A 57,671-nucleotide genomic window follows, 5' to 3' on the forward strand; every position below is an offset into this window, starting at 1 on the left:
GGTGTGGGAGAGTAGGACACCGCCGTACATAACATCCCCGGTTGCCCGGGATCAGGAGATTTTCTTCTGGTCCCGGGCTTTCGGCATTTCTGGGGGGTGTTGTCCCTTTTTTTCGGGCTGCTGCCGGCGTTTCCGGTGTGGCCGTCCGGCGCCGAGAACCCCCGTGTGCACACACCCGATGCCGCGTCCACATACCCGCTACGCGTCCAACCCCTGTGTGGACCGGCGAAGTCCTGTGCGCTAGGCCTGGTGGGGAGACGGTGCCGCGATGCCGGCGGCGGGTACTTGGTGCGGCGGCGCCCGCGGCACCGAAAACCCGTGTGCACACCCCCGATGCTGGATGCACAGACCGAATGCACGCGCAATGGCCGTGTGCACTGACGACGGGGCGTGTGCACACGACAATTCCGCTACCCGGCGCGGAAAACCCGTGTGCACACATCCGATGCGGTGTCCACATACCCGCTACGCGTCCAACCCCTGTGTGAACCGGCGAACTCCTGTGTGCTCGGCCGGCGGGAGGCCGTGCCGCGATGCCGGCGGCGGTACGCCGTCCGCGGCACAGAAAGCCCGTGTGCACACACCTGATGCTGGATGCACAGACCGAATGCACGCGCAATGGCTGTGTGGGCCGGCGAACTCCTGTGCGCTCGGCCCGGCGGGAGGCCGTGCCGTGATTCCGGTGTGCACACGACAGTTGGCCGCTCGGCACCGACGAAAACCCCTGTGCACACACCCGATGCCGCGTCCACACGCCGAATGCACGCGCAAAGGCCGTGTGCACCGCCGAGGGGGCGTGTGCGCGGGCTGGCCAACAGACCTGACCGGACGTCGGAAAGAGAGCGGGAGAGGCCCTAGCCGACTGCCGACAGTGGTCGATCCGGGGATTCCCTGAGCGGTGATCACACGATCAACCCGGGGTTTCCCCGATGTGTTCGGGGCCCGGGAGTGGTGAGCTGGGAACATGACGTTCGAGACCGCCGCTGCCGAACCTTCCCACGCCGTCGGTATTGTCGTGTTCGGTGTGATGATTGCCCTGCTCGCGCTGCTGATCGTCGCCGCATTCAGCCGAACCCTGCGTCCGCGGATACTCAAGCCGCTGGGCTACGGCATTGCCGGCATCGTCGGCGTGTACGCGGTCACCCGCGGAGTCGCCGAGTTCTTCATCGTCGACTACGCCGACCCGGCCAGTTACCGTGACGACTGGGGAGGGCCGAGCCTGCTCGGGGTGCTCCTCGTACACAGTGGCCCCGGGGTTGCCGCGTTGATCGCTGCGGCCTACCTGATCCGCAGAAATCGCGCGGGGCGCTCAGTCGTGGTTGGTTGAGCATCCCGAGCGCCGCGCGACAGTTCGGCGACCCGCGCGCCCGCGAGACTCGTGCACATCGGGTGGAGTGCGCACACAGGCGTTCCCGCGTCCACAGGTCAGTTGTACGCCGAACGCCTGTGTGGAAGACGGAAAAGGGTTGTGCACATGCCTTTTCGGCAGGGTCGATCGGCTCGGCGGTACGGGGCTGTCAGGGGACCGGAGTGGCCAACCGGGTCGGGGCGGTGCGGCCGCGGAGCGTGACGGACTCGCCTAGCGTCCATCCCCGGGCGACGTGAGCATCGGCGGCGGTGATGGTCTGCTCCGACGCCACCAGCGCACCGGGGACCGACTTCGCGAGCTCGCACAGGCGAGCCGCCTCGTTGACCGGATCGCCGATCACCGTGTACTCGAACCGGTTACGGGCACCGATGTTTCCCGCGACTGCGATGCCGGAGGCGACCCCGATTGCGGCACTGCAGTCGGGTACCTCCTCGCGCAGTCGGTCGCGAATGCGACGGGCCGCGGCGAGGGCGCTGCCCTCCGGGTCGTCGAGTTCGGCCGGCGCACCGAAGATCGCGAGCGCGGCGTCACCCTCGAACTTGTTGATCAGGCCACCGTGCGCGTCCACTTCGTCGACGACGACCGCGAAGAACCGATTCAGCAGCTCGACGACCTCCCTCGGCGGGCGAGTGGCCGCGATCGTCGTCGACCCGACGAGATCGATGAAGAACACCGCGATCTGCCGTTCCTCGCCACCCAACTCCGGGTTGCGGGCGATCGCCGCATCCGCGACCTCGCGGCCGACGTGCCTGCCGAACAGCTCCTGGATGCGTTCACGCTCCCGGAGGCCTTCGGCCATCCGGTTGAATCCGCTCTGCAACTCGCCGAGCTCGGTGCCGTCGTACACGACCACCGAGGCGTCGAGGTCGCCTCGCTCGATCCGGGACATCGCGCCGCGTACCGCCCGGATCGGGGCGACCGTCGCGGACAGTCCGAGAAGTGTCAGGGCGAAACCACAGACCAGGGTCACGCCGCCGATCGCGAGGATCGACACGTTCACCTGCCTGGCGTTGTCGTCGCCCCGAACGAGGCTGAACACCGCGACCAGCATCAGCCCGACGACCGGTACGCCGGTGCCGAGCGCCCACGCGAGCAGACCGCGGCCGGTGACGCCGGCGATCCGGAACCGGCGCGGGTCGCCTGCCTCGAGCGCCCGGGCCGCGGCGGGGCGCAGTGAGAACTCGGACAGCAGGTAACAGAAGGCGCAGACGGTGATGCCACCCATCGCGATCGTCAGGGACACCTTGGGGATCGTGGCCGGATCGATCAGCCCGTACGCGGTGGTGAACAGGGCCAGTCCGCCCGACCACAGCACGATCTGGATGACGGTCAGTCGCCACGGCGTCGACAAGGCCGCCGTCGCCTCGCGGCGCGTGGGTGTGCGTCCCTCGACGGCCCACCGCAGGTCGCGGATCCCCATCAGCGTGCCCCACAGGGATCCGATCAGCAGTGACAGACCGATGTAGATCGGCCCGAGCACGGCGGTGATGACCATGAACTGCCGGGTGAAGAGCTCCGGTCCCGGAATGACGACGAGGAACAGTGTGCCCACCAACAAGGCACCGATGAGGTTGGCCAGCATCAGTGACGAGGTGATCAGGATCTGGACGCGAACCCGCCGGACACGGGGGCTCTCGTCGACCGTCCCGAGGATCGGCGACCCGAGCGGCGAGGCGGAACGGCGGAATGGTCGCATGGTGTGCCTCACACTAGCGGCGCGTACCTGGGGGAGTGTGAAACCTCGTGCGGCGAGCATGCGGGAGTTGGCGGCGTCGTGTTCTAGTGTGGTGGCCGTGCGTCTCGTCATTGCCAGCTGCCAGGTCGACTACGTCGGACGTCTCACCTCCCACCTTCCGAAGGCTCGCCGGCTGCTGCTGGTGAAGTCGGACGGTTCGGTGAGCATTCATGCGGACGACCGGGCGTACAAGCCGCTCAACTGGATGAGCCCGCCGTGCTGGCTGGTCGAGGACGGTGGTGACGACGGCAAGCAGTTGTGGGTCGTCACGAACAAGGCCGGCGAGGAACTCCGCATCACGATCGACGAGGTCGAACACGATTCGTCGCACGAACTGGGAATCGACCCCGGTCTGGTGAAGGACGGGGTGGAGGCGCACCTGCAGGAACTGCTGGCCGAGCACGTCGAAACCCTCGGCGCCGGCTACAGCCTCGTGCGGCGCGAGTACATGACCGCGATCGGACCCGTGGACCTGCTCTGCCGGGACGAGAACGGCGCCTCCGTTGCCGTCGAGATCAAGCGGCGCGGGGAGATCGACGGCGTCGAGCAGCTGACCCGCTACCTCGAACTTCTCAACCGCGATCCGCTGCTCGCCCCCGTCACCGGAGTGTTCGCCGCCCAGCAGATCAAGCCGCAGGCCCGTACCCTCGCCGAGGACCGCGGAATCCGCTGCCTCGTTCTCGATTACGAGGCGCTGCGCGGCATCGAGAGCACCGAGTTCCGCCTGTTCTGATCGGCAGGTGGGGACTGACTAGGCTTACGTCATGCCTCGACGCAACAACAACCGCAAGCCCACCGGCGGCCCGTCGCCTGTGGGCTTGAACGGACCGCGCGTCGAGTCCGGTCCCTCCCGGTACGACGACGAGCGCTATCTGGTTCGGCAGGTACCCGGCGCGCGGGCGCTGAAGACCTATCGTTGCCCGGGCTGCGACCACGAGATCCGGCCGGGCGTCGCGCATCTGGTGGCGTGGCCGGCGGACGAGCTCGGCGGGGCCGAGGACCGCCGGCACTGGCACACCGGCTGCTGGAACGGACGCGGATCGCGGGGGATCACCCGGCGTTGGTCGTGACCTGCTTCGGAGCGGCCTTGCCCTTGGCTGCCGCGGTGGACTCGGCAGACCCCGCGCCGTCGTTCTGCGGCTTCGGCTTCACCTGATCGTTCGTGGCCTCGGCGTCGGCCTCCTCGTCGAGGTCCCGGTCGTCGGCGACCTTCGCGGCCGACGAGTCGGTGGTTCCGTCGAGGAGTTCGCCCTCCCGGTTGACGGACGCCAGCATCGCGGGAACCGAATCGAGCTGACCGCGAATACCCAGCAGCTGCGCGAGGATCCGGCCGCGCAGGACCCGGAGCTCCTCGGCGAGCTCCTTCGCGTGTGCGATGCGCTTCTCGGCCTGTTCGGTGGCGGTCTGCAGCCGCCGGCGGGCTTCGCTGGTCGCGTCCGCGAGCCGTCGCTCGGCCTCGGCCTTGCTGGAGGACTCCAACTCCTCGACAGCCGCGACGACCTTGGTGCGCCGCTCGCTCATCGTGATCTCGAAGTCCTGCTGGATGCGGGTGCGCTTGGCGTCGGACTCGGCCTCCAGACGGGCGGCCTCCGACTGGGCGGCCTCGACGGTGCGGGCGGCCTCGGTGCGCGCGCGGGCCATGGTCTGCTCGTGCTCGGTGTCCATCGCGGAGCGGCGGTCGGCCAGTTCGGCGAGCTTGGCCTCGTACTTGCCGCGGAGCGCGGTGGCGTCCTGTTCGGCGATCGAGACCATCTCGGCGGCGTCGGCCTGGGCCTTCGCGCGGACCTCGGAGGCCTCGTCGGACGCCAGTCGCAGCATCCGGGAGATGCGCTCGCTCATGCCCTCCGCGGTGGTCGGCGGAACGGACAGGCGGTCGACGTCCTTACGGAGCGAATCGATCTCGTCACGGGCGTCCTCGAGCTGGTGGGCGAGGTCGCGGGCCTGCGCGGCGGCGGCGTCACGGTCGGTGGCGGTGACGCGCAGCTCGGTGTCGAAACGGTCGAAATAACGCCGGACCTCGTCCTTGTCGTATCCCTTGCGGACGATGGTGAACGGCATGCCGCGGTCGTGGTCGTAGGCCATGCGCACCAATTTACCGCTGGTCGCGGAAGTGGGGGCCGGGGCAGGTGCCTTGTGACGTGGGACACCGTGCAGTGGGCCCCGCCCGCCACGGACGAAGGGCACCCTCGTCCGGTTGGACCGAACGAAAGTGCCCTTCGGCCGGAGAGATCAGTGCGCGGGGTTCGCGGCCGGCTCGACGAGCTCGACCAGCACGCCGCCGGCGTCCTTCGGGTGCATGAAGTTGATGCGGGAATCGGCGGTGCCGCGCTTCGGGGCGTCGTACAGCAGGCGGACGCCACCGGCGCGCAGCCGCTCGGAGATCGCGTCGAGATCGGTGACCCGGTAGGCCATCTGCTGGATACCGGGGCCGTTGCGGTCGATGAACTTCGCGATGGTGGAGTTCTCGTTCAGCGGAGCCAGCAGCTGGATCGCGGGGGCGCCGGCCGGGCTGCCGGGAACGGACAGCATCGCTTCGCGGACACCCTGCTCCTCGTTCACCTCCTCGTGCGTGGACACGAGACCGAGGTGCTCGCCGTACCAGGCGATGGCGACGTCGAGGTCGGGGACGGCGATGCCGACATGATCGATGGCGGTCACCAGTTCGGATGCCAGCGGTGAGCCGGCGGGGGCGGAGTGTGTCATACCCACGACGTTAGCGTTACCGTCTTGGTAGTTCTCCGTCGGATGTGACTGCGGTCGCCCCGATGCTCGTGTGGATCGTTGGAGGAAGTCGTGACCAGTTCTGTCATCGTGGCCGGAGCCCGTACGCCGATGGGGCGTCTGCAGGGTTCGTTGAAGGACTTCTCGGGATCCGAACTCGGTGGCGTGGCGATCAAGGGCGCGCTCGACAAGGCCGGGGTCGCCCCCGAGCAGGTCGAGTACGTGATCATGGGCCAGGTCCTCACCGCCGGTGCCGGACAGATCCCCGCCCGCCAGGCCGCCGTCGCCGCCGGCATCCCGATGAGCGTGCCCGCGCTGACGATCAACAAGGTGTGCCTGTCCGGCTTGGGCGCCATCGCGATGGCCGACCAGCTGATCCGCGCCGGCGAGTTCGACATCGTCGTCGCGGGCGGCCAGGAGTCGATGAGCCAGGCGCCGCACATGCTCGAGAAGTCCCGGCAGGGCTTCAAGTACGGCGACGTCACCCTGCGCGACCACATGGCGTACGACGGCCTGCACGACATCTTCACCGACCAGGCGATGGGCAACCTCACCGAGTCGGCGAACAGTGGCGAGAAGTTCGTCTCCCGCGAGGAGCAGGATGCGTTCGCCGCCGCCTCGCACCAGCGCGCGGCACGCGCCTGGAAGGACGGCCTGTTCGACGGCGAGGTCGTGCCCGTGGAGATCCCGCAGCGCAAGGGCGACCCGGTCGTGTTCGCATCCGACGAGGGGATCCGCGCCGACACCACCGCCGAGTCGCTCGGAAAGCTGCGCCCGGCGTTCTCCAAGGACGGCACCGTCACGGCCGGCTCGGCCTCGCAGATCTCCGACGGCGCCGCGGCGGTCGTCGTGATGAGCAGGGCGAAGGCCGAAGAACTCGGCTTGAGCTGGATCGCGGAGATCGGTGCGCACGGTGTGGTCGCCGGACCGGACTCGACGCTGCAGTCGCAGCCCGCCAACGCGATCGCCAAGGCGTGCGAGCGGGAGGGCATCGACCCGAAGGACCTGGACCTGGTCGAGATCAACGAGGCGTTCGCCGCGGTCGGTATCGTCTCGGCCCGCGAACTTGGCATCGACGCAGACAGGGTCAACGTCAACGGCGGCGCGATCGCGCTCGGCCACCCCCTCGGCATGTCCGGCGCGCGTATTGCCCTGCACCTGGCGCTCGAACTGGCCCGCCGCGGCGGCGGCGTCGGCGCGGCCGCACTGTGCGGCGGCGGCGGACAGGGCGACGCCCTGATCGTGCGCGTTCCCAAGGCCTGACCGGTCGACGCACTACTCCTGTCACGGCCCCGACGCATCGCGTCGGGGCCGTGACGTCTCCCACACCAACGACAGATCGTCGTAGGCGCCCGGCACAATGGCGGTCATGGCGAACATCTTCGACCTCAGCACCCCGGCCAAGCGGTTCCGATTCGTCGCGATCCTCGAGGCGTTCACCTGGGCCGGCCTGCTCGTCGGCATGGCGTTCAAGTACCTGCCCGAGAACGGCAACGAGATCGGCGTGAAGATCTTCGGCCCGTTCCACGGTGCCGTGTTCGTCCTGTTCGTCATCGTCTCGCTGCTCACCGCCCGCGCGCTGAAGTGGAACCTCGTGACGACCGGTCTGGCGCTGGTCTCGAGCATCCCGCCGTTCTTCACGGTGCTGTTCGAGTGGTGGGCCGCCCGTACCGGGAAGCTCGGAGAGCTGTCCGCCCCCGTGACGACGGCTGTGCCTGCGCGAGAACTCGACGCAGTCTGATCGACCCCCATCGGCGCCCCCGAACCGTTCGCGGTCCGGGGGCGCGGTCGTGTTTGTGACAAACTGGTCAGCGTGACTCGACCCGGTTCTCGTCAGCCCGCACGCCCGTCCGCCGCGATGGCCGCGGCCATGTCCGGGGCAGTGGATCTGTCCGGCCTGGCGGATCGCCCCCGACCGCCTGCAGGGCCGGCCGCGACGGCTCCCGCCGGTGGCGGCCCCGCGACAGGTCTGGCCCCGATTGTCGACGTCACCGAGGCCACCTTCGAGGCGGAGGTCCTCGAACGCTCCATGCAGGTCGTCGTGCTGGTGTCGCTGTGGTCCGCACGCAGTGAGGCCAGCGTCGCGTTCTCCGATGAGCTGGAGACGCTCGCGGAGGAGGGGAACGGAACCTGGGTGCTGGCCAAGGTCGACGTCGACGCGAACATGCGGATCGCGCAGGCGTTCGGGGTCCAGGGCATCCCGACGGTCGTCGCCGTCGCCGCCGGCCAGCCGCTCGCCGACTTCCAGGGCGTGCAGCCTCTCGACGAGGTGCGCGGGTGGCTCGGGCAGGTCCTGGCCGCCACCGCGGGCAAGCTGTCGGGTCCGCCGGCGGACCCGGGCGCCGAGCCGGAGCCGGAGGATCCCCGTTTCGTCGCGGCCGAGGACGCGCTCGCAGACGGTGACCTGGACGGTGCGGACGCCGCCTACCAGGCGATCCTCGACGCGGAGCCGGGCAACAAGCAGGCCCTCGCCGCGCAGCGTCAGGTGCGGTTCCTGGCGCGGGTGCAGAACGTCGCGCCGGACGCCGTCGCGGTCGCGGCCGCGGAGCCGTCGAACGTGGCAGCCCAGCTCGACGCGGCCGACGCACTGCTCTACACCCAGCAGCCCGACGACGCGTTCACGGTGCTGATCGACGCCGTCAAGCGGTTCGTCGGTGACGACAAGACCGCGGTGCGGACCCGGCTGCTCGAACTCTTCGAACTGTTCGACCCGGCCGACCCGACCGTCGTCGCCGCCCGCCGCAAGCTGGCGTCCGCTCTCTACTAGCGCTGCGTACCCGTGAGTGATCCGCACCCCGGCCGGGGGTGAGAATCACTCACGGGTGCTAGCCGTACCGGTTCGCGCACGCGTCACGGCCGCCGAGGACCCCGGAGCGGAAGGCGTCGACGCGGGCGAATCCGCTGGGAATGGTGACGCCGTTGACGTCGCTCGCCATCAGCCCGTCGGTGAGCAGCCCGGACACCGCCTCGTCCAGGTCGCCGGGCGAGAGGGTGAGTCCGCCGGCGCCGACGGCGGTCGCCGCCGTCCACGCACCGGACAGGCAGGCCGCACGCAGGGCGGTCTTCGGGTCGGTGAGCGAGTCACCCGCATTCTGCTGGACGGCGAGGGTGAACCGGGAGGCGACGAGGACGTAGGCGGCGAAGTCGCCGCGGATGTCCGTCACCAGGTCGTCGGGCCGCCCGCCCTGCGGCGTGCCGCGCTCGACGAGTTCCGGCATCGACACCCCGATCGTGCGGGTGGCGGGGCAGTACGACACCGGGGAGGTGGGGGTGGCGTCCGGGCACCCGGTGTCGGCGCCGGTGAACACCACCCGTGGCTGCTCGGGCAGCTCGAACACGGCCTGAAGCGAGTCGACGGTCAGCCCGACGGTCCGTTCGGTCACCGGAGTCTCGCCGGTGTCCTCGGAGGTGGTGAACTGATGCGGGAGCTGGGCGCGGCGGCCCTCGACCTCGGCCTCGTCGATCGCGGTGCAGGCGCGGGCGCCGTCGGTGAATCCGATCTGGAATGCCGTCACCCGCTCGAACGCCGTGCCGTGCACGGCGGTCGGATCGTTCGGGTCGGTGTCGCGGACCGCCACCATCGCCGCCATCACCGAGTTCAGGCCGTCCGAGGTGTTGAGCGTGAACTGCGTCGACTCGTCGGCCGCGACGTGGCGCATGTAGGCGCCCGCGAAACAGTCGGCCTGCTGTTCGAGCACGAGGGTGGGGTCGTCGTCGCCGGCGAGGCCCGAGTCGTGCTGGACCGCGTGCCCGTACTCGTGGGCGATCACCATCACGACCGCCATCGGCCCGAAGGTGTCCATCAGCGCGGGCAGCAGGGTGGTGCGATCCCAGCCGATGGATCCGTCGCGGGTGCAGTACCCGGCATTGACCACCCCGTGCGTGCTGTCGCCGCAGAACGTCCCCGACCGGGCCGCGTCGACGTCGGGGTCCCACGACATCAGATCGGTGACCGGCCGGAAGTCGCCGGCGAACACGCGCGGGTACTCGGCACTCCAGAAGGCGGTGAGGTCGTCGACGGCGGAGCCGGCCAGCAGGTCGGCGGCGGAACCGTCGGCGCCGCGCACGGACAGCGTGGGCCGGGGGGCGTCCGGTCGCGGTCCGCTGGCGCCGTCGGTGGCGGGCAGCCCCGCCACGGTGAACGGATTGTCGTAGATCGACACGGCACGGCCGTCGACGGCCTGCCCGCACCCGGCGACCAGGACGGCGACCGCGGCGACCGCGAACGGAACCCACCTCACGGGAGTTCCCGGCGCAGCCAGATGGCGCTGCCGCCCGGCAGCGTCACCTCGGCGGACGCGGGCCGGCCGTGCCAGGGGGCGCTGGTGGCGGTCACCTCCCCGAAGTTACCCAGTCCGGAGCCGTGGTAGATCTCGGCGTCCGTGTTGAGGATCTCGCGCCAGCGGCCGGGCTCGGGCAGACCCACCCGGTAGTGCTCGTGCGGAGAGCCCGCGAAGTTGAACAGGCACGCCACGATCGAACCGTCGGTCCCGTACCGCAGGAAGCTCAGGACGTTGTTCTCGGTGTCGTTGGCGTCGATCCACGAGTAGCCGCCCGGCGAGGTGTCCAGCGTCCACAGGGCCGGGCTTCCCCGGTACACGGTGTTGAGGTCGCGGACCAGAGCTTGCACGCCACGCTGGAGCGGGCCGGTGTGCGGGTCGTCGAGCTGCTGCCAGTCCAGACCGCGCTCCTCCGACCACTCCGTGCGCTGCCCGAATTCCTGTCCCATGAACAGCAGCTGCTTGCCCGGGTGAGCCCACATGTACGCGAGCAGCGCCCGCAGTCCGGCGGCCTTGTCGTGGTCGTCGCCGGGCATCCTCGTCCACAGCGTGCCCTTGCCGTGCACGACCTCGTCGTGGCTGATCGGCAGCAGGTAGTGCTCGCTCCACGCGTACATCAGCGAGAAGGTGATCTCGTGATGGTGGAAGCTGCGGTGCACGGGGTCCCGGCCGAGGTAGCCGAGGGTGTCGTGCATCCACCCCATGTTCCACTTCATCGAGAACCCGAGGCCGCCGACGCTCGTGGCGCGGGTGACGCCCGGCCAGGCGGTGGACTCCTCGGCGATCGTCACCACCCCCGGATGGTGCTTGTGCACGGTGGCGTTCATCTCCTGCAGGAACGCCACCGCCTCGAGGTTCTCGCGACCGCCGTGGACGTTGGGGGTCCAGCCGCCGGGTGGGCGCGAGTAGTCGAGGTAGAGCATCGACGCGACCGCGTCCACGCGCAGACCGTCGACGTGGAACTGGTCGATCCAGTACAGCGCGTTGGCTACGAGGAAGTTGCGGACCTCCGCTCGGCCGAAGTCGAAAACGTAGGTGCCCCAGTCCAACTGCTCGCCGCGCTGAGGGTCGGCGTGCTCGTACAGCGGTTCGCCGTCGAACCGGGCCAGCGCCCACTCGTCCTTCGGGAAGTGGGCGGGCACCCAGTCGACGAGGACGCCGATGCCGGAGCGGTGCAGGTGGTCGACGAAGGCCCGGAAGTCGTCGGGGGAGCCGAACCGGGCGGTCGGGGCGTAGTAGGAGGTGACCTGGTATCCCCACGACCCGCCGTAGGGGTGCTCGGCGACAGGCAGCAACTCGACATGGGTGAAACCCGCCTCGGTCACGTACTCCGAGAGTTGCTGCGCCAGTTCGCGATAGTCCAGACCCGGCCGCCAGGACCCGAGGTGCACCTCGTACACGCTCATCGGTTCCTGGTTGGGTTCGCGTTCCGCGCGGGCCGCGATCCACTCGGCGTCGGTCCAGACGTGGGTCGACCGGGTGATCCGGGACGCGGTGGCCGGGGGCACCTCGGTTGCGAACGCCATCGGGTCGGCCTTGTCGCGCACCGACCCGTCGCGGCAGTGCACACGGAACTTGTACAGGTCGCCGGGGCCGACGCCGGGAACGAACAGTTCCCACACGCCCGTCGATCCGAGCACCCGCATCGGCGCCTGCCTGCCGCCCCACCCGTCGAAATCGCCCATCACGGAGACGCCGAGGGCATTCGGTGCCCACACCGCGAACGACGTGCCGGTGACGTCGCCGTCCGGGGTGGTGTAGTTGCGGGGGTGCGCGCCGAGGATCTCCCACAGCCGTTCGTGCCTTCCCTCGCGCAACAGGTGCAGGTCCAGGTCGCCCAGTGTGGGGAGGAAGCGGTAGCCGTCGGCCACGACGACGGTGTGACCGCCCGGGTACTCGACCACCAGGCGGTAGTCGACCAGGTCCTCGACCGGGATCAGCGCCCCGAACACCCCGTCGCCCAGGTCGACGAGGGGATGGTCGACGCCGCCGACCCGGGCCGCGACGGCGACGGCGTGCGGGCGCAGTGCCCGGATCACCGTGCCGCCGCGGTGTGCGTGCGCACCGAGCACGGCATGCGGGTTGTGATGCGTTCCGTCGGCCAGGCGGGCGAGGTCGTCGGGGTGGGGTGCCGCGCCCGGGCGCGGGGCAGGGATGCTCACGACACCGGCGGGCGGTGGGCCAGGTGCAGCCGCGCCGGGTAGGGGACCGGGGGCAGCGCGAGGATGTGCGCGACCGCCCGCCACGGTTCGAGCCGGACGAAATTGGTCTGGCCCCAGTCGTACTGGTCGCCGGAGACCTCGTCGAGCACGGCGATGCGGTCGTGCCAGTCCCGGCCGAGAGCGGGCATGTCCAGCCAGATCGTGCCCTGCTCGGGGCCGTACGGATTCAGGTTGACCACCGTCAGCACCGCGTCCCCGGTGACCGGGTCGAACTTCGAGTACGCGATCAGCGAGTCGTTGTCGACGTGGTGGAAGGTGATGTTGCGCAACTGCTGGAGTGCCGGGTGGGTGCGCCGGATCCGGTTGAGCGTCGTCAGCCAGGGCTCGAGCGACTCGCCGCGGGCGCGGGCGCCGTCGAAGTCTCTGGGCCGCAGCTGGTACTTCTCCGAATCGAGGTACTCCTCGCTGCCCGGGTGCACCGGGACGTGCTCGTAGAGTTCGTATCCCGAGTAGACACCCCACGTCGGAGCGAGGGTCGCGGCCAGCGCCGCCCGCAACGCGAACATGCCGGGCCCGCCGACCTGCAGGCTCTCGTGCAGGATGTCGGGGGTGTTGACGAACAGGTTCGGTCGCGCCTCGTCCGCCTTCGCCGCGATCTCGGTGCCGAACTCGATCAGCTCCTGCTTGTGCACCCGCCACGTGAAATAGGTGTACGACTGCGAGAATCCGCGCTTGGCGAGGCCGTACAGGCGGGCGGGGCGGGTGAACGCCTCGGACAGGAACAGCACGTCCGGGTCGGTGGTCTTGACCTCCGCGATCAGCCACTCCCAGAAGTCCGGTGGCTTGGTGTGCGGGTTGTCGACCCGGAAAATCCTGACGCCGGCCGCGATCCAGAACCGGACCACCCGCAGCACCTCGGTGTAGATGCCGTCACGGTCGTCGTCGAAGTTGACCGGGTAGATGTCCTGGTACTTCTTCGGCGGGTTCTCCGCGTATGCGATCGTGCCGTCGGGAAGCACGGTGAACCACTCGGGATGCGCTGCCGCCCAGGGGTGGTCGGGCGCGCACTGCAGGGCGAGGTCGAGCGCGACCTCGAGCCCGAGCCGGGTGGCCCGGGTGACGAAGGCCCGGAAGTCCTTCATCGTGCCCAGCTCCGGGTGGATGGCGTCGTGGCCGCCCTCCGCCGCGCCGATCGCCCACGGTGACCCGACATCGTCCGGTCCCGGCGTCAGCGAGTTGTTGGGGCCCTTGCGGTTCACCCGGCCGATCGGGTGGATCGGCGGCAGGTACACGACGTCGAATCCCATGCCCGCGATCCGCGGCAGGTCGTTCGCGGCGGTCGCGAAGGTGCCGTGACGGGGACGGCCCTCGGCGTCCCAGCCGCCGGTCGAGCGGGGGAAGAACTCGTACCAGGACCCGAACAGGGCTCGGGTGCGGTCCACCCACACCTGCAGGGCGCGACTGCGGGTCAGCAGATCGCGCAGCGGGTGCGCGCGCAGCAGTTCGGTGATCGCGGGCGCGAACGCGGGCGCCACCCGTTGGGGCAGCGGCTGGGTACCGCGCAGTGCGGTCGCGACGGCGAGGCAGCGGGCCCGGTCCCCGCGCGGGACGGTCCGGGACGCGCGCTCGAACAGCCGGGCGCCGATCTCCAGGTCGTTGGCGAGTTCGGTGGGGCCCTGCCCGACCGCGAGCTTGGCCTCGATCGCGGACCGCCACGTGGTGATCGGGTCGCTCCACCCCTCCACCCGATAGGTCCAGGTGCCCGGGCAGGTGGGGGTGAACACGGCGGCGAAGGTGTCCGGCAGCGGGCCCGGCAGCATCGGGATCCGGATGCTGCGGGTGAATCCCGGACCGCGCACCGCGAGCGTGGCGGCGACCGCGTCGTGCCCCTCCCGCCACACCGACGCCGTCACCGGGAACGTCTCACCCACCACGGCCTTCGCCGGGTGTCGGCCTCCCTCGATGGCTGGGACGACGTCGTCGATGCCTATCCGCCCGGTCATGGTTGAAACCTTACGGGTAGCGACCGGATGTGCGCGCGTGACGAAGCTCCCCGCACGACAGGACCAACGGCACCGGGATCGGTAGTCTTCGCCAGGTGAAAGCCTTGCGTCGGTTCACCGTCCGTGCCCACCTCCCCGATCGGCTGTCCGCGCTCGGGCCGCTGTCGACGAACCTGCGCTGGTCCTGGCACCCGCCGACCCAGGATCTGTTCGCCCGGATCGACCCCGAACTGTGGACGCGGGTGCGTCACGACCCGGTCCGGATGCTCGGCGAGGTCGCCCCGTCCCGGCTCGACGAACTCGCCGGTGACGCCTCGTTCGTCGCGGAGCTCGACCGGCTCGAGACCGACCTGGACGAGTACCTCGACCGGCCGCGCTGGTACCAGAACCAGCAGGCCAAGGATCGGGATCTGGCCAGCGGGATCGCCTACTTCTCCATGGAATTCGGCGTCACGGAGGTGCTGCCGAACTACTCCGGTGGCCTCGGCATCCTGGCCGGCGACCACCTCAAGGCCGCCTCCGACCTCGGGGTGCCGCTGATCGGTGTCGGTCTGCTGTACCGCTCCGGTTACTTCCGGCAGTCGCTGACCGCGGACGGCTGGCAGGCCGAGCACTACCCGTCGCTGGACCCGCAGGGCCTGCCGCTGAGGTTGCTGACCGAGCCCGGATCCGGTGCCCCGGTGCTGCTGCACGTCGCCATGCCAGGGGGCCGGGTGTTGCGGGCCCGGGTGTGGGTGGCGCAGGTCGGCCGGGTGCCGCTGCTGCTGCTGGACTCCGACATCGCCGAGAACGATCCCGAGCTCCGCGGGGTGACCGACCGGCTGTACGGCGGCGACCAGGACCACCGGATCAAGCAGGAGATCCTCGCCGGCATCGGCGGGGTTCGGGCGGTGCGCGCCTACACGAACGCCGAGGGTCTCGCCGACCCCGAGGTGTTTCACATGAACGAGGGGCACGCGGGATTCCTCGGGGTGGAGCGGATCCGCGAACTGATCACCGGTGCGGGACTGGACTTCGACGCTGCGCTCGCCGCGGTGCGGGCGGCGACGGTGTTCACCACGCACACGCCCGTGCCCGCGGGGATCGACCGGTTCCCGGCGGATCTGGTGCGGAACTACTTCGGGGGCGGGGGAGGTGGCGAGTCCGCGCTGCTGCCCGGGCTGACGGTGGATCGCATTCTCGACCTCGGCCGGGAGGCGGACCCGTCGGTGTTCAACATGGCGCACATGGGTCTGCGCCTCGGGCAGCGCGCGAACGGTGTTTCGAAACTCCACGGCATCGTCAGCCGCGACATGTTCAACGGGTTGTGGCCGGGATTCGACGCCGACGAGGTGCCGATCGGATCGGTGACCAACGGGGTGCACGCGCCGACCTGGGCGGCCCGCGAGTGGATGGACCTGGCCCGGCGCGCAGCCGGACCGGAGCTGGTGGAGGAGGCACGCGGCTGGGAGCGGCTGAGCGACGTCCCGGCGGCCGAGCTGTGGGCGACCCGATCCGCGCTGCGCGGCCAACTGGTCGACGAGGTGCGTCGCCGGGTCCGCGCGTCCTGGATCGAACGCGGTGCGACGGAGGCCGAACTGGGCTGGACCGCAGAGGTATTCGATCCGAACGTCCTGACGGTCGGGTTCGCGCGGCGGGTGCCGACGTACAAGCGATTGACGCTGATGCTGCGGGACCCGGAGCGACTGCGGGCGCTGCTGCTCGACGAGAAGCGTCCCGTGCAGCTGGTGGTCGCGGGCAAGAGCCATCCCGCCGACGACGGCGGCAAGGCGCTGATCCAGCAGGTGGTGCGGTTCGCCGACCAGCACGACGTGCGGCACCGCATCGTCTTCCTGCCCGACTACGACATGTCGATGGCCCGGTTCCTGTACTGGGGGTGCGACGTGTGGCTGAACAACCCGCTGCGGCCCCTGGAGGCGTGCGGCACGTCCGGGATGAAGTCGGCGCTCAACGGCGGGCTGAACCTGTCCATCCGGGACGGCTGGTGGGACGAGATGTTCGACGGGGAGAACGGCTGGGCCATCCCGACCGCGGACGGGGTGCTCGACGAGACGCGTCGTGACGACCTCGAGGCGAACGCCATGTACGAGCTGCTCGAGCAGTCGGTGCTGCCGAAGTTCTACGACCGCGGCGCGGACGGTGTGCCGGCGCGGTGGGTGGAGATGGTGCGGCACACCCTGCAGTCGCTGGGCCCGAAGGTGCTGGCGTCCAGGATGGTTCGCGACTACACCGTCGACCTGTACGCGCCGGCGGCGCGCGCCGCGCGGACCGTGGTGGCGGACGGGTACGCCGGCGCACGGCAGCTGGCCCGCTACCGCGACCGGGTGGAGGCGGCGTGGCCCGCGGTGCAGGTGGTGCAGGTCGACAGCTCCGGCCTGCCCGACACCCCGGTCATCGGCGCCGAGCTGGCGCTGCGCGCCTACGTCCAGCTCGGCGGGCTCGAACCCGGCGAGGTGAGCGTGCAGGCGGTCCTCGGCAGGGTCGGCCCGGACGAGGACCTCACCGATGTGGTGACCGTGCCGATGACACACGACGGCTCCGACGAACTGGGACAGGTGTACGTCGTCGACACGGCGCTGCCGTTGTCGGGGGCCGTCGGCTACACCGTGCGCGTACTGCCGCACCACGATCTGCTGGCGGGCGACGCGGAGCTGGGACTGGTCACGGTGCCGGTCGGGTAGCCGCGCCCTTCCGACGCAGGTGGCGCAGCGCCGCCTCAGCGGCGTTGTGGCCACACATGCCGTGCGCGCCGGCCCCGGGTGGCGTCGACGCGGAGCACAGGTACGTGCCCGGGATTCCGACGCTGTACGGGTCCAACGCGATGCGCGGGCGGAAGAGCACCTGGGTGCCCGCGTTGGCGCCGCCCACGATGTCGCCGCCGACGTTGTTCGGGTTCGACGCGGCCATGCGGGCCGGACCGGATGCCGTGGTGGCGACGACCCGATCGCGGAACCCTGGCGCGAACCGTTCGATCTGCGCGAGCACCGCTTCGGTGGCGTCGCCCGAATAGCCGTGCGGTACATGGGCGTACGCATACACCGGGTTGAGGTTCCCGTGGGAGCGGGTGGGATCGGCGACGTACTGCTGCCCGAGCAGGACGAACGGCCGCTGCGGCATCCGGCCCGCGGCGACCTCGCGCTCGGCCGCGGCCACCTCGTCGAAACTCCCGCCCAGGTGGACCGTCCCGGCCCGGCCGCACGCCGGGGCGGTCCACGGAATCGGGCCGTCGACGGCGAAGTCGACCTTGAACGCCGCCGCCCCGTGCCGGAACCGGCGGTACGCCCGGGCGACGCGCACCGGTATCCGATCGCCGAGCACCGCGAGTGCCGCCGCGGGCGTCAGGTCGAGCAGGACCACATCCGCGGGTGGGATGTCCCTGGCGTTGCGGACGCGGACACCGGTGCTGATCGTCCCGCCGTGCTCGGTCAGCATCGAGGCGAGTGCGTCGGCGATGGCGCGGGATCCGCCCTCGGCGACCGGCCAGCCGTGGCGGTGGCCCGCCGCGGCGATCATCAGCCCGACCGCGGAGGTGGCCGGACGGTCCAGCCGGTGGTAGGCGTGCGCGGCCACCCCGCCGTACAGGGCGCGGGCCCTGTCGGTGCGCAGCCACCGCGCCGTCACCGTGGCCGGGAGGAGTGCCCGCGCGCCGAAAGCGGCCACCTCGAGCGGGTGCCGCGGGATCCGGATGATCGGCCGCATCAGGTCCGCGGCCAGATCGTCGACGTTGCCTGCCAGATCCTCGACGAGGCGTCGCCACCGCGGGCCGTCGACGCCGAGTCCGGCCGCCGTCTCCGCCACCGACCGGTACAGCAGACCCGCGTCCCCGTCGTCGAGGGGATGGGCGCAGTCGACCTCGGGCCACCGCCAGGTGAGGCCGTACCGGTCGAGGCCGAGCGTCCGAAGGAACGGCGAGCCCGCACCGAGCGGGTGGAAGGCGGCACACTCGTCGTGGATCAGCCCGGGCACGGTCGCTTCTCCGGAACGGGTGCCGCCGCCGATCGTGTCGGCGGCCTCGAGCACCTGAACGGCGACGCCGCTGCGGGCGAGATGCACCGCGGCAGCGAGCCCGTTGGGTCCGCTGCCGACGACGACCGCGGTGCTCACGGCCGGGTCCTGCGGGTCTCGCGCATCCTCGGCTCCTTGCTGTGGCCACCGGTCGGTCGGCGCCCGGTCGGCTGTCACCTCCAGTGTCCACCGGACGCCGTGCGGGACGGGACTGTTCGGGGTCCCTTCGGGACAGGGCCGTTCGGCGGCCGTCAGCCGCCCGCGAGCCGCTCCAGCGCCTTGCGGACCACGATCGGGTCGGAGGTCTCCCAGAACGGGGGGAGCGAGGCGCGCAGGTATCCGCCGTACCGGGCGGTGGCCAATCGGGAATCGAGCATCGCGACCACGCCCTTGTCGTCGACGCTTCGCAGCAGGCGACCGACGCCCTGCGCCAGCAACAGCGCGGCGTGATTGGCCGAGACGGCGAGAAAGCCGTTGCCCCCGCGGGATTCGACGGCGCGCTGCCGGGCCGCCAGGAGCGGGTCGTCCGGGCGGGGGAACGGGATCCGGTCCAGGATCACCAGCGAGAGCGACGGACCCGGCACGTCCACGCCCTGCCACAACGACAGGGTGCCGAACAGGGACGTCGCCTCGTCCTCGGCGAACTTGCGCACCAGCTGTCCGGTGGCGTCGTCGCCCTGACACAGCACCGGCGTGTCGAGGCGCTGGCGCATCTCGGCGGCCGCCGCCTTCGCTGCCCGCGTCGAGGAGAACAGGCCGAGCGTACGGCCACCGGCCGCGGTCACCAGCTCCTCGATCTCGTCGAGGAACCGCGGTGACAGGCCGTCGCGGCCCGGCGGCGGAAGATGCTTGGCCACGTACAGGATTCCGGCCTTCGCGTGGTCGAACGGGGATCCGACGTCGAGGGCGTTCCACTTGGCGGCCGAGTCGTCGGACGGGGCCTCGGTGCCCGTCGCCATCGCGGTGTCACTCCGGACCGAGGCCTGCGCCGGCAGCCCCCACTCCACCGCCAGACCGTCGAAGGATCCGCCGACCGTCAGCGTCGCGGACGTCAACACCACCGTCGACTCGTCGAACAACCGGCTGCGCAGCAGCCCGCCGACCGACAGCGGCGCGATCCGCACCAGCTTGCCGCGCCGCTCGTCGTCGGACAGCCACACCACGTCCCGATGCTTGGCGGGATCGGGCTCGTCGAACGCCGTGAGCACCCGGACGGCACTGTCGTGCACCTCGTCGACCGCCGACAGCGCGGCCGCCCGCGCCGCCGCGGACTCCGGATCCGCCGCCGCCTGACCAGGCCGGGACGGACCGATCGCGGTGCGCACCGCCCACGCGGCGTCCCGGACCAGGGCCAGGGCCTGCCCGGCACCGTCGGGCAGGTGTTCCCACCGTCCCGCGGGCAGCTCCTCGAGCACCTCGGCCCATGCCTCCGACGACGCCTCGAGTCGGTCCGCGTCCTGCTCCTCGACCAGCTTCGTGCAGCGCCGGGCGGCCGCGCTGACCGTCGCCGGGGCCAACTCCGCAGTCGCCACGCCGGTCACCCGGTCCACCAGTTCGTGCGCCTCGTCGATCACGACCACGTCATGCTCGGGCAGCACCGCGATCCCGGAGATGGCGTCGATCGCCAGTAGCGCGTGGTTGGTGACGACGACGTCCACCTGCGCGGCCTCCGCGCGGGCGCGCTCGGCGAAGCAGTCCTCGCCGATCGGGCAGCGGGACTTGCCGAGGCACTCGCGGGCGGTGACGCTGACCTGGCGCCACGCCTGATCGCTGACGCCGGGCACCAGCTCGTCACGGTCCCCGGTCTCGGTGTCCGACGACCACTTCGTCAGCCGCTGCACCTCCCGGCCGAGCCGGGACACCGCGAACGCGTCGAACAGTTCGGTCTCCGGTGCCGGCTGCTCGGCCATGCCGGTGTGCACCTTGTTCATGCACAGGTAGTTGTTGCGGCCCTTGAGGATCGCGAACCGGGGCTCCCGGCCGAGTGCCTTCTTCAGTGCCTTCGCGAGGCGCGGCAGGTCCCGGTCGACCAGCTGGCGCTGCAGCGCGATCGTCGCCGTCGAGATCACCACGGTGCGGCCCGACTCCACCGCATGCCGCACGCTCGGCACCAGGTAGGCGAGCGACTTGCCGGTGCCGGTGCCTGCCTGCACCGCGAGGTGCTCCCCGGACTCGATCGCGTGCGCGACCGCCGACGCCATCGTCAGCTGGTTCCGCCGCTCGGCACCCCCGAGAGCGTGCACCGCCTCGGACAGCAACTCGGGGACGGTGGGGAGTTCACGCACCGGACAAGACTACTGCCCGCGGATCGGTGCGGGCGTCGCCGTCCCTCATTGCTCGCGCGCCAGGCGCGGGATCACTCCGCCGGCCAGCACGTCGTCGATCTGCCGGCGGGAGAGCCGGTGATGGACCGGGACGATCCCGTCCCGGGCGGCCGGGGACACGGTCAGTGCCGATCCCGACTGCAATGCCTCGCGGAGCCCGTCGAGAAGCAGCACATCGCCCTGGGCGACGCGTTCGTAATCGGCAGGATCGTCGAACTCCAGTGCCAGCACACCGAAGTTCGCCAGGTTCTGCCAGTGGATGCGTGCGAACGACTTGGCGAGCACCACGCGCAAGCCCAGATAACGCGGTGCGATCGCGGCGTGCTCACGCGACGAGCCCTGCCCGTAGTTGTCCCCACCGACGACGACGTGTCCGTCCGCGGACGCGGCCGCCCGCTCCGGATATGTCTCATCGATTTGTGTGAACGTGAACCTGGCCAGCTCGGGAATGTTCGACCGGTACGGCAGCGCCCGCGCCCCGGCGGGCGAGATCTCGTCGGTCGAGATGTTGTCGCCCACCTTCAGGATCACCGGGGCCTCGATCCGATCGGGCAGTGGTCCGAATTCCGGGAGGGACGAGATGTTGGGTCCCTTGACCACCCGGACGCGTCGCGCGTCATCCGCAGGCAGGGGCGCAACCAGCATGGCGGTGTTCACCGCGGCACGGGTGGGCAGTTCCAGGTTCGGATACGCCATTCCACTGTCCTTCGCCCAGTCGCGCGGATCGGTGATACTTCCGGTGAGCGCGGACGCGGCGGCCGTCTCGGGCGAGCACAACCACACCGAATCCTCCCTGGTGCCGGAGCGCCCGGGGAAGTTGCGGGGCATCGTCCGCAGCGAGTTCCGGCCGGTCGCGGGCGCCTGCCCCATCCCGATACAGCCCATACAACCGGACTGATGGATCCGCGCGCCGGCGCCGATCAGTTCGAGAGTCGCTCCCATGCGCGTGAGGTCGGCGAAGATCTCCCGCGAGGACGGGTTGACGTCGAAACTCACGCCCGGCACCGTCTGACGTCCCGCCACCATGGCGGCGGCGATCGCGAAGTCGCGCAGTCCCGGGTTGGCGGACGAGCCGATCACCACCTGGCTGACGTCCTCGCCGGCGACCTCGCGCACCGGGACCACGTTGTCGGGCGACGAGGGCATCGCGATCAGCGGCTCGATGGTCGACAGATCGATCCGCTCGGTCACGTCGTATGCGGCGCCGTCGTCCGCGAGGAGCTCGACGAAGTCGCCCTCGCGGTCCTCGAGACGCAGGAACTCCCGCACCGCGTCGTCGGCCGGGAACACCGACGTCGTCGCGCCCAGCTCGGCGCCCATGTTCGCGATCACGTGGCGATCCATCGCGGTCAGCGTCGCCAGCCCTGGGCCGTGGTACTCGATGACGCGGTTCACGCCGCCCTTGACTCCGTGCCGGCGGAGCATCTCGAGAATCACGTCCTTGGCGGAACACCACGGCGACAGTCGGCCAGCGAGCTCCACGCCCCAGATTCGTGGCATCCGCAGGTGCAGCGGTTGACCGGCGATGGCCAGTGCGACCTCGAGCCCGCCGACCCCGATGGCCAGCATGCCGAGAGAGCCCGCAGCGGGAGTGTGCGAGTCGGAGCCCACCATCGTCTTGCCCGGGATCCCGAATCGCTGCATGTGGGTCGGATGCGACACCCCGTTGCCCGGTTTGGAGTACCACAGGCCGTAGCGCAGGCAGGCGGTCCGCAGGAACTCGTGGTCCTCGGCGTTCTTCTCGTCCGTCTGCAGCAGATTGTGGTCGACATACTGGGCGCTCAGCTCGGTTCGCGCCTGGTCGAGGTGCAGTGCCTCGAGTTCCTGCATCACCAGCGTTCCGGTGGCGTCCTGGGTGAGCGTCTGATCCACGCGGATCGCGATCTCCTCGTCCGGTTCCATCCGCCCGGAGACCAGGTGCGTTCCGATGAGCTTGCCGGCGACAGTGCCCTTCCGGCCGGCAGTGGTCGACATGTCTGCTCCCACCCGCCGCCGGGGCGTCCCTGGACGGTGGCGGGGCCGCGTCGCAGGGCCTGATCCGCTGTCTCCCAGCATGCACCGGAAACTGCGGCTGTGCTACGAACGTGAACGGGACGTACGGCCCGTGGTCACCGTTTGGTTGTGCGGCGCGGTGTCGGAGCCGACCAGCCGACCAGAGTCACGCCTGCGTTCTGCATCGCGTGCATCGCCGTGCGCACCGTGTCCGGCGCCACCCCGGCCGTGTAGTCCAGCAGCACCCGCGTGTCGAATCCCTCCCGGACCGCATCCATCGCCGTCGCGCGCACGCAGTGGTCGGTGGCGATCCCGACCACGTCCACGGCGGCGATCTCGTGGTCCTGCAGCCAGTCGGTGAGCGAGTCGCCGTCGCTCGAACTGCCCTCGAACCCGGAGTAGGCCGCCGCGAAGTTGCCCTTGCCGAACACCTCCTGGATCGCGGAGGTGTCCAGCGCCGGATGGAACTCGGTGCCCGGCGTCCCGACCACACAGTGTGGCGGCCAGCTGTCGCGGAAGTCGGGCCGGTCGGAGAAGTGCGGCCCGGGGTCGATGTGCCGGTCCGCGGTCGCGACGATCGCGGCGTACCGCGGACGTCCCGGCGTGGCCAGGTAGTCGCTGACCGCCGCCGCGACCGCTGCGCCGCCCGTCACGGCGAGGGAGCCGCCCTCGCAGAAGTCGTTCTGCACGTCGACGATGATCAGGGCCCTGCGGATGGTGGTGCTCATGACTCGATTCTTCACGCGAAGTCGCCGACGTACCGCGTCGGGACCGCCGCCTCGCCGTGCGAGAGCTTGAGACCCTCCCACGGCAGACTCACCAGGTTCCGCGCGAGCAGTTCCCGTGCGTCGTCGAGACCGGGCAGATCGGGTTCGAGCTCGCCGCCACGGACCATCGGGATCATCAGCGGCCGGCCGGTCAGCCCGCCGCCGTCCGGAACCGGTGCGTCCGCCGGGTACACGACCTCCTCGACGATCGTCCCCGTCGTCCGGGCGAACCGGATGGCGCACTTGCCGCCGCCGCGCGACGACTTCTGGCTGCTGCGCTTCTCCACCGGGATCCCGTCGACCTCGACCAGCTTGTAGACCATTCCCGCGGTGGGCGCACCGGACCCGGTGACCAGCGCGGTCCCCACGCCGTAACTGTCCACCGGTTCGGCCCGCAGTGCCGCGATCGCGTACTCGTCCAGGTCGCCGGACACCACGATCCTCGTCTTCGTCGCGCCGAGATCGTCGAGCTGACGGCGCACCTGCCGGGCCCACACCCCGAGGTCGCCGGAATCGATCCGCACGCCGCCCAGCTCCGGTCCGGCCACCGCGATCGCGGTCTTGACGCCCTCGGTGATGTCGTAGGTGTCCACCAACAGCGTGGTGCCGACGCCGAGCTTGGCGACCTGACCGCGGAACGCCGCCGCCTCGTCCGGGCCCGCGGCGGTGGTGTGCAGCAGGGTGTACGAGTGGGCGCTGGTCCCCGCGCCGGGCACGCCGAAGCGGCGCACCGCCTCGAGGTTGGAAGTGGCGGTGAACCCGGCCAGGTAGGCGGCGCGCGAGCACGCGACCGCGGACTCCTCGTGTGCGCGCCGGGAGCCCATCTCGATCAGCGTCCGGCCGTCGGCGGCACTGACCATCCGGGCCGCCGCCGACGCGATCGCGCTGTCGTGGTTGAGGATCGACAGGATCAGCGTCTCCAGCAGGACGCACTCGGCGAACGAGCCCCGGACCGACAGGATCGGCGACCCCGGGAAGTACAACTCGCCCTCCCGGTAGCCGTCGATGTCGCCGGTGAACCGGTAGTCCCGCAGCCAGGACAGGGTGTCGTCGTCGAGGAACGTCGACGCGACCGCCAGCTCGGGTTCGCCGAACCGGAACCGCTCCAACGCGTCCAGCAGCCGTTCGACACCGCCGACGACGCCGTAGCGGCGGCCGTCGGGGAGGCGGCGGGCGAAGGCTTCGAAGGTGCAGTGGCGCTCGGCCGAGCCGTCGGCCAACGCGGCCGCGAGCATCGTCAGTTCGTACTGGTCGGTGAGCAGTGCGGTGCTGGTCGCGGGCTGGGACCACTGGGAGTTCGTCACGCCGTCACCCTACGAGCAGCCGGGCCGCCGGGACCGGCGCGGACCCGGCGTTTCGCGCGCGTGGTCCGCAGGGTATTGCTCGCGCGGTGTTCAATTGGTCCGGATGGCGTCGTAGTCTGGACATATGGCTCCGCGCCCGTACATCACTCTCATGGCCGTGCCGATGGCCAGCATGCCCACCCCGGCTCCTACGGTGCTGCCCGAACAGGCAGAGGTCACCGACGAGGACGAATCGCTGAACCGGCCCTGGGTGACGGTGGTGTGGGACGATCCGGTGAACCTCATGCACTACGTGACGTTCATCTTCCAGAAGCTGTTCGGCTACAGCAAGGCCAAGGCCACCGATCTGATGATGCAGGTGCACAAGGAAGGCAAGGCGGTCGTCTCGTCCGGTTCCCGGGACAAGATGGAGCACGACGTGCAACGCCTGCACGCGGCCGGCCTCTGGGCCACCATGCAGCGCGACAGCTGAGCCACCCCCTGACTCGGAAGGACTGCCAGGTAACCACCCGTGCGCACATGGAGCCGTAAGAACTCGCTGGGCGGCGTCAAGATCCGGTCCGAGATGGATGCCCGGGAGGCGTCGGTACTCAGGTCGCTGGTGACCTCGGTGCTCGGCCTGCTCGAGGACCGGTCGGCGTCCGCGCCGCAGGACGATCTCGCCGAACTCACCGGACTGCGGACCGGCAACTCCGCCGCCCCGACCGACGCGACGCTCGCCCGGCTGCTGCCGGACTTCTTCGGGTCCGGCCGCGACACGGTGGATCCCGATTCCCGCGACGCCAACGACAACGGCGCGCTGCGCAGCCTGTACGAGCCGGAGATCATCGACGCCAAGGTCGCCGCGGGTGCGGTGATCCTGCAGACCGTGCCCGCCGACGGCGGCAAGGTGGTGCTCACTCCCGAGCAGGCCGAATCCTGGCTGTACGGCCTCAACGACATCCGGCTCGCGCTCGGCACCACGATCGGGATCGACGCCGACACCCCCGACGAACTCGACCCCGACGATCCGCGGGCGCCGCACCTGGACGTCTACCACTGGCTCACCTGGATGCAGGACTCCCTGGTCCAGGTCCTCCTGCCGTGACGGTGGTGCCGGGGCCCCGAAACGCCCTGACCGACGTCGCAGGCCTGCTCGTCGGCCACCACCACGAACTCGACGCCGACGCCACCCTCGGGTCCGGGCGGGCCACCGGCTGCACCGTCGTCCTCACCGCCGGCGGGGCGACCGCGGCGGTCGACGTGCGCGGCGGCGGACCCGGCACCCGCGAGACCGACCTGCTCGACCCCAGTCACAGCGTCCAGAAGGTGGATGCGGTGCTCCTGACCGGTGGCAGCGCGTACGGCCTTGCCGCCGCCGACGGGGTGATGCGCTGGCTCGAGGAACGCGGCCGCGGCATCCCGATGGATGCCGACGGTCACGTGGTTCCGATCGTGCCCGGCGCGGTGATCTTCGACCTGCCGGTCGGGCAGTGGTCGGTGCGCCCGACCGCCGATCACGGGTTCCTCGCCGCGGACGCCGCCCGCACCGACTTCCGGCGGGGGACTGTCGGTGCCGGCGTCGGCGCCCGTGCGGGAATCCTCAAGGGCGGCATCGGCACCGCCAGTGCCGTGCTCGGCGACGGGCCCGCCGCGGGCGCCACCGTGGCCGCGCTGGTGGTCGCCAACCCGGTCGGGTCGGTGTTCGACCCGGCCACCGGACTGCCGTGGGGGGTCGCGGCCGGCGACGCGGCCGCATGGGGACTGCGGGTGCCCGACTCCGCGGAACTCGCCGCCGCGATCGAACTCGGCGGCAAGGGGACCGTCCTCAACACCACCATCGGAGTCGTCGCCACCGACGCCCCGCTGAGCAAGGCCGCGTGCCGCCGCGTCGCGGTCGCCGGGCACGACGGACTGGCCCGCGCCATCCGGCCCGCGCACTCACCGCTCGACGGCGACACCCTGTTCGCGCTGTCCACCGGGACACACGACCTGCCCGCCCCCGCGGCCGAGGTACCGGCCGCGTTCCCGCCCGACCTGCCGGTGCTCGACGCCGTGTGCACGGCCGCCGCGGACGTCGTGTCCAGGTCGATCGTCGACGCGATCCTCTCCGCCACCACGGTCGCCGGGATCCCCAGCTACCGCGACCAGTTCCCGTCCGCGTTCGCCGGGTGAGTCAACGCGTGTGAGCCGCCGCCGAACGGTCCCACATGGGTAGGCTCGGGGCATGACCCAGCCCACGTCGTCCTTCCCGGTGCCCGGGCCGTCGAATTCGCCCGTGCCCACCGGATCTCGGCCGCAGTGGCAGCAGGCGGCGATCGCGATCAGCGCCTTCGTGGTCGGGTTGTACGTGCTCGAGTTCATCGACATGCTCGTGGGCAACCGGCTCGACGGCGGCGGAGTCGAGCCGCGCACGCTCAGCGGGCTGTGGGGCGTCCTGTTCGCGCCGGTCCTGCACTACGGCTGGGGGCACCTGCTCGCCAACACGCTCCCGCTGCTCGTCCTCGGATTCCTGGTGATGCTGTCCGGCATCGCACGTGGGCTCGAGGCGACCGCGATCATCTGGGTGGTCGGAGGCCTCGGGGTCTGGCTGACCGGCGGGTCCGGCACCAACCACCTCGGGGCGTCGGTGCTCGTGTTCGGCTGGCTCGCCTACCTGATCGCCCGGGGCCTGTTCACCCGGCACTTCGGGCAACTGGCACTGGGGCTCGTGGTCCTGCTGTTCTACGGCGGAATGCTCTGGGGCGTGCTGCCCGGCCAGCCCGGGGTGTCGTGGCAGGGACACCTGTTCGGCGCGGTCGGTGGTGTCCTCGCCGCCTGGATCCTCGCCTCGGATGTGCGGGCCGCGCGCGCGGCGAAAGCGCTGCCTCAGTAGTCGGCCGGCGGCCCGGATCGGGGCCGGGGGCGGGCGGGTGTGACGGCAGGCTCAGCGGCCGGTTCGGGGTGCGTTCGTCTCGATTCGGGCCGATCCTTTTTCGTCACCGGCCGGGCGTGGCAGCATGACCCTTATGCGCATCACCGTCCTGGGTTGTTCGGGCAGCGTCGGCGGGCCCGACTCGCCTGCGTCGGGCTATCTGCTCACCGCACCGGACACCCCGCCGGCCGTCATCGACTTCGGGCCCGGCGTACTCGGTGCCCTGCAGCGGTACGAGGATCCCGGGGCGGTGTCGATCTTCCTGACCCACCTGCACGCCGACCACTGCCTGGACATCCCCGGACTGCTGGTGTGGCGCCGCTACCACCCGAATCCGCCGGCCGGGCGGGCCCTGCTGTACGGCCCTGCGGACACCCACCCCCGGATCGGATCCGCTTCCGCGGAGTCCGCAGGCAGCATGGACGACGTCTCCGACACCCTCGACGTCCGGCGCCTCACCGACGGCGGCACCTTCGACTACGGCCGGCTCACCGTGCAGTCGGCCCGGATGTTCCACCCGCCGGAGGCGTACGGCCTCCGATTCACGAACCCGGCCGGCCGCACGCTGGTCTACACCGGCGACACCGGCATGTGCGACCAGGTGGTCGAGCTCGCCCGCAATGCGGACGTGCTGCTGTCCGAGGCGTCGTGGACCCACCACCCGGACCGTCCCGTCGGCATCCACCTGTCCGGTGCGGAGGCAGGCAGGCTCGCCACGCTCGCCGGGGTCGGGGAGCTGCTGCTCACCCACATTCCGCCGTGGACCTCACGCGAGGACGTCATCGCCGAGGCGAAGGCCGAGTTCTCCGGTCCCGTCCACGCCGTCAGCGCGGGCGACGTCTTCGATATCTGAGCGGCCGTGCCGTCCGGTCGGCGCAGCCGGCGGTGTTGTCCCGTCGGGCGGCCGACCGTGTTGTCCCGTCGGCGCGGCCGACTGTGTTGTCCCGTCGGCGCGGCCGACTAGGCTCACCGGGGTGAGCAGACGACTGGACGGTAGGGCGGACGACGAGCTCCGCGAAGTGAAGATCACCCGAGGATTCACCAGCCATCCCGCGGGTTCGGTGCTGGTCGAGTTCGGCAACACCCGCGTGATGTGCACGGCCAGCGTCGAGGAGGGCGTGCCGCGCTGGCGGAAGGGCTCCGGCCTCGGCTGGCTGACCGCCGAGTACGCGATGCTGCCCGCAGCGACCCACACCCGCAGCGGCCGCGAGTCCGTCAAGGGCAAGGTCGGCGGCCGCACCCAGGAGATCAGCCGCCTCGTCGGCCGGTCCCTGCGCGCCTGCATCGACCTCGCCGCCATCGGTGAGAACACCATCGCCATCGACTGCGACGTGCTGCAGGCCGACGGCGGCACCCGCACCGCGGCCATCACCGGTGCCTACGTGGCGCTGGTCGACGCCGTCAGCTACCTGCGGGCGGCCGAGTTGCTGTCCGATCCGCAGCCGATCTCCTGCGGCATCGCCGCGGTCAGCGTCGGCGTCGTCGACGGCCGCGTCCGGCTCGACCTGCCGTACGAGGAGGACTCGCGCGCCGAGGTCGACATGAACGTCGTCGCGACCGACACCGGCACCCTCGTCGAGATCCAGGGCACCGGCGAGGGCGCGACCTTCCCGCGCACGACCCTCGACAAGCTGCTCGACTCGGCCCTCGCCGGTTGCGAGCAGCTGTTCGAGGTGCAGAAGGCCGCGCTCGCGCTGCCGTACCCGGGCGAGCTGCCCGAGCCGAAGACGCCCGAGAAGAAGAAGTTCGGTGCCTGAGCGGTCGGATACGGGCGCCGATGGCACCGTCCGGCTGCTCGTCGCGTCCCGGAACGCGAAGAAGCTGGGCGAACTGCGCCGGGTGCTGGAGACGGCAGGCGTCGAGGGCATCGAACTCGTCGGCCTGAACGAGGTGCCGGAGTTCCCCGAGACGCCGGAGACCGGCGCGACCTTCGAGGAGAACGCCCTCGTCAAGGCCCGCGACGGGGCCGCCGCCACCGGATTGCCCTGTGTCGCCGACGACTCCGGGCTGGAGGTCGACGCACTGAACGCGATGCCGGGTGTGCTGTCCGCGCGCTGGGCGGGCGGTCACGGCGACGACGCGGCGAACACCGCGCTGGTGCTGGCGCAGCTGTCCGACACCCCGGACGACCGGCGCGGCGCGGCGTTCGTGTCCGCGTGCGCGCTGGTGGTGCCGGGCGGAGTCGAGCGCGTGGTCCGCGGGACCTGGCCGGGGTCGATCGCCCGCGAGCCCCACGGCGACGGCGGCTTCGGCTACGACCCGGTGTTCCGGCCCGAAGGGGAGGAGCGCACCGCCGCGCAGCTCACTCCGGCCGAGAAGGACGCCGCCTCGCACCGCGGCCGCGCGCTGGCCCAGCTGGTCCCGGATCTCGCCGCTCTCGAGGCCCGCGGCTGACGTTCCACCCCCCCCCGTAAATCCCGAATGGCCCATTCGTTCAGTTGAACTGAACGAATGGGCCATTCGGGAAGAATGGGGAGTGCGCTCTCAGAGGTTGAAGGCGGCCTTGACCTCTTTCGTCCGCCGGTGCTCGGCGACGAACGAGAGGAACGGGATGGTGCCGGCGAGCGCCGTCGCGACGATGGTCGTGGCCTTCCAGCGCGCCTTGATCGCCAGGTCGATGGTGAAGGCCAGGTACAGCATGTAGAACAGCCCGTGCACCTGTCCGATGTAGAAGAACCACGACGGCGCGCTGCTCGCGTCGGACAGGATCAGGTACTTGTAGATGAGTTCGGCCGTGAGGATCAGCAGCCAGACGCCGGTGATGTACGCGAGCGCCCGGTAGCGCGTCAGCGCCGAGGCGATCTTCTTGGTGTCGCGGACTTCCGTGGTGGTGACGGTCTCGTCGGGGGCCGTGCTCACGTGCTGCTCCTATCGGCCTCGCTCGCCCGGAGCTGCGCGAGGTAGTTGTTGTACGCCTGGTGGGCCTCGTCGTCGGGGTCGTCGGCGTCGAGGACCTCGGCGGCCTTCTGGTTGCGCTGCGGCAGCAGATCGGCCGGGATCTCGCGGGGCGCGTCGCCGTTGGCCGCCTTCGGCTGGTCCTCGGGTGCGATGTCCTCCAGCTGCACGAACCGGCGGTACGCGTAGACCACGAACGCGGCGAACAGGGGCCACTGGAACGCGTAGCCGAGATTCTGGCCGTTACCGCCGACGGCCTCGAAGCGGGTCCACTGCCAGTAGCCGAGAGCCAGGCATGCGGCGGCCGCAACGATGACGAACACGATCAGTGCCGGTCGGCGGCGGGAGGGTGTACGGGCCACACCTCGACGGTACCCGAGGTGGGAAGGGGTGAAGCCGGTGGTCGGGGAGGTGAGGGTCACAGTTGCCCTGCCCGACAACTCCAGCTGTGGTGCGCGAGGGGGGACTCGAACCCCCACGTCCGAAGACACCAGGACCTAAACCTGACGCGGCTGCCAATTACGCCACTCGCGCGTGCAGGACAGACTATGCCACGGCATCGTCGCCGGACGCACACGAGGAGTCTGCCCCGAACTGGTTTCTGTGGGCCGATCCGACGCCCTCCAACACCGACGCCGCAGGGGTCGGCCGTGAAGGTAAAGAGGACTTCGATGCTCGAACCACAAAAATAACGGTTGGATAACGATCAATGTGAGGGATTCCTCAACTTTGCTACTCACGAGTACTCCGCGCTGCCAGCGCGTTCTTTCTTACTGGAAAGTCACTTGGACGACTGTCCTGTGAGCTGCGTCACGCCTACTACCTGGTAGAACGTCGTACCTGGACGGTAAACGTGAGGAATTCCTCATGATCCTGTGTCACCCTGTTCGCACCCCCGAAGAACCACCCGCGAGCGCGACGATGCGCCGTCGGGAGGTTGTGACGTCGGCGGGTTCCGACCAGGAGAGGACCATCCAGCGTGACGATCGACGAGAGCACACCACTGGGCAACGGCGACGGCACCTCGGGTGCCCGGTTCGCGCCGGCCCGGGCCGGCGCCGCGAAGTCACCCCTGCGGGATCGGCTTGTCGCCGGCGAACCCTACGCACTGGCCTTCGGCGGACAGGGTGCCGCCTGGCTCGAATCGCTCGAGGAACTCATCCGTGACAACGGCCTCGAGCCCGACCTCACCGCACTTGTCAACGAGGCGGCGGACGCGCTCGCGCCCGTCGCGCAGGACCTCCTCGTGGTCCGGCCGATCGGCTTCGACCCCATCGGCTGGATCCTGGAACGGGACGTCGCCGACGAGGACGCAACCGACGCCGGACCGTCCGCCGAGGCGCTGACCTCCGCGTCGGTGTCGATGCCCGGCGTGCTGCTCACCCAGCTGGCCGCGCTGCGGTCGCTGCGCCTGCAGGGCCTCGACCCCGCACAGACCGCGCCGGTCGCGGTGATCGGGCACTCGCAGGGCAAGGTCGCCGCCGACTCCGTCGCCGACGGCGGCGCCTCCGACGGCGCGCTCCTCGCCATCTCCCAGCTCATCGGTGCCGCGGCGGTCCTGGTCGGCCGTCGGCGCGGCATCATCGGCAGCGGCGAGCGCACCCCGATGCTGGCGGTCTCCGACGTCGACCCGGCCCGCATGCAGGCCATCGTCGACGAGCTCGCCGCAGGCGTCGACGCCGAGCGCGGCGTCGTCATGGCCATCCGCAACGGGCGTCGCCGCGTCGTGCTGTCCGGCCCGCCGGCGCAGCTCGCCCGCGTGCAGCAGCGCGCCGAGCAGATCGCCGCCGAGGAGGCCGCCGAGCGCGAGGCCAAGAAGCGCGGCGGTGCCGTGTTCTCGCCGGTGTTCGAGCCCGTTGCCGTCGAGGTCGGATTCCACCACCCCGCGCTGTCCGACGCAGTCGACACCGTCGGCGCCTGGGCCACCCGCTGTGGCCTCGACGTCGAGCGCGCCACCCGCCTGGCCCGCGCCTGCTTCACCGACTCCGTCGACTGGGTCGCCGACGTCGATTCCGTCGTCGACGCCGGCGCCGCCTGGATCCTCGACCTGGGCCCCGGCGACCTGCTGACCCGCATGACCGCCGGACCGCTGCGCGGCAGCGGCGTCGGCATCGTCGCCGTCTCCACCCGCGGCGGCCAGCGCAGCCTGCTCACCCCGGGTGCGGCACCCGAGGTGGCCAAGGCGTGGTCGTCGTTCCGCCCGTCGCTGGTGTCGCTGCCCGACGGCAAGGTCGCCGTCGAGACCGCGTTCACCAAGCTGACCGGCCGCTCGCCGATCCTGCTTGCGGGCATGACCCCGACCACCGTCGACCCGAAGATCGTCGCGGCCGCCGCCAACGCCGGCCACTGGGCGGAGCTCGCCGGTGGCGGCCAGGTCACCGAGAAGATCTTCGCCGACCACGTCGCCGAGCTGTCCACGCTGCTCGAGCCCGGCCGCGCGGTCCAGTTCAACTCGATGTTCCTCGACCCGTACCTGTGGAAGCTGCACGTGGGCGGCAAGCGTCTCGTCCCGAAGGCCCGCGCCGCGGGCGCCCCGTTCGACGGCGTCGTCGTGACCGCGGGCATCCCCGAGCTCGAGGAAGCCGTCGCGATCATCGGCGACCTCGGCGAGGCCGGCATCACCCACGTCGCGTTCAAGCCGGGCACCGTCGCGCAGATCAAGTCCGTGATCCGGATCGCCGCCGAGGTGCCGGACTTCCCGGTCATCGCGCACATCGAGGGCGGCCGCGCCGGTGGCCACCACTCGTGGGAGGACCTCGACGACCTGCTGCTGAGCACCTACTCGGAGCTGCGTGCGCGGCCGAACCTGGTGATCTGCGTCGGCGGCGGCATCGGCACCCCGGAGCGGGCCGCCGACTACCTGACCGGACGCTGGTCCGAGCAGCTCGGCTACCCGGCGATGCCGGTCGACGGCATCCTCGTCGGCACCGCCGCGATGGCCACCCTCGAGGCCACCACCTCGCCCGACGTCAAGCAGATGCTCGTGGACACCCCCGGCACCCCCGACTGGGTCGCCGCGGGCACCGCGACCGGTGGCATGTCCTCGGGTCGCAGCCAGCTCGGCGCCGACATCCACGAGATCGACAACGCCGCCTCCCGCACCGGCCGCCTCCTCGACGAGGTCGCCGGCGACGAGAAGGCCGTCGCGAAGCGTCGCGACGAGATCATCGCCGCCCTCGACGTGACCGCGAAGCCGTACTTCGGCGACGTCGCCACCATGACCTACGAGCGCTGGCTGCGCCGCTACCTCGAACTGGCCGTCGGGATCGACGCGGCCAAGGAGTTCGACTGCGGCACCGACTGGGCCGAGGCGTACGCCGACGCCACCGAGTCGGTCTGGCTGGACATCACCTGGCGGGACCGGTTCGCGCAGATGCTGCAGCGCGCCGAGGCCCGGCTGCACCGCAACGACCGCGGCCCGATCGCCACCCAGTTCGCGGACGAGCAGATCCTGGAGCGTCCCGAGGCCGCCCTGTGCACCCTGCGCGCGTGCTTCCCGGACGCCGGGACCACCGTGCTGCACCCGGCCGACGTCGCGTTCTTCGTCGCACTGTGCAAGACCCCCGGCAAGCCGGTGAACTTCGTGCCGGTCGTCGACAAGGACGTGCGCCGCTGGTGGCGGTCCGACTCGCTGTGGCAGGCCCACGACCCGCGCTACTCCGCCGACCAGGTGTGCATCATCCCCGGCACGGTCGCCGTTGCCGGCATCACCCGCGCCGACGAGCCGGTCGGTGACCTGCTCGACCGCTTCGAGAAGGCCACCACCGACGAACTGCTCGCCGCAGGTGCCACCCCGCTCGCCGTGGCGGGCCGCCGTCGCACCGAGGGCGCAGGCCTGTTCGGTCTCGTTCTCGCCGCGCCCGACGTCCTGTGGGCCGCGCGCCTGACCCGCAACCCGGTGCACCGGCTCGGCGACCTCGACGCCTGGACCGTCACCGACACCGAGGGCGCGCACGCCACCACCGGCGCCACCCTGCGTCTGCTCGACGAGAGTCGCGTCGAACTGAGGGTGCCGCTCGTCGGCGACCGTGCGGTCACCATCGCGATCACCGTCCCCGGCTCCACCCGCGACGGCGGCGCCCCCGTGGTCACCGCCGAGGACGCCGAGGCCGCGATGTCGGCGCTGCTCGCCGTCGCGGCCGGCCAGGAACTGCCGACCGTCAAGGGTGACGTCGCCCGCCTGAACGTCGCGTGGATCCCCGACCTGGTCGCCGACCACTCGGGCGTCACCGCCTCCGGGCTGCCGACGTCGCTGGTGCCCGGCGCAAACGTGGTGCCGGACGTGCTCGTCGGCGCCTGCTGGCCGGCGGTGTTCGCGGTGCTCGGTGCCGCGCAGACCACCGACGGCGTGCACGCCATCGAGGGCATGCTCGACCTGGTCCACCTCGACCACGCGGTCAACCTGGTCGACGCCGTCCCGGCCGACGCGGCGGTCCTGACCGTCAAGGCCGAGGGTGTCTCCGTCGTCGACACCGACCTCGGTCGCGTCGTCGAGGTCCACGTCGAGGTCGGCGCCATGCGCGGCGAGCAGGGCACCGCCGCCCCGACGTTCGCGACGATGGTCGAGCGCTTCGCGATCCGCGGCCGCAGCGGCAAGGCCGAACTGGCCGATCCGCAGCGCGCCGGTGGGTCGCTCACCGAGGCCGCCGTCGACACCCCGCGTCGTCGCCGCCGCCAGACCACGATCGTCGCGCCCCGGCACATGGCCGCGTTCGCGCAGGTCTCCGGGGACCACAACCCGATCCACACCTCCGACAACGCCGCGCTGCTCGCCGGGCTCGGCAGCCCGATCGTGCACGGCATGTGGCTGTCGGCCGCCGCCCAGCAGGTCGTCGTCGCCGTCGACCCGGAGGCCACGGTCCCGGCACGTCGCCTGACCGCGTGGACCGCCCGATTCCTCGGCATGGTCCGCCCCGGCGCCCTGATCGACGTCCGCGTCGACCGCGTCGCGCACGATGCCGGCGCCGAGATCGTCGAGGTCGGCTGCCGTGTCGACGGCGAGCTCGTCATGGTCGCCACCGGCCGCACCGCGGCCCCGAAGACGGTGTACGCGTTCCCCGGCCAGGGCATCCAGCGACCCGGCATGGGTCTGGACGCGCGCGCCCGCTCCAAGGCCGCCCGCGAGATCTGGGACCGCGCCGACAAGCACACCCGCGAGACTCTCGGCTTCTCGATCCTCGCCATCGTCCGTGACAACCCGACCGTCGTGAAGGCCCGCGGCGTCACCCACAAGCATCCGGACGGCGTGCTGCACCTGACGCAGTTCACACAGGTCGCGATGGCCGTGCTCGGTGTCGCGCAGGTCGCGGAGCTGCGCGAGGCCGGTGCCTTCGTCGAGGGTTCGTACCTGGCCGGTCACTCGGTCGGTGAGTACAACGCGCTTGCCGCGGTCGCCGGGGTGCTGCCGCTCGAGGCGGTGCTCGAGGTCGTGTTCCAGCGTGGCTCGGCCATGCATGCTCTGGTGCCGCGCGACGCGAACGGTCGCTCCAACTACCGGTTGGCCGCGATCCGGCCGTCGCAGTTCGGTGTCGACGACGCCGATCTCGAGGTGTTCGTGTCGGGCATCGCCGAGGAGACCGGCGAGTTCCTGCAGATCGTGAACCTGAACCTGCGCGGTTCTCAGTACGCGATCGCCGGCACCGTCGCCGGCCTCGACGCCCTGGAGAAGGAGATCGACCGCAAGCGCGCCGAGATCGGCGGCAAGCGGGCGTTCATCGTCATCCCCGGCATCGACGTGCCTTTCCACTCGAACGTTCTGCGCGGCGGCGTCGACGACTTCCGGGAGCGGCTGCTCAAGCTGCTGCCCGAGGAGATCGACCCGGCGATCCTGATCGGCCGCTACATCCCGAACCTGGTGCCCAAGCCGTTCAACCTCGGCCGGGACTTCATCCAGGAGATCGCGGACCTGGTGCCCTCCGACCAGCTGAACGCGGTCCTCGCCGACTTCGACAGCTGGTCGGCGAAGCCGGTCGAGCTGACGCGCGTCGTGCTCGCCGAGCTGCTGGCCTGGCAGTTCGCCAGCCCGGTGCGCTGGATCGAGACCCAGGACCTGCTGTTCGGCGAGGAGGCCGACGGCGGTCTCGGGATCGAGCGGTTCGTCGAGATCGGCCTGGCCGCGACCCCGACCGTCGCGAACCTGGCGTCGCAGACCCTGAAGCTGCCCGGTCGCGTCGGTGGCCCGGTCGAGGTGCTCAACATCGAGCGCGAGGCCGGCGTCGTGTACTCCACGGACACCGACCCCGCTCCGGTCGACGACGAGCCCGAGGCTCCGGCCGCCCCGGCCGCGGAGGCCGCTCCGGCGGCCGCGGCTCCGGCTCCCGCCGCGGCCCCGGCCGCGCCGGCCGGCGGCCCGCGTCCCGACGACATCGCGTTCGCGGCGTCCGACGCCACCAACGTGCTGATCGCGCTGTGGACGAAGCTGCGCCCGGACCAGATCGGCCCGGCGGACACGATCGAGGCGCTGTGCGACGGCGTGTCCTCGCGTCGTAACCAGCTGCTCGTCGACCTGGGGTCCGAGCTGTCGCTCGGCGCGATCGACGGCGCCGCGGACGCCGACATGGGTTCGCTCGCGGTGACCGTCAACAAGCTGGCCCGCACCTACAAGCCGTTCGGCCCGGTGCTGTCCGACTCCCTGAACGATCACCTGCGCAAGGTGTTCGGCCCGTCCGGCAAGCGGCCGGCCGCGATCGCCGAGCGCGTCACCAAGGTGTGGGAGCTCGGCGCAGGCTGGGCCAGCCACGTCACCGCAGAGGTGGCGCTCGGCACCCGCGACGGCTCCAGCGTCCGCGGCGGCGCGATGGGCGGTCTGCACGAGGGCGCGCTCGCGGACGGCAACGCGGTCGACGCGGTGATCGACGCGGCCGTGCAGTCGGTCGCGGCGCGCCGCGGGGTCGCGGTGTCCATGCCTGCGGCAGGCGGCGGCGCCGGTGGCACCGTCGACGCGGCGGCACTCGGTGAGTTCACCGAGCACATCACCGGACGCAACGGCGTGCTCGCGTCGGCGGCTCGGCTGGTGCTCGAGCAGCTCGGCCTGGCCGATCAGGCCGCCGCGGCGGTCGCCGAGGCCGACACCGAGCTGGTCGACCTGGTCTCCGCGGAGCTCGGCTCCGACTGGCCGCGCCTGGTCGCGCCTGCCTTCGACGCCCGCAAGGCGGTGCTGTTCGACGACCGCTGGGCGTCGGCCCGTGAGGACCTGGCCCGGCTGTGGATCGGCGACCACGCGACCGTCGTGTCCGTCACCGACTCCGACTTCACCGGCGCAGGCAGCGCCGTGGCGTCGCACGCCGACTTCTGGCGGCGTCGCGCCGAGGCCGAGGGCCGCGAGGAACTGGTCGGCGTCTACGCGACCATCGCCGAGGCGGCGCAGGTCAAGGACGCGCTGTCCGGTCCGTGGTCGGACCAGGTCGCGGTCGTGACCGGTGCCAGCAAGGGGTCGATCGCGGCGTCCGTCACCGGACAGCTGCTTCGCGGCGGTGCGACGGTGTTCGTCACCACCTCCCGCCTGGACGAGGAGCGGCTCGGCTTCTACCGGAAGCTGTACCGCGACAACGCCCGTGCCGGCGCGTCCCTGTGGGTGGTGCCCGCCAACATGGCGTCGTACACCGACGTCGACGCCCTGATCGACTGGATCGGCCAGGAGCAGACCGAGACCGCGGGCGGTGCCAAGAAGCTGGTGAAGGAGGCCGTCACCCCGACGCTGCTCTTCCCGTTCGCCGCACCGCGCGTGATGGGTGAGCTCTCCGACGCCGGTGCCCGCGCCGAGATGGAGATGCGGGTCCTGCTGTGGTCGGTCGAGCGGCTGGTCGCCGGCCTGTCCGCGATCGGTTACGACCGCGACGTCGACACCCACCTGCACGTGGTGCTTCCCGGTTCGCCGAACCGGGGTCTGTTCGGCGGCGACGGCGCGTACGGCGAGTCGAAGGCGGCGCTCGACGCGCTGGTCGGCCGCTGGAACGCGGAGCGCAGCTGGGCCGAGCGCGTCACGTTGGTGCACGCGCTGATCGGGTGGGTGCGCGGTACCGGCCTGATGGGCGGCAACGACCCGATGGTCGACGCCGTCGAGGCCAAGGGCGTGCGCACCTGGTCGACGGACGAGATGGCCGAGCAGCTGCTCGGTGCCTGCACCGCGGAAACGGTGAAGCAGGCCGCGGCCGCACCGGTCACGATCGACCTCACCGGCGGACTCGGTGACGCGCAGCTGGACCTGGTGGCGCTCGCCCGTGCCGCCGCGGAGGCCGAGCAGGAGGACGCGGACGTCGAACCCGAGGGTGAGACGATCGCGGCGCTGCCCGCACCGCCGCGGGTCATCGACGAGCTGCCCGCCCCGGCGTGGCCCGAACTGGACGTCACCCCGGCGGACCTGGTCGTCATCGTCGGCGCCGGAGAGCTCGGCCCGTACGGCTCGGCCCGCACCCGCTTCGAGATGGAGGTCGACGAGCAGCTCTCCGCGGCCGGCGTCCTCGAGCTGGCCTGGAACACCGGGCTCGTCGCCTGGGAACAGGATCCGCAGCCGGGCTGGTACGACGCCGAGACCGGTGAGCTCGTGCCGGAGGAGGAGATCGCGGACCGCTACCACGACATCGTCGTCGAGCGCTGCGGCATCCGCCGGTACGTCGACGAGGGCGCCATGGTCGACAACACCATGCCGCTGATGACGTCGGTGTTCCTCGACAACGATCTGAGCTTCGTGGTCGGATCCGAGGCCGAGGCGCAGGCGTTCGTCGACTCCGATCCGGAGCACACCGTCGCGTCGCAGGACCCGGAGAGCGGCGACTGGCAGGTCACCCGCCGCGCGGGCACCGAGATCCGGGTGCCGCGCAAGGCGAAGCTGACCCGCACCGTCGGCGGCCAGATCCCGACCGGGTTCGACGTCACCACGTGGGGCATCCCCGCGGACATGGCCGGGTCGGTCGACCGGGTCGGCCTGTGGAACCTCGTTTCCACCGTCGACGCGTTCCTGACCAGCGGGTTCACCCCGTCCGAGCTGCTGCGCTGGGTGCACCCGTCGACGGTGGCCAACACGCAGGGCACCGGCATGGGCGGCATGACGTCGATGCGGTCGCTGTACATCGACACCCTGCTCGGGGAGTCGCGGCAGAACGACATCCTGCAGGAGGCGCTGCCGAACGTCATCGCCGCGCACGTCATGCAGTCGTACGTCGGCGGCTACGGCGCGATGGTGCACCCCGTCGCGGCCTGCGCCACGGCCGCGGTGTCCGTCGAGGAGGGCGTCGACAAGATCCGCCTCGGCAAGGCGACGTTCGCGGTCGCCGGCGGCTTCGACGACCTCGGCATCGAGGGCATCGTCGGGTTCGGTGACATGTCCGCTACCGCGAAGTCGGAGGAGATGACCGCCAAGGGCATCGCCGACCGCCGGTTCTCGCGGGCCAACGACCGCAGGCGCGGCGGGTTCGTCGAGTCCGCCGGTGGCGGCACGATCCTGCTGGCCCGGGGTGACCTGGCGCTCGCGATGGGTCTGCCGGTGCTCGGTGTGGTCGCCTGGGCGGGTTCGTTCGCCGACGGTGTGCACACCTCGATTCCGGCTCCCGGCATCGGTGCCCTCGGCGCCGGTCGCGGCGGCCAGGATTCGCAGCTGGCGCTGTCGCTCAACGCGCTCGGCGTCACCGCGGACGACATCTCGGTGATCTCCAAGCACGACACGTCGACCGCGGCGAACGACCCGAACGAGGCCGAGCTGCACGAGCGGCTCGCGGCGGCCCTGGGCCGCAGTGAAGGCGCCCCGCTGTTCGTCGTCTCGCAGAAGACCCTCACCGGGCACGCGAAGGGTGGTGCGGCGGCGTTCCAGCTGATCGGCCTGTGCCAGGTCCTCGGACAGGGCGTCGTGCCGCCGAACCGCAGCCTGGACTGCGTCGACGACAAGATGGCCGAGTACTCACACCTGGTGTGGCCGCGCGAGGCGCTGAAGTTCGGTGAGCAGTTCCCGCTCAAGGCGGGCCTGCTGACCAGCCTCGGCTTCGGCCACGTCTCCGGTCTGATCGCGGTCGTGCACCCGCAGGCGTTCGTCGAGTCGGTCCCCGCGGCCGAGCGGGAGGCATACCTGGAGCAGGCCCGCACGCGGACCGTCGAGGGTCAGCGCAGGCTGGCGTCCGCGATGTGCGGTGGCGCGGACCTGTACGAGCGGCCCGCGGACCGGCGCTTCGGCGGCGACTCGGTGCCCGCGAAGGCGGCCCGTGAACTCGAGGCGAGCGTGCTGCTCTCCGAGGCCGCGCGCCTCGGTGACGGCGACGTCTACCGCTCCGAGATGCCGGGGTGCAAGTAGATGGCCATCCTGGGGATCGGTTTCGACCTGGTGACGGTGTCCGAGTTCGCGGAACAGCTGTCCCGGCCGGGCACGGCGATGAAGTCGAGCTTCCGGCCGGGGGAGCGTCGCTACTGCGAGGCCAAGGGCGACCCGGCCCGGCACTACGCCGTCCGTTGGGCCGCGAAGGAAGCGGTGATCAAGGCGTGGGCGTCCTCCAGGTTCGCCCGGCCACCGGCCGTCGGTGACAACGCCTACGTGCAGGTCGAGGTCGTCAACGACGCCTGGGGCCGGCCGTCGATCAAGCTGCACGACGAGGCCGCCCAGTTCCTGCCTGGCGCGATCATCCACCTGTCGCTGACCCACGACGGGGATATGGCCGGTGCGATGGTCGTCATCGAGGAACCCGACCTCGTCGCGCCCGTGACGCGCTGACAACTGGCACAACCGGCGGGGCCGGACGGTGGAGTGGATCCGCCGCCCGGCCCCGCCGCTGTGTTCGGCTCCAGGGTTTCCGCCGCGGGTGAGTGTGTGATTCGCCCCGCACGAGGGCGGGGATCGGCGTAGAACGAAGGGGAAGACTGCTCGGTTCAGTTCACTGGAAGGAGCGTCATGGTCGGCTTCACCCCGATTCGGCGGGGCGGGCCACAGCGGCTCGCGACCGCCCTCGCGTTCAGTGCACTTCTCGCCGTGGCCGCCGCAGGCTGCAGCAGCAACTCCGACGAATCCTCCACGACCACCACGCCGGCGGCGACGACCCAGGCGACGGCGACGACCCACGAGACGGGGACGGCCCACGCGACGGGGACTGCGGCCGGCGCCGCCGACACGGACGCGGTGACGCACGCGTTCGTCACCTTCTTCTCCGGCGAGACGCCCGGCGCCACGAAGATCACTCTCGTCCAGAACGGCGACGCGTTCGCGGACACCATCAACGCCCAGGCGAATTCCCCGATGGCGACCGGTACCACGGCCACGGTGTCGCACGTGGACGTCGATGCGCCCGGGCACGCCACCGTCACCTACACGGTGCTGATCAACGGGCAGCCGGTGCTTGCCGACCAGACGGGCGAGGCCGTGCAGGTCGACGGGACCTGGAAGGTGGCGGAGTCCACGTTCTGCTCGCTGCTCACGCTCGAGGGCAACCCGCCGCCGGTATGCACCGCGACCTCCCCTACGGCACCGCCGGTACCGACGAGCTGAGAGTTCGATGGAGCCGGTGGCACTGACACCGGCGACCGCGCGGACGCGGCCGCGGCTCGCGCTGGCGACGTTGTGCGCGGTGCTGTTCCTGACCTTCCTGGACACCACGATCGTCAGCGTGGCGCTCGGGGACGTGCAGGCCGACCTGCATGCCGGTGTCGTGCCGCTGCAGTGGGTGATAAACGCCTACACGCTGGTGTTCGCGAGCCTGATGCTCATCGGTGGCTCGTTGGGTGACCGGTGGGGCCGGCGCCGGGTGATGGTCGCCGGGATGGTGGTCTTCTGCGCGGGATCGGTCGTCGCGGCCGCGGCACCGACGACCGCCTTCCTGATCCTCGGCCGTGCCGTCATGGGTGTCGGTGCGGCGGCGTCGGAACCGGGCACCCTGTCGGTGATCAGGCACGTGTTCCCCGACCGCGCGGATCGCGCGAAGGCGCTCGGCGCCTGGGCGGGCGTGTCCGGTTTGGCCCTCGCGCTCGGACCGGTGGTCGGCGGGCTGCTTGTCGGCGCGTTCGACTGGCGCGCGGTGTTCTGGTTCAACCTGGCGCTCGGCGCCGTGCTGGTCGTCGCCGCGATGCGGTACGTCCCGGAGAGCTCGGATCCGCAGCCCGGTCGGCTCGACGTCGCGGGCTGTGTCCTCGGCGCGGCGTTCCTCGGCTGTGTCGTCTACGCCGCCATCGACGGGGAGACCGTCGGGTACGGCGCGACCTCGTCGGTGGTGCTGTTCACGATCGGTGCGCTCGCGCTGGTGGCGTTCGTGGCGGTGGAGTCGCGGACCCGCAACCCGATGCTGAACCTGCGCTATCTGCGGCCGCCACTGGTCCGCAGCGCCCTGATCGTCGCGTTCGCCGTGTACTTCGGGGTGTTCTCGATCTTCTTCTTCACCGCCCTGTACATGCAGCAGGTGTTCGGATATTCGGGGGAGCGGACCGCCGCGGTGTTCGGTCCGATGGCCGCAGCCATCGTGGCGGGCTCGGTGCTGTGCGGGTTCTGGGTGGCGCGCAGCGCGCCCGTGGTGCCGATGATCGTCGGCTGCCTGCTCGGCGCCGTGGGCATCCTCCTCACCCGTGGGGCGCTGGAGGGCACTCCCGCCTTCGGGACGCTGGCCGCCGCACTGACCGTTGCCGGACTCGGCTTCGGCATCGCCGTGGTGCCGTTGACGTCGGCGGTGTTGACGGGCGTGCCCGCCGCGCATTCCGGGATGGCCGCCGCGGCCACCAACACGATGCGGCAGATCGGTGCGGTGGTCGGGGTGGCGGCGCTCGGTTCCCTCGTCAACGCGCACCTGCACGCGGACCTGACGACCAGGCTCACCGACCTGGACGTACCGACCACGTTCCAGGGGATCGTCGTCCATGCCATCGAGACCGGCGCCGTTCCCGAGGGCGGGGACGCGTCCGCGACCGCCGCCTACGGGCCGATCGTGCAGAAGGTCATCGACGCCGCGTTCGCCGCGTTCCACGCCGGCCTCGACACCGCACTGCTGGTGTCCGCGATCCTGATCCTGGCGGCGGCAGTGGTCGCGGCGACCTCGGTGCGGCGCGGTGCCCGGGGTGGCTACGAGCCTGTGACGACCGACTAGGTGCGGGTCATGCCGGCGCGGCGTGTCGCCCGGTTCGGCTGCCGCCGTGGGCCGCCTGCCGGGCCGCCGCCACCCACTGTGGCCACATCTGCACCCCGTCAGGGCGGTGGAGCACCGGATCGAAGTCGGCTTGCTCGGTGTCCTCGCAGGTCGTCGGAGGATCGAGCGACAGCCGGCCCGCCGGTGTCGGATCGGAGCGTGCGGTTGCCAGGGACAGCGTGAAGAACAGCTGGTCGCCGCGTGAGAGCGCCCTGAGTGAACCGGTCCGGGGTTGCCCCGCCTCCGGCTTCGCAAGCGCCCACGTCAAAGCATCGTTCTCGGTGGTGCGGAACGCGGTGAGGCTGCTGTATCGCGCGCTGGACCAGCCGCGAGCGGGCAACGGCACCACCCTGGTCGTCGGTTGGGCCGACACCAGCAGAAGGTCCCAGGGGCCCGCGGCCAGGTGAAGTCTGACCGACAGCCCGAGCACGTCGGGAAGGGCGTTCGGGAGGCCGAGGGCACGCGACAGCCGGGCGGTGACCGGTATCCGTCCCTGCACGGGCCACCAGTGCGAGCCCAGTTCCGCGTGGCCCTGAGTCGCCACCCCGCTGGAGTGGAACAGCGGCACGCGGCGGAGTGCAGATGCGAACGTGGAGGGGACGCGGAGAACAGCGTCGATTTCATTCATGCCGGAGGCGGTACCCGATTCGGTCCGGCTTCAATCCCAACCGAGCGTTCAGTGCTCCTGACTGGTCCGCGATTCCTTCTCCGCGACAAGGAGATAGGCGGCCATCAGGCGCTTGAGCTCGGCGACCGCATCGGAGTGCGACTGGCCGTCCTGCACGGAGAAGTTGAGCATCGAGTAGACGACGTGCACGAGCACCTCGGCCATCATGATCCGGCGGTCGCGGCGAGTGCGGGGAGTCAGCGGTGCCAGCATCGTCGCGATCTTCTCGGCGAGTTGCTTCTCGCTGATCTTGCCGGTCGCCCGCGTCGACGGTGTGGACTGCATCGCCAGCCACACCTCGCGGCGGGACGGGTCGGACGTCCACAGCTTGGCCAGGTGGTCGACGAAGCTGTCGAGGAACCGCAGCCAGTCCAGCGAGGGGATGACGCCGTCGAACTGCTCGAGCTCGTCGCGCACCGACGCGAAGTCCTGCCGGTTCAGCTCGCACACGATGACGTACTTGTTGGCGAAGAACTGGTACAGGGTGCCGATCGGAACGTCCGCGCGGGACGCGACCTCCTCGCAGGTGAACGACTCGAATCCGACCTCGGTCAGCAGGTCCCTTGCGGAGGCGAGCAGTGCGTCGAACTTGCGCCGGCTGCGCTCCTGCGTCGGGCGTTTGCGCGGCAGCAGCTCCTGCGGCGCGTCCGCGGCAGCGTCCGGGTCGGCGGGAACGGAAACCAGTGCCGGGTCCGCACGACGCGAGGCTCGGCTGCTGGTGATGGACTCCACCCACCAAGGTTAACCGGCAGGTGGGCCGGATTCGATCAACCGCGGATTCTGGTGTTTCCGCCGGTACCGGCAATCGCGTGTCAACCCCGCACGCGGCGCCGATACAGCACGGTCGCCCATCCGAATCCGGCCACCGCGATGGCGGCGCACCAGGCGACGGCCTGCCAGCCGCTGTGCCCGATCGGAGTGCCCATCAGCAGTCCCCGGACCGTCTCGATGACCGGGGTGACCGGCTGGTTCTCGGCGAACCACCGCAGCCAGGACGGCATCGTCTCCGCGGGTACGAACGCGCTCGACACGTACGGCAGGAACATGATCACGAAGGTGAACCCGGCGGCCGCCTCCGGGTTCTTCGCGAGGAGGCCCAGTGCCGTCGACAGATAGGACAGCGCGAACAGGAACAGGGCGAGGACCGCGAGCACGCCGAGCCAGCGCACCGGGTCGGCGGTGGGTCGAAAGCCCATCACGAGGGCGACGCCGATCACGACGGCCGTGGTGATCAGGTTTCTGACGACACTGGCGAGCACGTGTCCGGTCAGGAACGCGGACTGTGCCGTCGGGAGAGTGCGGAAGCGGTCGACGATGCCGTCCGTCATGTCGGTGGACACGCTGACCGCGGTGGTCGAGGCGCCGAAGGCCGCGCACAGCAGGATGATCCCGGGAACCACGTAGTCGAGGTAGGCCGTGCCGGTGTCGATCGCGCCGCCGAAGACGTACACGAACAGCAGCATCAACGCGATCGGCAGGGCGAGCGCCATGATCATCGAATCCGGGCTGCGGAGCAGGTGGGTCAGGTTCCGTCGCAGCATCACCGTCGAGTCGGTCACCGTGATCAGGCGCGGCAGGGTGGGAGTGGTCATCGCGAGTTCGCTTTCGTGGTGGGCTCACCGGCGGTGCGTCGAGAGCCGGTGAGGGCGAAGAAGACGTCGTCGAGGTTCGGGGTGTGCAGCGCGACCCGGTCGACGGTGATCGAGTCGTCGACCCGGCCGAGCAGGTCCTGGAGGGACGCGATGCTCCCGTCGGTGGGCACCGCCAGGGTCAACGCGTCCGCGTCCACCGATGCGGTGGGCAGGGAGTCGGCGGCGCGCAGGAGGTCGTCGGCATCGGTGAACTGGAGTTCGAGATGCCCACCCGGAACGAGCGCTTCGAGTTCGCGTGCGGTGCCCTCCGCGACGATCCGGCCGCCGTCGAGGACCGCGATCCGGTCGGCCAGTTCCTCCGCCTCGTCGAGGTACTGGGTGGTCAGGAAGACGGTGACCCCGCCGCGCACCAGTTCGCGGACGATCTCCCACATGTCCCGGCGGCTGCGAGGGTCGAGGCCGGTGGTCGGTTCGTCCAGGAAGATCACCGCGGGATCGGCGACGAGGCTCATCGCGATGTCGAGTCGCCGGACCATGCCGCCCGAGTAGGTGTCGACGCGACGGTCCGCGGCGTCGACGAGGTCGAACCGCCCAAGCAGTTCGGCTGCGCGCCGCCGTGATTCCGGTCGGCCGAGGTGGTTCAGTTCGCCGACGAGGACGAGATTCTCGCGGCCGGTGAGCAACTTGTCGACGGCGGCGTACTGGCCGGTGACGCTGATGTTGCGCCGCACCGCCTGGGCAGATCCGGGGAGGTCGTGCCCGGCGACGACAACCGATCCGGAGTCGAACGGCAGGAGCGTCGACAGGATTCGCACAACGGTCGTCTTGCCGGCGCCGTTGGCGCCAAGCAGGGCGAAGACGGTGCCTGCGGGGACGTGAAGGTCGAGGTCGGCGAGCACGCTCCGGCCGCCGAAGGATTTGTGGAGGGCGGCGACGTCGATCGCGCCGCCGGAACGCGGGGTCATCTGGGGCTCCGATTCGTGAGTACTGCACGGACCTGAAAAACTGCGTATGTCATAAACTGTGTTTACACCATACGCAGTTTTAGGATGAGCGCAAGAGGTGACCGGACGAGAGGGTGGATGTGGACAGCAGTGAGGTCGTGCCGGGTCCGGACCTGCCGCGCGCGGTGAAACTCGCCTGGGGCCTGCTCGAACCCGGCTCCCGAGGTCCGCGACGCGGGCTGAGCCTCGACCGGATCCTCGACACCGCAGTCGAACTCGCGGATGTCGAAGGCGTGGAGGCGCTGTCGATGGCGCGGCTGGCGAAGCGGCTGGGCTTCACCACGATGTCGCTCTACCGCTATGTCGCGAGCAAGGACGAACTCGTCGACCTGATCAGCGACCGCGTCATCGGACCGCCGCCGAACATCCCGGCCGGCGGACCGTGGCGCCAGGCGCTCGGGGAATGGGCGCGGGCAGAGTACGGCGTGCTGATGCGTCACCGGTGGTGGCTGCGGTTGTCGCTGGGGGCGGTGCCGCCCACCGGGCCGAACAACATCGCGTGGCTCGACGCCGGGCTCGGTGCGCTGGCAGGCACGCCGCTTCCTGCGGGACTGCGGTTCCAGGTCGTCCTCAACACGTCGCTGTACGTGATCGGCCGGGCCAGGTTCGCGGCCGACTTCCTCGACGCACAGGAGGGGCCTGCGGCGCAGGCAGCCGCCGAACTGGACTACGGCGCGGTCCTCGGGAAGCTGATCGAGAAGGGGAACTACCCGCACCTCTCCGAGGCTCTGGCCGGAGGCGCGTTCGATTCCGAACCCGATGTCGAATGGAGCGACGCGGATTTCGCGTTCGCGCTGGATCTGTTCCTGGACGGTGTCGAACGGCTCGTCGACGCGTACTCCTGACATGGCCGCCGGAGGCTCCCCATTCGCGGGTTCATCCGATCCGGGTGAACTGCGCGTTCCGGGCTGCCGCACCGCGACCGCACGCGCAATAGTGCAGGGAGGAAGCCTGCGCCGTCGAATGACGGCCCGTCCGACGGGTGGTGGAGCCGATGAGTGTGGAAACTGCCGGAGCCGAGAGGTCCGAGCCCGAACGGCAGAAGCCGATACTGCCGGTGGGGCCGCGCCAGCAGTACATCACCTGGATAGCGCTGGCCATGATGACCACCAGTTCGGTGGCGAGCCTGCGGTCCGCGCCGTCGATGGCCGTGTACGGACTCGCCTGCGTGTTCCTGTACATCGTCCCTGCCATCGTGTTCCTGCTACCGACGTCGCTGGTCTCCGCGGAACTGGCGTCGGGCTGGTCCGGCGGCATCTACCGCTGGGTGGGGGAGGGGATCTCCGACAAGGCGGGATTCCTGGCCGTGTGGTGCCAGTTCGCGATGACGATCTTCTACTATCCGACGCTGCTCGGTTACGTGGCGAGCACCTTCGCGTACGTCATCAATCCCTCGCTGGCGTCGAACGGTCTGTACACCGCGATCATCATCGTCACCCTCTTCTGGACGGGGGTGTTCGTCTCCTCACGAGGCATGAAGGCGGTCGCGGGGTTGTCGAGTGCCGGACTGGTGCTCGGCACCCTCATTCCCGGCGCTCTGCTGATCGTGATGGGCATCGTGTTCCTCGGACAGGGCAATGCCTCGGCCGCGCCGATGGAGTTCTCCGCGCTGCTCCCGGCGTGGACCGGTATCGCGTCTCTGGTGCTGATCGTCAACAACTTCCTGTCCTACTCCGGCATGGAGATGAACGCGGTGCACGTCTCGAGCCTGCGCAAGCCGGGCTCCGAGTTCCCGCGGGCGATGTTCGTCGCCATGGGGTTGGTGCTCGCGATCTTCATCCTGCCCGCGGTCGCGATCAGCTGGGTGGTGCCCGCGGACAAGCTGTCCCTGACCGCCGGCGTGATGCAGGCCTTCGACACCTTCTTCGCGTACTTCGGGTTCGGCTGGGCCACACCGATTCTCGCGATGATGCTGATCGCCGCCTCGCTCGGCGGAATGCTGACATGGCTGGCGGGGCCGTCGAAGGGCCTGCTGATGATCGGCAGGCAGGACGGCTTCCTGCCGCCGTCGATGCAGAAGCTGAACAAGCACGGGATCCAGCAGAACATCCTCGTCGCGCAGGGTGCGGTGACCACGTTGATCGCGCTGCTGTACGCCTTCATTCCCGAGGTGTCGAGCGCCTACTGGATCCTGTCGGTGATCACCACCCAGGTGTACCTGGTGGTGTACCTGCTGATGTTCGTCGCGGCGATGCGGTTGCGCCGCAGCAAGCCGGATCATCCGCGCGGCTACCGCGCCCCGGCACTGTTCCTGCTGTGCTGGGTGGGCCTGATCTCGAGCGTGGCGGCGTTCTGCATCGGGTTCGTCCCGCCCTCGCAGTTCGGCGGCGGCAGCGTGTTCGTCTACGTGCTGATCGTCGGCGGCGGGTTCGGGATCGTCGGGCTCGGGGTGCCGCTGCTGATCCTGGCGATGCGCAAACCGTCGTGGAAACAGGACGTGACCGTCGACCCGCTCGAGGAGATCGCCGGACAGGAGGCGTGAAATGAGCACCACACCGACAAGCGGGTCCGTGCCGGAGGACGCCGTGAGCCTGGCACCCGGCGACGATCTGCACAAGCGCCCCGAGAACTCCCATCTGACCCTCTATCTCGTCGCCTTCGCCCTGTTCGTGGGGTTGGCGGTGTGGGGGCTGGTGGCGTTCAACCAGGACCAGCGCAGCGAGGAGGCGAACGCGAAGGCCACCGAACTGGCCCTGCGCTTCTCGGCGGCCGGGCTGGATCCGCTCGACATCGACGCCACCGCCCGGGTGCTCGGCACCGACGGCGGGGCGGTCTGCGCGGACCCGGCCGCTGCCCTCAACAAGGCGACACTCGACCAGCAGATCGTCAGCGGCGCGGCCGGACCGGGGATGCGTCCGATCATCGCGACCCGGAACCTGCTTGTCGGTGAGCGGCTGGTGCTCGAGGTCTACTGCCCGGAGAACCTGGCGGACTTCGACGCCGCGGTGAGCGATCTGAAACTCGCGGACGACGAATGAGCAGGCGGTCAGGGAGAGGAGCGGACGTGAGCAACGATGTGACGACGAAGGACGGTGTCCGGGAAGCGGTCCGGGGGTTGATGCCCACCGCCCGTGAGGAGCTGGCCACCCTCGTGCGCTTCCGGTCGGTGGCCGATCCACGCCAGTTCCCGCCCGAGGAGTGCCTGGCTGCGGCGAACTGGGTCAAGGACGCGTTCATCGCGGCCGGGATCGGATCGGTGGAACTGATCGAGACCCCCGACGGCTCGAACGCGGTCGTCGGGCACCAGCCCGGGCCGCCGGGTGCGCCGACGGTCCTGCTCTACTGCCATTACGACGTGCAGCCGCCCGGTGACGAAACCAAGTGGCACACCGACCCGTTCGAGCTCACCGAGCGCGACGGCCGGTGGTACGGGCGCGGCGCCGCCGACTGCAAGGGCAACATCGTGATGCACCTGCTGGCACTGCGCGCGCTGCGCAGCCCGGAGACGCCGCAGACCCCGTTCCCGGTCGGGATCAGGGTCGTCGCCGAGGGCACCGAGGAGATGGGCACCGGAGGTCTCGAGGCGTTGGTGGAGTCGAGGCCCGAACTGTTCCAGGCCGACATGATCCTCGTCGTCGACACCGGCAACGCCGAGGTCGGCGAGCCGACCGCGACGATCACCCTGCGCGGCGTCGCGAACGTCGTGGTGCACGTGGAAACCCTGGCGAGCGAGGTGCACTCGGGGATGTTCGGCGGGCCCGCCCCGGATGCCCTTGCGGCATTGGTCCAGATTCTGTCCACTCTGCGGGACGCGAACGGGGACACCGTCGTCGACGGACTCGACACCGGGCAGAGCTGGGACGGTGCGGCGTACGCGGAGGAGCAGTTCCGTACCGACGCAGGTGTCCTGGACGGCCTCGAGCTGGTGGGGACCGGCACTGTCGCGGACCGGGTGTGGGCGCGTCCGGCGCTGACCATCCTGGGCATCGACTGCCCGCCGGTGGTCGGGTCGGCGGCGGCGATCCAGCCGCGGGCGTCGGCGCGACTGAACCTGAGGGTGCCGCCCGGCATGGATCCGCAGGTCGCGCAGGACGCGCTCACCGCGCACCTGCTCGCCCGGGCGCCGTGGGGTGCGAAGGTGACCGTCGAGCCCGAACAGCTCGGCTCGCCGTTCCGGGCGCGCACCGACGGTCCCGGGTACGCCGCACTCGGGGCGGCGATGGCCGAGGCGTTCGGGAAACCGCTCGGGACCGTCGGGCAGGGCGGGTCGATCCCGCTGTGCAATGTGTTCGCCGAGCAGGTTCCCGGCGCCGAGATCGTCATGCTCGGCGTCGAGGAACCGCGCTGCCTGATCCACGCCCCGAACGAGAGCGTCGATCCGTCGGAGATCGAGAACCTTGCTGTCGCCGAGGCGTTGTTCCTGGGCCGCTTCGGTTCCTGAGCCTTCCGGCCGAAGGGCACCTTCGTGCGCGTAGAGCGCACGAAGGTGCCCTTCGGCCGTTCAAGGACTCGGTGGGCGTCAGACGGACAGGTCGCGGCGCAGCTTCGCGACGTGCCCGGTGGCGCGCACGTTGTACTGCGCGACCTCGATCTTGCCGTTCTCGTCGACGAGGAACGTCGAGCGGATCACGCCCTGCACCTTCTTGCCGTACATGGTCTTCTCGCCGAACGCGCCCCACGCCGTCAGCGTCGACCGGTCGGGGTCGGACAGCAGCGGGAAGGTCAGCGACTCCTTGTCGCGGAACTTGGCGAGCTTGGCCGGCTTGTCGGGGGAGATGCCGAGCACGTCGAGCCCGGCCTCGTTCAGTTCGCCCAGGTTGTCGCGGAAGTCGCATGCCTGCTTCGTGCAGCCCGGCGTGCTCGCCGCCGGGTAGAAGTAGACGATGACCTTGCGACCGCGGTAGTCGGACAGCGAGACCTCGTTGCCGTCGGCGTCGGGCAGGGTGAAGTCGGGTGCGGTGTCTCCGGCGGAGAGTCTGATGTTCTCGGTCACGACGGTCAGGCTACTTGCCGCCTCGCTCCGGGTACGGTCATGGCAGGAAAGACCGACCACGAGAGGAAGTCCACGTGCCCAGGGACACCGACAGCATCGAGCGCGACATCGAGCAGGCGCGCAACCAGCTCGCCGCCACCCTCGACGAGCTGAGCGTTCGCACCAACCCGAAGCGGCTGGTCGACAACACCAAGACGGCGCTGGTCGCCAAGGTGAACGAGCCGCCGGTGAAGTACTCGTTGATGGGGGCGGGCGCGCTGATCGCGGTCCTGGTGCTGCGCAAGATCTTCCGCTGAGCGGGCAGATACGACGACAGGCCCCGGTCGGGGACCGGGGCCTGTCGGGTGGTGCGCCATCAGGGACTTGAACCCCGAACCCGCTGATTAAGAGTCAGCTGCTCTGCCAATTGAGCTAATGGCGCTCGGTGTGTTCCGCGAAAGTGCGGGACACGACACGATTCAGGCCCCGATCTGTGCTGGATGAAACAGCCAGGACCGGGGCCTGTCGTGCTGGTGCGCCATCAGGGACTTGAACCCCGAACCCGCTGATTAAGAGTCAGCTGCTCTGCCAATTGAGCTAATGGCGCCTGGTGCGTCTTGCGAGAACTGGTCTCGCTCGGTGCGAAGAGAACATTAACAGCACTGCCCACGGTATGCGAAATCGGCTGGTCACACCGGCTGTGCGGTGCACGGGAGGTAACGCAGGCGCGGGCCGGATCGATTGCAATGTGAACGTTACGGGTCGGACCGGGGGTGCCGCAGGTCCTGTTCTGCAAAGACCTGGCAAAATCGCTGTGCACAGGTCGCCAGAGGCGGATCGTGCCCGGTCGGGGTTCGGCGGCCCGTCGAGTACACGGTGTGAAGTGGGGTAACGGTGAGGAAGTTTCGGCTGGTTGTCGCGTTGGGGGCGGCGGCCGTGGTGCTCGGATCGTCGGCATGCACGGTTCCGTCGAGTGGGGAGGCGTCCGCCGCGCCGGCGATCGACGTGAACCCGGTCACCGAGCTGATCAAACCGAAACTCTCGGCAGTGGTCGCCGACGGTGCAGTCGGGCATTCCCCGAGCGAACCGGTCGCGGTGCAGGTGGCCGACGGCAAGCTGTCGTCCGTCACCCTGGTCGACGCCGCCGGTGCCGTGGTACCCGGTGCGATCGCCCCCGACGGCCGTTCGTGGGTGAACACCGAGCCGCTGCTGTACGACCGCAGCTACCGGCTCGAGGCCGAGGCCTTCGGTCTCGGTGGGTCCGGCGCCCTGGTGTCGAACTTCACGACCAGTTCGCCCGGCAATCTGACCAAGCCCTACATCCTGCCGACCGAGGGTGAGATCGTCGGGATCGGTCAGCCGGTGGCGGTCCAGTTCGACGAGAACATCCCCGACCGCAAGGCCGCGCAGGACGCGATCACCGTCGTCACCAACCCGCCCGTCGAGGGCGCCTTCTACTGGGTCAACAATCGTGAGGTCCGGTGGCGGCCCGAGAACTACTGGGCACCCGGGACGACCGTCACCGTCGACGTGAAGGTCTTCGGGCGTGACCTCGGCGACGGATTGTTCGGGCAGTCGGACCAGCGGTCCGAGTTCCGGATCGGCGACGCGATGATCGCCACCGCCGACGACAACACCAAGCAGGTCACCTTCGAGCGCAACGGCCAGGTGGTGATGACCATGCCGACGTCGATGGGCAAGGACGACACCCCGACCGACAACGGCGTCTACATCATCGGCGACCGGTTCGAGCATCTCGTGATGGACTCGTCCACCTACGGGGTTCCCGTGAACTCCCCGGACGGCTACAAGACTCCGGTGGACTGGGCGACCCGGATGTCGTACAGCGGCATCTTCTTCCACTCGGCGCCGTGGTCGGTGGGGCAGCAGGGCTACTCGAACACCAGCCACGGCTGCCTGAACCTGAGTCCCGCCAACGCCAAGTGGGTGTTCGACAACACCAAGCGCGGTGACATCGCGATCGTGAAGAACACCGTCGGCGGCACCCTGTCCGGTGTCGACGGTCTCGGCGACTGGAACATCCCGTGGGCGACGTGGAAGGCAGGCAACGCCGCCGTCTGACCCCACCCGGCCCCGACCGAATGTGGGTTTCGGTCACTTCACGTGACCGAAACCCACATTCGGTCATTTGGATAGGAGGGTGGCCAGGAGCGCGAAACTGTCGTGCGCGCCGACGGCGGCCACGGCCCGCTGCACCCCGACCCGGGAGATCTCGAACGGTTGCATCCGTTCCCCCGCCTCCGCCGTGCACACGGCCGCCAGGAACCACTCGGTGACGGCGGCGCGGTACAGGGTCCAGGTGCGGTCGGGGTCGACCTCGACGCCGGCCGCGGCGAGCCGGCTGGTGTAGCGGTCCACCAGTTCGCGTTCGACGGCCCGCAGCAGATCGGGATCGACGGATGCGGTCAGGAAGTACGCGACGTCCCGGATGCCCGGCCCGGAACTGGCGATCTGCCAGTCGAGGAATCCGGGTGAGCCCGCCTCGAAGAAGAGATTGCCCGGATGCGGGTCGCCGTGGATCAGCGTCTGCGGCTGCGTGGCCCACAACCTGTCGATGTCGGCGCTGCGCTCGTAGAAGATCCGGCACTGCCGTTTGATCCCCGCCGGGATCAGATCCGACGTGTGTCCGGAGATCTCGCCCAGGAACCGTCGACGGATCAGGTCACCGAGCCGGACCTCGGCCGCCGAACGGTGCGCGAGCGGCCGCAGGTCATCGGCAAATCGGTCGGTGTCCCAGTAGGCAGCGTGCAGGTCGGCGAGGGCGTCGACGACGGCGCGGGCCTCGGCCGCCGTCAACGCATCGACGCAGGTGCGGAACTCCGCCGTCGAAGAGACGTCCTCCAGGACGAGGACGGCACGTCGCCGCAGCCGATCCTCCTTCGCCGCATGGCATCGCGGCGCCCGCACCGGAGGGTTGTCACCCAGAGCCCGGTAGGCGGCCACCTCCTTCGTGCCGAGCCGGAAGACGTTCATCAGCACGTGCTGCAGATAGTTGCGTGGCGGCATCTTGCAGAACAGGCTCTCGGGCAGGTCGGCCTCCGACTGCACGGCGATGCGGGCCCGCGCCGCCGTCCCCGAGTCGTGATCGACGACCCGCACCGACGTGATCGCTCCGGGTGCGACGCCGAGGGCCTCGGCGAGCCAGAGCGGGGTGACCTCCTCGACGCGCAGCGGCACCGCCGCGGGACGGGGTACGGCCCGGTCGGCTGCGGCCCGGAGTGCCTCGGTGACCGCCATGCCCACGCCGAGGGCGGTCGAGGCCGCCCGGGGCGCCCGGGGGCCTGTGTCGGTCACCCGGTCCCCGTCTCGGTCTGCGCCGCCGCGGCCGCCTGGCGTGCCTCGCGTTCCTCCTTGTTACGCACGAGCTCTCGGAACCCGATCCGCGGAAGCGCGGGCTTCGGCTGGACACCCCACTGATCCTGGGCGGTGTCCCGGCCTGCCCCTTCGGGTTCGCCGCCGAACGGCGGGCCGCCGATCGGATAGGGGTACTCGCACGTGGCGTTCTCGTCGGCCCACCGGACCTTCATGAACTCGTCGCAGATCTCGGTGAACGACAGCGTGGGAAAGCCGTACCAGATGGCGAGTGCGGGAACCGTCATCGAACCTTCGACGACGAGGGCGAAGAGACAGATGATGATGCCCCGCTTGAGCCATCCGTGCATTCGCGAGAACTCTTTGGTGGTGCCGAGAGGCAGGTCCTCGTCGGATCCAGTTCCGGTCTCGGTCGATGTTGCCTTGCTCATGGGTTCTCCTCGAGGGACGGTGTACGACCCGGTATCCGGTTCAATCCGAGAAGATCTCGCGATTGACGGTGTGCAGGTAGGGGATTGCCAGGAATGGGGTGATGTAGAAGATGTCGAAGAGCCACCATCCGATGACCGGGACGACCGTTCCGTCGAAGCGGATGTCGGCGTACATGGTCATGTTGACGATGTAGCCGACCCAGATGACCACGCCGAACCAGCAGGTGACGATCAGCCATTGGTGACCCCACCGCTTCATCTGGAGGAAGGCGATGCCGGCCGCGATCCGCATGGGGAACACGATGAAGATGCAGGCGATCTCCCAGCCCTTCTCGCCGGGGGCGGCGGATCCGCCGATCCACATTTCGTTGTAGTGCCAGAAGTAGCCGTTGTCGACGAAGTTGCCCCAGGCGGTGAAGAACACCCGGTTCAGCAGCGAGTGACTGGCCAGCACGTCCAGGGTCCAGCCGATGCTGTTGAGGAAGGCGTCGAGGATGACCAGGTACCCGATCAGGGTGACCATGATGGGCCGCACCGAGAGGCCGGATTGCTGTGCCTTGCGCTGGAGGTAGAGCCCGCGGAGGAAGATCGGCAGCCCGACGAATCCGAAGACCAGTGTGCCCATGAACGCGGTGCCGATGGTGAGCCAACGATCGGCCTCGCGCTGAGCGGTGCGACTGTCGGTCTCGTGTTCGTCCTGGGTGAGACCTGTCGCCGGCGGACTGCCTGTGGTGACCTTCTCGGAGGTGCGCCGGCGGGTGGTCGGGAAGTTCATGCCGGTGCCCTACCAATCCCGGTGCAGCGACATGTTGAGTTGGATCAGGAACATGGCCAGCAGGAATCCGTACATCGCGATCTGAAAGACGATGAGCGCGCGCTTCCTTCGCCGGTCTTGCTCGTTCATGTCGGTTCTCCTCGAGGTGTCGGGACTGTTCGTGCCGTGGCGATGCGAGACGATCTCTGGGCGTCAATCCGAGAAGATCTCGCGATTGACCGTGTGTAAGTACGGGATTGCCAGGAACGGGGTGATGTAGAAGATGTCGTAGAGCCACCATCCGATGACGGGCAGGATGGTTCCGGTGAAGCGCAGGTCGGCGTAGACGGTCATGTTGGTGATGTAGCCGACCCAGATCACCACACCGAACCAGCAGGTCACCGTCAGCCACTGGTGGCCCCATCGCTTCATCTGCAGGAAGGCGATCGCCGCGGCGACCCGCATCGGGAAGACCACGAAGACACAGGCGATCTCCCAGCCCTTCTCGCCGGGTGCGGCGGATCCGCCGATCCACAACTCGTTGTAGTGCCAGAAGTACCCGTTGTCGGCGTAATTGCCCCAGGCGGTGAAGAAGACGCGGTTGAGGAGCGTGTGGTTGGCGATCAGGTCCAGCGCCCAGCCGACGGTGTTGAGGAAGGCGTCGAGGATGACCAGGTACCCGATCAGGGTGACCATGATCGGCCGGACCGACAGACCCTCCTGCTGTGCCTTGCGCTGCAACCAGACTCCACGAAGAAAGATGGGGAGCCCGAAGAGGCCGAGGACGTAGGTGCCCATCAGTGCGGTGCCTGCAATGAGCCAGTAGTCGGCCCGCCGCTGCGCCGACCGGCTGTCGTCTTCGTGCTCGTCGTAGGTCGGCCCGGTGCGGACCGTGCTCGTCATCGCTGCTCCGCCCCGGCCAGGTGTGCCGCGGCGATCTCGCGAAGCCCCTCGTGGATGGCGCCGTCACTGCTCAGGGGTGCCAGGACGCAGGCCTCGGCCGCTTCCATCTCGCCGGCACCGGCGGCGATCAGCCGTGCCGCGGCCACCAGGACACGGGTCGAGGGTGGTTCGAAGTGGAAGACGTCATCGGCATCACGAATTGTGATGGCGCAGCGGATGAGTCGCTCTGCGACGGCTGCGTCCACTCCCGACTCGGCGACCAGGACGTCGATCTCACGGTCGGGCGGGAGGTAGTCCATGGGCACGGTCACGAACCGCTGGCGAAACGACGGTTTGAGGTCCTTGAGCGAGCTCCGGTAGGCGGGATTGTAGGAGCAGGCGAGCATGAAACTCGTAGGTGCGGGGATGGTTTCGTTGGCGCGGTCGAGGTAGAGGGTGCGCCGGTGGTCGGTGAGCGAGTGCAGGATCGCGAGCGAATCGTGACGGGCCTCGACGACCTCGTCGAGATAGCAGATCGCCCCGGTCCTGACGGCGGTGGTCAGC

Annotated in this window: 47 protein-coding genes and 3 tRNA genes (1 of these 50 running past the window's edge); 24 read left to right on the top strand and 26 right to left on the bottom strand. The window is 70.2% G+C overall.

From position 1 onward, the window contains the following. The first annotated feature begins 964 nt into the window (after window positions 1–964). Window positions 965–1,327: a hypothetical protein gene (locus ACWDUM_RS12260; protein WP_450134211.1), complete on the top strand. Its 363-nt coding sequence runs from the start codon at window positions 965–967 to the stop codon at window positions 1,325–1,327. Between the two features lie 190 nt (window positions 1,328–1,517). Here the strand turns inward: ACWDUM_RS12260 and ACWDUM_RS12265 are convergent, their stop codons facing one another. Beyond that, entirely contained in the window at window positions 1,518–3,065 is a 1,548-nt protein-coding gene (locus ACWDUM_RS12265; protein ID WP_450134212.1) for an adenylate/guanylate cyclase domain-containing protein, read from the bottom strand. Window positions 3,066–3,162: 97 nt separating this feature from the next. Here ACWDUM_RS12265 and nucS point away from each other — a divergent pair, with 97 nt between their 5' ends. Further along, the gene (gene nucS / locus ACWDUM_RS12270) at window positions 3,163–3,837 is read left to right on the top strand and encodes an endonuclease NucS (RefSeq protein WP_450134213.1); all 675 of its coding nucleotides are present in this window, start codon (window positions 3,163–3,165) and stop codon (window positions 3,835–3,837) included. A gap of 31 nt (window positions 3,838–3,868) precedes the next feature. Next, a complete protein-coding gene (locus tag ACWDUM_RS12275; RefSeq protein WP_450134214.1) occupies window positions 3,869–4,174 on the top strand; it encodes an ATP/GTP-binding protein in 306 nt (101 codons plus the stop codon). Here the strand turns inward: ACWDUM_RS12275 and ACWDUM_RS12280 are convergent. Next, a complete protein-coding gene (locus ACWDUM_RS12280) occupies window positions 4,155–5,186 on the bottom strand; it encodes a hypothetical protein (protein ID WP_450134215.1) in 1,032 nt (343 codons plus the stop codon). The two genes, ACWDUM_RS12275 and ACWDUM_RS12280, sit on opposite strands and share 20 nt — an antisense overlap. Window positions 5,187–5,333: 147 nt before the next feature. Then, on the bottom strand, window positions 5,334–5,807 hold the full coding sequence (gene mce, locus ACWDUM_RS12285; protein WP_450116969.1) for a methylmalonyl-CoA epimerase: 474 nt from the start codon (window positions 5,805–5,807) through the stop codon (window positions 5,334–5,336). A 90-nt stretch (window positions 5,808–5,897) separates the two neighbouring features. On the opposite strand from mce, the gene ACWDUM_RS12290 reads away from it, so the two are divergent. The 3 genes from ACWDUM_RS12290 (at window position 5,898) to ACWDUM_RS12300 (ending at window position 8,592) form a co-directional block, all read left to right on the top strand. Beyond that, window positions 5,898–7,088 carry an acetyl-CoA C-acetyltransferase gene (locus ACWDUM_RS12290; RefSeq protein WP_450134216.1) on the top strand — a complete coding sequence of 397 codons (1,191 nt, stop codon included), beginning with the start codon at window positions 5,898–5,900 and terminating at the stop codon, window positions 7,086–7,088. A gap of 97 nt (window positions 7,089–7,185) precedes the next feature. Further along, window positions 7,186–7,566: a DUF3817 domain-containing protein gene (locus tag ACWDUM_RS12295; RefSeq protein WP_450116971.1), complete on the top strand. Its 381-nt coding sequence runs from the start codon at window positions 7,186–7,188 to the stop codon at window positions 7,564–7,566. A 129-nt stretch (window positions 7,567–7,695) separates the two neighbouring features. Continuing rightward, the gene (locus tag ACWDUM_RS12300) at window positions 7,696–8,592 is read left to right on the top strand and encodes a tetratricopeptide repeat protein (RefSeq protein WP_450116985.1); all 897 of its coding nucleotides are present in this window, start codon (window positions 7,696–7,698) and stop codon (window positions 8,590–8,592) included. 58 nt (window positions 8,593–8,650) lie between these two features. Here ACWDUM_RS12300 and ACWDUM_RS12305 read toward each other — a convergent pair whose 3' ends face one another. The 3 genes from ACWDUM_RS12305 to ACWDUM_RS12315 are packed head-to-tail and all read right to left on the bottom strand — an operon-like array spanning window position 8,651 to window position 14,270. After that, a complete protein-coding gene (locus tag ACWDUM_RS12305; protein WP_450116972.1) occupies window positions 8,651–10,066 on the bottom strand; it encodes a neutral zinc metallopeptidase in 1,416 nt (471 codons plus the stop codon). Beyond that, a complete protein-coding gene (gene glgB / locus ACWDUM_RS12310; RefSeq protein WP_450134721.1) occupies window positions 10,063–12,261 on the bottom strand; it encodes a 1,4-alpha-glucan branching protein GlgB in 2,199 nt (732 codons plus the stop codon). Before glgB ends, ACWDUM_RS12305 begins: the two co-directional genes overlap by 4 nt. A gap of 2 nt (window positions 12,262–12,263) precedes the next feature. Beyond that, window positions 12,264–14,270: a maltotransferase domain-containing protein gene (locus ACWDUM_RS12315; RefSeq protein ID WP_450116973.1), complete on the bottom strand. Its 2,007-nt coding sequence runs from the start codon at window positions 14,268–14,270 to the stop codon at window positions 12,264–12,266. Between the two features lie 95 nt (window positions 14,271–14,365). Here ACWDUM_RS12315 and glgP point away from each other — a divergent pair, with 95 nt between their 5' ends. After that, window positions 14,366–16,951 carry an alpha-glucan family phosphorylase gene (gene glgP, locus ACWDUM_RS12320; RefSeq protein ID WP_450134217.1) on the top strand — a complete coding sequence of 862 codons (2,586 nt, stop codon included), beginning with the start codon at window positions 14,366–14,368 and terminating at the stop codon, window positions 16,949–16,951. Here the strand turns inward: glgP and ACWDUM_RS12325 are convergent. The 5 genes from ACWDUM_RS12325 to ACWDUM_RS12345 all read right to left on the bottom strand — a co-directional run bounded on the left by ACWDUM_RS12325 (window position 16,932) and on the right by ACWDUM_RS12345 (window position 24,662). Next, entirely contained in the window at window positions 16,932–18,374 is a 1,443-nt protein-coding gene (locus ACWDUM_RS12325) for a phytoene desaturase family protein (RefSeq protein ID WP_450134218.1), read from the bottom strand. The genes glgP and ACWDUM_RS12325 overlap by 20 nt on opposite strands. Before the next feature lie 152 nt (window positions 18,375–18,526). After that, window positions 18,527–20,560: an ATP-dependent DNA helicase gene (locus ACWDUM_RS12330; RefSeq protein WP_450134219.1), complete on the bottom strand. Its 2,034-nt coding sequence runs from the start codon at window positions 20,558–20,560 to the stop codon at window positions 18,527–18,529. 45 nt (window positions 20,561–20,605) lie between these two features. Continuing rightward, the gene (locus ACWDUM_RS12335; RefSeq protein WP_450134220.1) at window positions 20,606–22,573 is read right to left on the bottom strand and encodes an aconitate hydratase; all 1,968 of its coding nucleotides are present in this window, start codon (window positions 22,571–22,573) and stop codon (window positions 20,606–20,608) included. Window positions 22,574–22,707: 134 nt separating this feature from the next. Beyond that, a complete protein-coding gene (locus ACWDUM_RS12340; RefSeq protein ID WP_450134221.1) occupies window positions 22,708–23,319 on the bottom strand; it encodes an isochorismatase family protein in 612 nt (203 codons plus the stop codon). Window positions 23,320–23,330: 11 nt separating this feature from the next. Further along, window positions 23,331–24,662, bottom strand: coding sequence for a nicotinate phosphoribosyltransferase (locus ACWDUM_RS12345; RefSeq protein ID WP_450134222.1), 1,332 nt, complete (start codon window positions 24,660–24,662; stop codon window positions 23,331–23,333). A gap of 124 nt (window positions 24,663–24,786) precedes the next feature. Here ACWDUM_RS12345 and clpS point away from each other — a divergent pair, with 124 nt between their 5' ends. The 7 genes from clpS (at window position 24,787) to rdgB (ending at window position 29,949) form a co-directional block, all read left to right on the top strand. Next, window positions 24,787–25,134, top strand: coding sequence for an ATP-dependent Clp protease adapter ClpS (gene clpS, locus ACWDUM_RS12350; protein ID WP_450134223.1), 348 nt, complete (start codon window positions 24,787–24,789; stop codon window positions 25,132–25,134). Window positions 25,135–25,173: 39 nt separating this feature from the next. Beyond that, the gene (gene aosR / locus ACWDUM_RS12355) at window positions 25,174–25,749 is read left to right on the top strand and encodes an oxidative stress transcriptional regulator AosR (RefSeq protein ID WP_450116980.1); all 576 of its coding nucleotides are present in this window, start codon (window positions 25,174–25,176) and stop codon (window positions 25,747–25,749) included. Beyond that, window positions 25,746–26,816, top strand: a complete 1,071-nt coding sequence (locus ACWDUM_RS12360; RefSeq protein ID WP_450134224.1) for a P1 family peptidase — start codon at window positions 25,746–25,748, stop codon at window positions 26,814–26,816. Before aosR ends, ACWDUM_RS12360 begins: the two co-directional genes overlap by 4 nt. Window positions 26,817–26,868: 52 nt before the next feature. Continuing rightward, the gene (locus ACWDUM_RS12365) at window positions 26,869–27,516 is read left to right on the top strand and encodes a rhomboid family intramembrane serine protease (RefSeq protein ID WP_450134225.1); all 648 of its coding nucleotides are present in this window, start codon (window positions 26,869–26,871) and stop codon (window positions 27,514–27,516) included. Between the two features lie 133 nt (window positions 27,517–27,649). Further along, a complete protein-coding gene (locus ACWDUM_RS12370) occupies window positions 27,650–28,408 on the top strand; it encodes a cyclic nucleotide-degrading phosphodiesterase (protein WP_450134226.1) in 759 nt (252 codons plus the stop codon). Window positions 28,409–28,529: 121 nt separating this feature from the next. Further along, a complete protein-coding gene (gene rph / locus ACWDUM_RS12375; protein ID WP_450116984.1) occupies window positions 28,530–29,312 on the top strand; it encodes a ribonuclease PH in 783 nt (260 codons plus the stop codon). 34 nt (window positions 29,313–29,346) lie between these two features. After that, the gene (gene rdgB / locus ACWDUM_RS12380; protein ID WP_450134722.1) at window positions 29,347–29,949 is read left to right on the top strand and encodes an RdgB/HAM1 family non-canonical purine NTP pyrophosphatase; all 603 of its coding nucleotides are present in this window, start codon (window positions 29,347–29,349) and stop codon (window positions 29,947–29,949) included. A gap of 90 nt (window positions 29,950–30,039) precedes the next feature. On the opposite strand, the gene ACWDUM_RS12385 is transcribed toward rdgB, so the two are convergent. The 3 genes from ACWDUM_RS12385 to ACWDUM_RS12395 all read right to left on the bottom strand — a co-directional run bounded on the left by ACWDUM_RS12385 (window position 30,040) and on the right by ACWDUM_RS12395 (window position 30,984). Continuing rightward, window positions 30,040–30,414 (bottom strand): DUF3817 domain-containing protein, encoded by a 375-nt coding sequence (locus ACWDUM_RS12385; protein ID WP_450117238.1) that lies wholly within the window; start codon window positions 30,412–30,414, stop codon window positions 30,040–30,042. Further along, window positions 30,411–30,812 carry a transcriptional regulator gene (locus ACWDUM_RS12390; protein WP_450134227.1) on the bottom strand — a complete coding sequence of 134 codons (402 nt, stop codon included), beginning with the start codon at window positions 30,810–30,812 and terminating at the stop codon, window positions 30,411–30,413. Before ACWDUM_RS12390 ends, ACWDUM_RS12385 begins: the two co-directional genes overlap by 4 nt. An 87-nt stretch (window positions 30,813–30,899) precedes the next feature. Further along, window positions 30,900–30,984 (bottom strand) — tRNA-Leu (locus tag ACWDUM_RS12395). Between the two features lie 445 nt (window positions 30,985–31,429). Between ACWDUM_RS12395 and ACWDUM_RS12400 the strand changes: the two genes are divergently transcribed. The 4 genes from ACWDUM_RS12400 to ACWDUM_RS12415 all read left to right on the top strand — a co-directional run bounded on the left by ACWDUM_RS12400 (window position 31,430) and on the right by ACWDUM_RS12415 (window position 43,493). Further along, window positions 31,430–40,729, top strand: a complete 9,300-nt coding sequence (locus ACWDUM_RS12400) for a fatty acid synthase subunit beta domain-containing protein (RefSeq protein ID WP_450134228.1) — start codon at window positions 31,430–31,432, stop codon at window positions 40,727–40,729. Beyond that, the gene (gene acpS / locus ACWDUM_RS12405) at window positions 40,730–41,143 is read left to right on the top strand and encodes a holo-ACP synthase AcpS (RefSeq protein ID WP_450117117.1); all 414 of its coding nucleotides are present in this window, start codon (window positions 40,730–40,732) and stop codon (window positions 41,141–41,143) included. Window positions 41,144–41,320: 177 nt separating this feature from the next. Further along, the gene (locus tag ACWDUM_RS12410) at window positions 41,321–41,911 is read left to right on the top strand and encodes a hypothetical protein (RefSeq protein WP_450134229.1); all 591 of its coding nucleotides are present in this window, start codon (window positions 41,321–41,323) and stop codon (window positions 41,909–41,911) included. A gap of 16 nt (window positions 41,912–41,927) precedes the next feature. Next, a complete protein-coding gene (locus tag ACWDUM_RS12415) occupies window positions 41,928–43,493 on the top strand; it encodes an MFS transporter (RefSeq protein ID WP_450134230.1) in 1,566 nt (521 codons plus the stop codon). A 7-nt stretch (window positions 43,494–43,500) separates the two neighbouring features. Here the strand turns inward: ACWDUM_RS12415 and ACWDUM_RS12420 are convergent, their stop codons facing one another. The 4 genes from ACWDUM_RS12420 to ACWDUM_RS12435 all read right to left on the bottom strand — a co-directional run bounded on the left by ACWDUM_RS12420 (window position 43,501) and on the right by ACWDUM_RS12435 (window position 46,756). Beyond that, on the bottom strand, window positions 43,501–44,160 hold the full coding sequence (locus tag ACWDUM_RS12420) for a phosphodiesterase (protein WP_450134231.1): 660 nt from the start codon (window positions 44,158–44,160) through the stop codon (window positions 43,501–43,503). Window positions 44,161–44,208: 48 nt separating this feature from the next. After that, the gene (locus tag ACWDUM_RS12425) at window positions 44,209–44,931 is read right to left on the bottom strand and encodes a TetR/AcrR family transcriptional regulator (RefSeq protein WP_450117121.1); all 723 of its coding nucleotides are present in this window, start codon (window positions 44,929–44,931) and stop codon (window positions 44,209–44,211) included. An 80-nt stretch (window positions 44,932–45,011) separates the two neighbouring features. Further along, window positions 45,012–45,791 carry an ABC transporter permease gene (locus ACWDUM_RS12430; protein WP_450134232.1) on the bottom strand — a complete coding sequence of 260 codons (780 nt, stop codon included), beginning with the start codon at window positions 45,789–45,791 and terminating at the stop codon, window positions 45,012–45,014. Then, a complete protein-coding gene (locus tag ACWDUM_RS12435; RefSeq protein WP_450134233.1) occupies window positions 45,788–46,756 on the bottom strand; it encodes an ATP-binding cassette domain-containing protein in 969 nt (322 codons plus the stop codon). The genes ACWDUM_RS12430 and ACWDUM_RS12435 overlap by 4 nt, the downstream gene beginning before the upstream one ends. A gap of 119 nt (window positions 46,757–46,875) precedes the next feature. Between ACWDUM_RS12435 and ACWDUM_RS12440 the strand changes: the two genes are divergently transcribed. The 4 genes from ACWDUM_RS12440 (at window position 46,876) to ACWDUM_RS12455 (ending at window position 51,176) form a co-directional block, all read left to right on the top strand. Next, entirely contained in the window at window positions 46,876–47,640 is a 765-nt protein-coding gene (locus tag ACWDUM_RS12440) for a TetR/AcrR family transcriptional regulator (RefSeq protein ID WP_450134234.1), read from the top strand. A 149-nt stretch (window positions 47,641–47,789) separates the two neighbouring features. Next, complete coding sequence (locus ACWDUM_RS12445) at window positions 47,790–49,277, top strand: APC family permease (protein ID WP_450117125.1); 1,488 nt, start codon at window positions 47,790–47,792, stop codon at window positions 49,275–49,277. A gap of 1 nt (window position 49,278) precedes the next feature. Continuing rightward, complete coding sequence (locus ACWDUM_RS12450; protein ID WP_450134235.1) at window positions 49,279–49,773, top strand: hypothetical protein; 495 nt, start codon at window positions 49,279–49,281, stop codon at window positions 49,771–49,773. 26 nt (window positions 49,774–49,799) lie between these two features. After that, window positions 49,800–51,176, top strand: a complete 1,377-nt coding sequence (locus ACWDUM_RS12455; RefSeq protein WP_450134236.1) for a M20/M25/M40 family metallo-hydrolase — start codon at window positions 49,800–49,802, stop codon at window positions 51,174–51,176. Between the two features lie 78 nt (window positions 51,177–51,254). Here the strand turns inward: ACWDUM_RS12455 and bcp are convergent, their stop codons facing one another. Further along, window positions 51,255–51,728, bottom strand: a complete 474-nt coding sequence (gene bcp / locus ACWDUM_RS12460; protein WP_450134237.1) for a thioredoxin-dependent thiol peroxidase — start codon at window positions 51,726–51,728, stop codon at window positions 51,255–51,257. A gap of 74 nt (window positions 51,729–51,802) precedes the next feature. Here bcp and ACWDUM_RS12465 point away from each other — a divergent pair, with 74 nt between their 5' ends. Continuing rightward, window positions 51,803–52,024 carry a DUF3618 domain-containing protein gene (locus ACWDUM_RS12465; RefSeq protein WP_450134238.1) on the top strand — a complete coding sequence of 74 codons (222 nt, stop codon included), beginning with the start codon at window positions 51,803–51,805 and terminating at the stop codon, window positions 52,022–52,024. Between the two features lie 49 nt (window positions 52,025–52,073). Here the strand turns inward: ACWDUM_RS12465 and ACWDUM_RS12470 are convergent. Then, window positions 52,074–52,149 (bottom strand) — tRNA-Lys (locus ACWDUM_RS12470). Window positions 52,150–52,238: 89 nt separating this feature from the next. Next, a tRNA-Lys gene (locus ACWDUM_RS12475) sits at window positions 52,239–52,314 on the bottom strand. 287 nt (window positions 52,315–52,601) lie between these two features. On the opposite strand from ACWDUM_RS12475, the gene ACWDUM_RS12480 reads away from it, so the two are divergent. Then, entirely contained in the window at window positions 52,602–53,789 is a 1,188-nt protein-coding gene (locus ACWDUM_RS12480; RefSeq protein WP_450115862.1) for a L,D-transpeptidase, read from the top strand. A gap of 63 nt (window positions 53,790–53,852) precedes the next feature. Here ACWDUM_RS12480 and ACWDUM_RS12485 read toward each other — a convergent pair whose 3' ends face one another. From ACWDUM_RS12485 to ACWDUM_RS12505, 5 genes are all read right to left on the bottom strand, one after another. Beyond that, window positions 53,853–55,022: a phosphotransferase gene (locus tag ACWDUM_RS12485; protein ID WP_450134239.1), complete on the bottom strand. Its 1,170-nt coding sequence runs from the start codon at window positions 55,020–55,022 to the stop codon at window positions 53,853–53,855. After that, window positions 55,019–55,471 carry a hypothetical protein gene (locus ACWDUM_RS12490; protein ID WP_450115864.1) on the bottom strand — a complete coding sequence of 151 codons (453 nt, stop codon included), beginning with the start codon at window positions 55,469–55,471 and terminating at the stop codon, window positions 55,019–55,021. Before ACWDUM_RS12490 ends, ACWDUM_RS12485 begins: the two co-directional genes overlap by 4 nt. 40 nt (window positions 55,472–55,511) lie before the next feature. Further along, a complete protein-coding gene (locus ACWDUM_RS12495; RefSeq protein ID WP_450134240.1) occupies window positions 55,512–56,246 on the bottom strand; it encodes a hypothetical protein in 735 nt (244 codons plus the stop codon). Window positions 56,247–56,438: 192 nt separating this feature from the next. Then, window positions 56,439–57,128: a hypothetical protein gene (locus tag ACWDUM_RS12500; RefSeq protein WP_450115866.1), complete on the bottom strand. Its 690-nt coding sequence runs from the start codon at window positions 57,126–57,128 to the stop codon at window positions 56,439–56,441. Beyond that, window positions 57,125–57,671, bottom strand: the 3' portion of a protein-coding gene (locus ACWDUM_RS12505) for an AAA family ATPase (RefSeq protein ID WP_450134241.1). It continues 245 nt past the right edge of the window; only the last 547 of its 792 coding nucleotides appear in the window; the start codon falls outside the window, past its right edge; the stop codon is at window positions 57,125–57,127. The genes ACWDUM_RS12500 and ACWDUM_RS12505 overlap by 4 nt, the downstream gene beginning before the upstream one ends.

Source organism: Rhodococcus sp. NPDC003322 (genome assembly GCF_053589555.1).

Coding starts and splice junctions, on each gene's coding strand:
- ACWDUM_RS12260 (WP_450134211.1), top strand. CDS start 965: ATGACGTTCGAGACCGCCGCTGCCGAACCTTCCCACGCCGTCGGTATT.
- ACWDUM_RS12265 (WP_450134212.1), bottom strand. CDS start 3,065: ATGCGACCATTCCGCCGTTCCGCCTCGCCGCTCGGGTCGCCGATCCTC.
- ACWDUM_RS12275 (WP_450134214.1), top strand. CDS start 3,869: ATGCCTCGACGCAACAACAACCGCAAGCCCACCGGCGGCCCGTCGCCT.
- ACWDUM_RS12280 (WP_450134215.1), bottom strand. CDS start 5,186: ATGGCCTACGACCACGACCGCGGCATGCCGTTCACCATCGTCCGCAAG.
- mce (WP_450116969.1), bottom strand. CDS start 5,807: ATGACACACTCCGCCCCCGCCGGCTCACCGCTGGCATCCGAACTGGTG.
- ACWDUM_RS12295 (WP_450116971.1), top strand. CDS start 7,186: ATGGCGGTCATGGCGAACATCTTCGACCTCAGCACCCCGGCCAAGCGG.
- ACWDUM_RS12300 (WP_450116985.1), top strand. CDS start 7,696: ATGTCCGGGGCAGTGGATCTGTCCGGCCTGGCGGATCGCCCCCGACCG.
- ACWDUM_RS12315 (WP_450116973.1), bottom strand. CDS start 14,270: ATGACCGGGCGGATAGGCATCGACGACGTCGTCCCAGCCATCGAGGGA.
- ACWDUM_RS12335 (WP_450134220.1), bottom strand. CDS start 22,573: ATGTCGACCACTGCCGGCCGGAAGGGCACTGTCGCCGGCAAGCTCATC.
- ACWDUM_RS12340 (WP_450134221.1), bottom strand. CDS start 23,319: ATGAGCACCACCATCCGCAGGGCCCTGATCATCGTCGACGTGCAGAAC.
- clpS (WP_450134223.1), top strand. CDS start 24,787: ATGGCTCCGCGCCCGTACATCACTCTCATGGCCGTGCCGATGGCCAGC.
- ACWDUM_RS12365 (WP_450134225.1), top strand. CDS start 26,869: ATGACCCAGCCCACGTCGTCCTTCCCGGTGCCCGGGCCGTCGAATTCG.
- ACWDUM_RS12370 (WP_450134226.1), top strand. CDS start 27,650: ATGCGCATCACCGTCCTGGGTTGTTCGGGCAGCGTCGGCGGGCCCGAC.
- acpS (WP_450117117.1), top strand. CDS start 40,730: ATGGCCATCCTGGGGATCGGTTTCGACCTGGTGACGGTGTCCGAGTTC.
- ACWDUM_RS12410 (WP_450134229.1), top strand. CDS start 41,321: ATGGTCGGCTTCACCCCGATTCGGCGGGGCGGGCCACAGCGGCTCGCG.
- ACWDUM_RS12420 (WP_450134231.1), bottom strand. CDS start 44,160: ATGAATGAAATCGACGCTGTTCTCCGCGTCCCCTCCACGTTCGCATCT.
- ACWDUM_RS12430 (WP_450134232.1), bottom strand. CDS start 45,791: ATGACCACTCCCACCCTGCCGCGCCTGATCACGGTGACCGACTCGACG.
- ACWDUM_RS12435 (WP_450134233.1), bottom strand. CDS start 46,756: ATGACCCCGCGTTCCGGCGGCGCGATCGACGTCGCCGCCCTCCACAAA.
- ACWDUM_RS12445 (WP_450117125.1), top strand. CDS start 47,790: ATGAGTGTGGAAACTGCCGGAGCCGAGAGGTCCGAGCCCGAACGGCAG.
- ACWDUM_RS12450 (WP_450134235.1), top strand. CDS start 49,279: ATGAGCACCACACCGACAAGCGGGTCCGTGCCGGAGGACGCCGTGAGC.
- ACWDUM_RS12490 (WP_450115864.1), bottom strand. CDS start 55,471: ATGAGCAAGGCAACATCGACCGAGACCGGAACTGGATCCGACGAGGAC.
- ACWDUM_RS12495 (WP_450134240.1), bottom strand. CDS start 56,246: ATGAACTTCCCGACCACCCGCCGGCGCACCTCCGAGAAGGTCACCACA.
- ACWDUM_RS12500 (WP_450115866.1), bottom strand. CDS start 57,128: ATGACGAGCACGGTCCGCACCGGGCCGACCTACGACGAGCACGAAGAC.